General features: G+C 72.5%; 52 protein-coding genes (2 of these 52 cut by a window edge). 14 read left to right on the top strand and 38 right to left on the bottom strand.

Going from position 1 to position 55,019, the window contains the following annotated elements:
- A protein-coding gene (locus NOO62_RS38985) for a lyase family protein (protein WP_268768811.1) crosses the window boundary here: on the top strand, positions 1-1,304 show its 3' portion. Its footprint begins 154 nt before the window's first position; the window shows 1,304 of its 1,458 coding nt (coding positions 155-1,458); its start codon lies off the left edge, out of view; it ends in the stop codon at positions 1,302-1,304.
- Positions 1,305-1,370: 66 nt separating this feature from the next.
- Positions 1,371-2,456 carry a methyltransferase gene (locus NOO62_RS38980; protein WP_268768812.1) on the top strand — a complete coding sequence of 362 codons (1,086 nt, stop codon included), beginning with the start codon at positions 1,371-1,373 and terminating at the stop codon, positions 2,454-2,456.
- Positions 2,457-2,546: 90 nt separating this feature from the next.
- Here NOO62_RS38980 and NOO62_RS38975 read toward each other — a convergent pair whose 3' ends face one another.
- The 9 genes from NOO62_RS38975 to NOO62_RS38935 form a co-directional block, all read right to left on the bottom strand.
- Entirely contained in the window at positions 2,547-4,079 is a 1,533-nt protein-coding gene (locus NOO62_RS38975) for an MDR family MFS transporter (protein WP_268768813.1), read from the bottom strand.
- A 26-nt stretch (positions 4,080-4,105) separates the two neighbouring features.
- The gene (locus NOO62_RS38970; RefSeq protein WP_268768814.1) at positions 4,106-5,563 is read right to left on the bottom strand and encodes a multicopper oxidase family protein; all 1,458 of its coding nucleotides are present in this window, start codon (positions 5,561-5,563) and stop codon (positions 4,106-4,108) included.
- Positions 5,564-5,989: 426 nt separating this feature from the next.
- On the bottom strand, positions 5,990-6,751 hold the full coding sequence (locus tag NOO62_RS38965; protein WP_268768815.1) for a response regulator transcription factor: 762 nt from the start codon (positions 6,749-6,751) through the stop codon (positions 5,990-5,992).
- Positions 6,752-6,833: 82 nt separating this feature from the next.
- A complete protein-coding gene (locus NOO62_RS38960) occupies positions 6,834-7,274 on the bottom strand; it encodes a GNAT family N-acetyltransferase (protein WP_268768816.1) in 441 nt (146 codons plus the stop codon).
- A complete protein-coding gene (gene purB, locus NOO62_RS38955) occupies positions 7,258-8,547 on the bottom strand; it encodes an adenylosuccinate lyase (protein ID WP_268768817.1) in 1,290 nt (429 codons plus the stop codon). Before purB ends, NOO62_RS38960 begins: the two co-directional genes overlap by 17 nt.
- Positions 8,548-8,629: 82 nt before the next feature.
- Positions 8,630-10,126, bottom strand: a complete 1,497-nt coding sequence (locus NOO62_RS38950) for a glutamine synthetase family protein (protein ID WP_268768818.1) — start codon at positions 10,124-10,126, stop codon at positions 8,630-8,632.
- A gap of 3 nt (positions 10,127-10,129) precedes the next feature.
- Entirely contained in the window at positions 10,130-11,536 is a 1,407-nt protein-coding gene (locus tag NOO62_RS38945; RefSeq protein ID WP_268768819.1) for an amidase, read from the bottom strand.
- Positions 11,533-13,503 (bottom strand): hypothetical protein, encoded by a 1,971-nt coding sequence (locus tag NOO62_RS38940; RefSeq protein ID WP_268768820.1) that lies wholly within the window; start codon positions 13,501-13,503, stop codon positions 11,533-11,535. The genes NOO62_RS38945 and NOO62_RS38940 overlap by 4 nt, the downstream gene beginning before the upstream one ends.
- Positions 13,500-13,826, bottom strand: a complete 327-nt coding sequence (locus NOO62_RS38935) for a 4Fe-4S ferredoxin (protein WP_268768821.1) — start codon at positions 13,824-13,826, stop codon at positions 13,500-13,502. Before NOO62_RS38935 ends, NOO62_RS38940 begins: the two co-directional genes overlap by 4 nt.
- Before the next feature lie 199 nt (positions 13,827-14,025).
- On the opposite strand from NOO62_RS38935, the gene NOO62_RS38930 reads away from it, so the two are divergent.
- A complete protein-coding gene (locus tag NOO62_RS38930) occupies positions 14,026-14,490 on the top strand; it encodes a VOC family protein (protein ID WP_268768822.1) in 465 nt (154 codons plus the stop codon).
- 72 nt (positions 14,491-14,562) lie between these two features.
- On the opposite strand, the gene NOO62_RS38925 is transcribed toward NOO62_RS38930, so the two are convergent.
- On the bottom strand, positions 14,563-15,015 hold the full coding sequence (locus NOO62_RS38925; protein WP_268768823.1) for a carboxymuconolactone decarboxylase family protein: 453 nt from the start codon (positions 15,013-15,015) through the stop codon (positions 14,563-14,565).
- A 171-nt stretch (positions 15,016-15,186) separates the two neighbouring features.
- Positions 15,187-17,289, bottom strand: coding sequence for an MMPL family transporter (locus tag NOO62_RS38920; RefSeq protein ID WP_268768824.1), 2,103 nt, complete (start codon positions 17,287-17,289; stop codon positions 15,187-15,189).
- A gap of 301 nt (positions 17,290-17,590) precedes the next feature.
- Here NOO62_RS38920 and NOO62_RS38915 point away from each other — a divergent pair, with 301 nt between their 5' ends.
- On the top strand, positions 17,591-18,460 hold the full coding sequence (locus NOO62_RS38915; RefSeq protein ID WP_268775407.1) for a sigma-70 family RNA polymerase sigma factor: 870 nt from the start codon (positions 17,591-17,593) through the stop codon (positions 18,458-18,460).
- Between the two features lie 7 nt (positions 18,461-18,467).
- Here the strand turns inward: NOO62_RS38915 and NOO62_RS38910 are convergent, their stop codons facing one another.
- From NOO62_RS38910 to NOO62_RS38860, 11 genes are all read right to left on the bottom strand, one after another.
- Positions 18,468-19,217 (bottom strand): alpha/beta fold hydrolase, encoded by a 750-nt coding sequence (locus NOO62_RS38910; RefSeq protein ID WP_414930744.1) that lies wholly within the window; start codon positions 19,215-19,217, stop codon positions 18,468-18,470.
- Between the two features lie 368 nt (positions 19,218-19,585).
- Complete coding sequence (locus NOO62_RS38905; protein ID WP_414930961.1) at positions 19,586-21,058, bottom strand: FAD-dependent monooxygenase; 1,473 nt, start codon at positions 21,056-21,058, stop codon at positions 19,586-19,588.
- Positions 21,059-21,230: 172 nt separating this feature from the next.
- Positions 21,231-22,775 (bottom strand): FAD-dependent monooxygenase, encoded by a 1,545-nt coding sequence (locus tag NOO62_RS38900; protein WP_268768826.1) that lies wholly within the window; start codon positions 22,773-22,775, stop codon positions 21,231-21,233.
- A gap of 1 nt (position 22,776) precedes the next feature.
- A complete protein-coding gene (locus NOO62_RS38895; protein WP_268768827.1) occupies positions 22,777-23,721 on the bottom strand; it encodes an aromatase/cyclase in 945 nt (314 codons plus the stop codon).
- 62 nt (positions 23,722-23,783) lie between these two features.
- A complete protein-coding gene (gene fabG / locus NOO62_RS38890; RefSeq protein ID WP_268768828.1) occupies positions 23,784-24,569 on the bottom strand; it encodes a 3-oxoacyl-ACP reductase FabG in 786 nt (261 codons plus the stop codon).
- A gap of 13 nt (positions 24,570-24,582) precedes the next feature.
- A complete protein-coding gene (locus NOO62_RS38885) occupies positions 24,583-24,852 on the bottom strand; it encodes a phosphopantetheine-binding protein (RefSeq protein ID WP_268768829.1) in 270 nt (89 codons plus the stop codon).
- Between the two features lie 73 nt (positions 24,853-24,925).
- The gene (locus NOO62_RS38880) at positions 24,926-26,137 is read right to left on the bottom strand and encodes a ketosynthase chain-length factor (protein ID WP_268768830.1); all 1,212 of its coding nucleotides are present in this window, start codon (positions 26,135-26,137) and stop codon (positions 24,926-24,928) included.
- Positions 26,134-27,405, bottom strand: coding sequence for a beta-ketoacyl-[acyl-carrier-protein] synthase family protein (locus NOO62_RS38875; RefSeq protein WP_268768831.1), 1,272 nt, complete (start codon positions 27,403-27,405; stop codon positions 26,134-26,136). The genes NOO62_RS38880 and NOO62_RS38875 overlap by 4 nt, the downstream gene beginning before the upstream one ends.
- Positions 27,402-27,731 (bottom strand): TcmI family type II polyketide cyclase, encoded by a 330-nt coding sequence (locus tag NOO62_RS38870; protein ID WP_268768832.1) that lies wholly within the window; start codon positions 27,729-27,731, stop codon positions 27,402-27,404. Before NOO62_RS38870 ends, NOO62_RS38875 begins: the two co-directional genes overlap by 4 nt.
- An 89-nt stretch (positions 27,732-27,820) precedes the next feature.
- Entirely contained in the window at positions 27,821-28,516 is a 696-nt protein-coding gene (locus tag NOO62_RS38865) for an antibiotic biosynthesis monooxygenase family protein (RefSeq protein WP_268768833.1), read from the bottom strand.
- A 218-nt stretch (positions 28,517-28,734) separates the two neighbouring features.
- A complete protein-coding gene (locus NOO62_RS38860) occupies positions 28,735-30,210 on the bottom strand; it encodes an FAD-dependent monooxygenase (RefSeq protein WP_268768834.1) in 1,476 nt (491 codons plus the stop codon).
- Positions 30,211-30,385: 175 nt separating this feature from the next.
- On the opposite strand from NOO62_RS38860, the gene NOO62_RS38855 reads away from it, so the two are divergent.
- Positions 30,386-30,853, top strand: a complete 468-nt coding sequence (locus tag NOO62_RS38855; protein WP_268768835.1) for a nuclear transport factor 2 family protein — start codon at positions 30,386-30,388, stop codon at positions 30,851-30,853.
- 29 nt (positions 30,854-30,882) lie between these two features.
- On the opposite strand, the gene NOO62_RS38850 is transcribed toward NOO62_RS38855, so the two are convergent.
- Positions 30,883-31,299: a pyridoxamine 5'-phosphate oxidase family protein gene (locus NOO62_RS38850; RefSeq protein WP_414930745.1), complete on the bottom strand. Its 417-nt coding sequence runs from the start codon at positions 31,297-31,299 to the stop codon at positions 30,883-30,885.
- A gap of 53 nt (positions 31,300-31,352) precedes the next feature.
- Positions 31,353-31,481, bottom strand: coding sequence for a hypothetical protein (locus NOO62_RS38845; protein ID WP_268768836.1), 129 nt, complete (start codon positions 31,479-31,481; stop codon positions 31,353-31,355).
- A gap of 240 nt (positions 31,482-31,721) precedes the next feature.
- Here NOO62_RS38845 and NOO62_RS38840 point away from each other — a divergent pair, with 240 nt between their 5' ends.
- Complete coding sequence (locus NOO62_RS38840; protein ID WP_268768837.1) at positions 31,722-31,958, top strand: DUF6059 family protein; 237 nt, start codon at positions 31,722-31,724, stop codon at positions 31,956-31,958.
- A 28-nt stretch (positions 31,959-31,986) separates the two neighbouring features.
- Here the strand turns inward: NOO62_RS38840 and NOO62_RS38835 are convergent, their stop codons facing one another.
- From NOO62_RS38835 to NOO62_RS38780, 12 genes are all read right to left on the bottom strand, one after another.
- Positions 31,987-33,063: a ParB/RepB/Spo0J family partition protein gene (locus NOO62_RS38835; protein WP_268768838.1), complete on the bottom strand. Its 1,077-nt coding sequence runs from the start codon at positions 33,061-33,063 to the stop codon at positions 31,987-31,989.
- 146 nt (positions 33,064-33,209) lie between these two features.
- Complete coding sequence (locus NOO62_RS38830) at positions 33,210-34,097, bottom strand: ABC transporter permease (protein WP_268768839.1); 888 nt, start codon at positions 34,095-34,097, stop codon at positions 33,210-33,212.
- Positions 34,084-34,872, bottom strand: a complete 789-nt coding sequence (locus tag NOO62_RS38825; RefSeq protein WP_268768840.1) for an ABC transporter ATP-binding protein — start codon at positions 34,870-34,872, stop codon at positions 34,084-34,086. Before NOO62_RS38825 ends, NOO62_RS38830 begins: the two co-directional genes overlap by 14 nt.
- A gap of 19 nt (positions 34,873-34,891) precedes the next feature.
- Positions 34,892-36,004, bottom strand: a complete 1,113-nt coding sequence (locus NOO62_RS38820; RefSeq protein ID WP_268768841.1) for an aliphatic sulfonate ABC transporter substrate-binding protein — start codon at positions 36,002-36,004, stop codon at positions 34,892-34,894.
- Entirely contained in the window at positions 35,992-37,317 is a 1,326-nt protein-coding gene (locus NOO62_RS38815; RefSeq protein WP_268768842.1) for a sulfate adenylyltransferase subunit 1, read from the bottom strand. Before NOO62_RS38815 ends, NOO62_RS38820 begins: the two co-directional genes overlap by 13 nt.
- Entirely contained in the window at positions 37,317-38,264 is a 948-nt protein-coding gene (cysD, locus tag NOO62_RS38810) for a sulfate adenylyltransferase subunit CysD (RefSeq protein ID WP_268768843.1), read from the bottom strand. The genes NOO62_RS38815 and cysD overlap by 1 nt, the downstream gene beginning before the upstream one ends.
- Entirely contained in the window at positions 38,261-38,797 is a 537-nt protein-coding gene (gene cysC / locus NOO62_RS38805) for an adenylyl-sulfate kinase (RefSeq protein WP_268768844.1), read from the bottom strand. The genes cysD and cysC overlap by 4 nt, the downstream gene beginning before the upstream one ends.
- A 52-nt stretch (positions 38,798-38,849) precedes the next feature.
- Positions 38,850-40,343, bottom strand: a complete 1,494-nt coding sequence (locus NOO62_RS38800; RefSeq protein WP_268768845.1) for an FAD-dependent monooxygenase — start codon at positions 40,341-40,343, stop codon at positions 38,850-38,852.
- Positions 40,340-41,842 (bottom strand): FAD-dependent monooxygenase, encoded by a 1,503-nt coding sequence (locus tag NOO62_RS38795; RefSeq protein WP_268768846.1) that lies wholly within the window; start codon positions 41,840-41,842, stop codon positions 40,340-40,342. Before NOO62_RS38795 ends, NOO62_RS38800 begins: the two co-directional genes overlap by 4 nt.
- 181 nt (positions 41,843-42,023) lie before the next feature.
- Positions 42,024-43,562, bottom strand: a complete 1,539-nt coding sequence (locus NOO62_RS38790) for an alpha/beta fold hydrolase (RefSeq protein WP_268768847.1) — start codon at positions 43,560-43,562, stop codon at positions 42,024-42,026.
- A gap of 287 nt (positions 43,563-43,849) precedes the next feature.
- Entirely contained in the window at positions 43,850-44,521 is a 672-nt protein-coding gene (locus tag NOO62_RS38785; RefSeq protein WP_268768848.1) for a sulfotransferase family protein, read from the bottom strand.
- A gap of 179 nt (positions 44,522-44,700) precedes the next feature.
- Positions 44,701-45,147 carry a carboxymuconolactone decarboxylase family protein gene (locus tag NOO62_RS38780; RefSeq protein ID WP_268768849.1) on the bottom strand — a complete coding sequence of 149 codons (447 nt, stop codon included), beginning with the start codon at positions 45,145-45,147 and terminating at the stop codon, positions 44,701-44,703.
- 337 nt (positions 45,148-45,484) lie between these two features.
- On the opposite strand from NOO62_RS38780, the gene NOO62_RS38775 reads away from it, so the two are divergent.
- From NOO62_RS38775 to NOO62_RS38755, 5 genes are all read left to right on the top strand, one after another.
- Positions 45,485-46,222 (top strand): SDR family oxidoreductase, encoded by a 738-nt coding sequence (locus NOO62_RS38775; RefSeq protein ID WP_268768850.1) that lies wholly within the window; start codon positions 45,485-45,487, stop codon positions 46,220-46,222.
- Positions 46,223-46,434: 212 nt separating this feature from the next.
- Positions 46,435-46,776, top strand: a complete 342-nt coding sequence (locus NOO62_RS38770; protein WP_268768851.1) for a non-heme iron oxygenase ferredoxin subunit — start codon at positions 46,435-46,437, stop codon at positions 46,774-46,776.
- A 42-nt stretch (positions 46,777-46,818) separates the two neighbouring features.
- On the top strand, positions 46,819-47,532 hold the full coding sequence (locus tag NOO62_RS38765) for a gamma-glutamyl-gamma-aminobutyrate hydrolase family protein (protein WP_268768852.1): 714 nt from the start codon (positions 46,819-46,821) through the stop codon (positions 47,530-47,532).
- A gap of 100 nt (positions 47,533-47,632) precedes the next feature.
- A complete protein-coding gene (locus NOO62_RS38760) occupies positions 47,633-49,411 on the top strand; it encodes an FAD-dependent monooxygenase (protein ID WP_268768853.1) in 1,779 nt (592 codons plus the stop codon).
- A 161-nt stretch (positions 49,412-49,572) separates the two neighbouring features.
- Positions 49,573-50,439, top strand: coding sequence for an NmrA/HSCARG family protein (locus NOO62_RS38755; protein ID WP_268768854.1), 867 nt, complete (start codon positions 49,573-49,575; stop codon positions 50,437-50,439).
- 57 nt (positions 50,440-50,496) lie between these two features.
- Here NOO62_RS38755 and NOO62_RS38750 read toward each other — a convergent pair whose 3' ends face one another.
- The gene (locus tag NOO62_RS38750) at positions 50,497-51,273 is read right to left on the bottom strand and encodes an alpha/beta fold hydrolase (protein ID WP_268768855.1); all 777 of its coding nucleotides are present in this window, start codon (positions 51,271-51,273) and stop codon (positions 50,497-50,499) included.
- Between the two features lie 236 nt (positions 51,274-51,509).
- Here NOO62_RS38750 and hemG point away from each other — a divergent pair, with 236 nt between their 5' ends.
- The 3 genes from hemG to NOO62_RS38735 all read left to right on the top strand — a co-directional run bounded on the left by hemG (position 51,510) and on the right by NOO62_RS38735 (position 54,241).
- The gene (gene hemG / locus NOO62_RS38745) at positions 51,510-52,973 is read left to right on the top strand and encodes a protoporphyrinogen oxidase (RefSeq protein WP_268768856.1); all 1,464 of its coding nucleotides are present in this window, start codon (positions 51,510-51,512) and stop codon (positions 52,971-52,973) included.
- Between the two features lie 41 nt (positions 52,974-53,014).
- Positions 53,015-53,623 carry a DsbA family protein gene (locus NOO62_RS38740; RefSeq protein WP_268768857.1) on the top strand — a complete coding sequence of 203 codons (609 nt, stop codon included), beginning with the start codon at positions 53,015-53,017 and terminating at the stop codon, positions 53,621-53,623.
- Between the two features lie 171 nt (positions 53,624-53,794).
- On the top strand, positions 53,795-54,241 hold the full coding sequence (locus NOO62_RS38735) for a YdeI/OmpD-associated family protein (RefSeq protein WP_268768858.1): 447 nt from the start codon (positions 53,795-53,797) through the stop codon (positions 54,239-54,241).
- A 46-nt stretch (positions 54,242-54,287) separates the two neighbouring features.
- On the opposite strand, the gene NOO62_RS38730 is transcribed toward NOO62_RS38735, so the two are convergent.
- Positions 54,288-55,019: the 3' portion of an ABC transporter permease gene (locus tag NOO62_RS38730; protein ID WP_268768860.1), read on the bottom strand. 45 nt of this gene lie beyond the right edge of the window; only the last 732 of its 777 coding nucleotides appear in the window; its start codon lies beyond the right edge, outside the window; its stop codon occupies positions 54,288-54,290.

Genomic DNA, 55,019 nt, shown 5'->3' with positions numbered 1-55,019 from the left:
TGCTGGACGCGGAGGCGGCCCTTGCCCGGGCGCAGGCGCGCATGGGCACGGTGCCCGCCGCGGCCGCGGAGGCGATCACCGCGGCCGCCCGGGCCGAGTACTTCGATGTGCGCGAGGTGGCGCTGGCCGCCCGGGCGACGGCCAACCCGGTGGTCGGCCTGGTGGCCGCGCTGACCGGGGTGGTCGCCCGCCGGGCGCCGGAGGCGGCCGAGTACGTGCACCGCGGCTCCACCAGCCAGGACGTCTTCGACACCGGCGCGATGCTGGTGGCCGCACGCGCCCTGCGTGTGATCGTCGCGGACCTGCGGGAGACGGCCGCGTCCCTGGCCGCGCTGGCCGGCGCCCACCGTGACACGGTGATGGCCGGGCGGACCCTGGCCCTGCACGCCGTGCCCACCACCTTCGGGCTGAAGGCGGCCGGCTGGCGCCAGCTGGTGCTGGAGGCCATCACGCGTCTGGAGCGGGTCGCCGGACAGTCGCTGGTCATCTCGCTGGGCGGGGCGGCCGGCACGCTGGCGGGCTACCTGCAGTACGCCGAGCAGGCCCCGGCAGGCTCCTTCGCGGGCCGCAGCGCCGCGCAGGTGGTGGAAGAGCTGGCCGAGGCGTTCGCCGCCGAGACCGGCCTGGCCCGGCCGGTGCTGCCCTGGCACGCCCTGCGCACGCCCGTCACCGACCTGGGGGCCGCGCTGGCGCACACCGCGGGCGCCCTGGGCAAGATGGCGGCGGACGTGCAGGTCCTGGCCCGTACCGAGATCGGCGAGGTCGCCGAGCCCGCCGCCGAGGGGCGCGGCGCGTCCTCGGCGATGCCCCACAAGCAGAACCCCGTCCTGGCCACCCTGATCCGCTCGGCCGCCGTCCAGGTGCCCGCGCTCGGCGCGGTCCTGGCGCAGTGCCTGCCCGCCGAGGACGAGCGCTCGGCGGGGCTGTGGCATGCCGAGTGGCAGCCGCTGCGCGAGTGCCTGCGCCTGACCGGGGGCGCCGCCCACGCGGCCGCCGAACTGGCCGCCGGGCTGGTGGTGCATCCCGAACGGATGCGCGCCAACCTTGATCTGACGGGCGGCCAGGTCGTCTCGGAGCGGCTGGCCGCGTATCTGGCGCCCCGGCTCGGCAGGAGCGCGGCCAGGGAGCTCCTGGCCGGCGCCTCGCGGCAGGCGCGGGACACCGGGCGGCCGCTGGGGCAGGTCCTGGCCGAACTGCCCGCCCTGGCGGGGGTGGTGAGCGGGCAGGAGCTGGCGCGGCTGCTCGATCCGCGGCACTACACGGGTGCGGCGGGGCCGCTGGTGGACCGCGCACTGCGGGGGTGAGCCCCCGCCCCCTTCTTCTTTCTCTCTGTCGTCCGTAACCGTCCAGTACTCAGCCGGAGGAATGTCATGCCGCCACTGCCGCCCGCCCGTGTCGTCCGTGCCGTCGAAAGCGTGCGCGCCGCGCTGCAGAGCCTGACGCGCAGGCTCGCGCCCCCGCCGTTCGCGCTGCTCGAACTCGTCCAGGGCGCCATGGTCAGCCAGGCGATCTACGTGGCCGCCGAACTGCGCGTCGCCGAGACCCTCCAGGACGGGCCGCTCACCCCGCAGCAGATCGCCGAGCGGGCCGGGGCGGATGCCGACGCGCTGCACCGTCTGCTGCGTCTCCTTGCGACCTACGGCATCTTCACCGAGCACAAGGACGGGCGGTTCGCGCTGACCCCGATGGCGCGGGCGCTGCTCAAGGACGCCCCGATGTCGATGTACGGGATAGCCCGGCTGATGGGCCACCCCATCCACTGGGAGGACTGGGGGCATCTCCTGGACGCGGTGCGCACCGGTGAGCCGAGCCTGCCCAAGCTGCGCGGGATGGGGGCCTTTGAGTACCTGGAGGCCAACGCCGAGTACGGGGCGGTCTTCACCGACGGGATGGGGGCGATGTCGGGCACGGAGACCGAACCGCTGCTGGCCGCCTACGACTTCGCGCGCTACGCCACGGTGGTCGACTTCTGCGGCGGCCGCGGCGATCTGCTGGCCGGGGTGCTGAAGAAGACGCCCGCCGCGCGCGGGATCCTCTCCGATCCCCGGGTGGGCACCAACGGCGCCGCGGGGTTCCTGGCCGAGCAGGGGGTGTCCGAGCGGTGCACGATCGCCGACGGCGGCCTGTTCGACGCGGTGCCGGCGGGCGGGGACGCGTACATCCTCAAGCACATCCTCCACGACTGGCCCGAGCCGCAGGCGCTGGAGATCCTGCGCAACGTCCGCAAGGCGATGAACCCCGGCGGGCGGCTCCTGGTGATGGAGATGGTCGTGCCCGACAAGGCCAACGGCCCGCACTCGGGCAAGCTGGTCGACCTGTGGCTGATGCTGCTGGTCGGCGGCAAGGAACGGACCCGCGCCCAGTACGCCGAACTCCTTGGCAGGGCCGGTTTCCAGCTGGAGCGGGTGGTGCAGACACCGGCGGCGATCTCGATCGTCGAGGCGAGCGCACACTGAACCCACCCGCCCGGTGCCCGCTCGGTCCGGCGCCGCACCCCTCCCCCGGTTGCCGGGAGGGGTGCGGCGCCGGAGTCATTTCTCAGGCTCTCAGGTGTCCTGCTTGTGCTGCTTGCGGGTGGTGCGCAGCGGCACCTCGCGGACCAGGAGCGCGGCCGCCAGGGCCAGGCCCGCGGCCAGCGACGCCAGCACGAACGCCCCCTGCACGCCCTGGGCGACGGCACTGCGGTACACGGTGCGCACGGGCGCACTGAGGCGGCTCATGCTGTCGGCGTCCAGGCGGGTGTCGTGCAGGGCGGTGGTGTGGGTGTGGCCGCTCATCACGTCGCGTACGCGGTGGTTGAACAAGGTGCCCATGACGGCGACGCCGACCGACTGGCCCAGGGTGCGGAAGAGGGTCATCGCGGCGGAGGCGACACCCACCTCGTGGGCGTCGACGCTGTTCTGGGCGACGGTCATCACGTTCTGCCCCAGAAAGCCCATGCCGGCCCCCAGCAGGGCCATGAACAGGGCGGCGGCAAGGCGTGAGGTGCCGGTGCCCAGGTGTGAGAGCAGCAGGGTGCCGGTGAGCATCGCGGCCGAGCCGGTGATCTGGAGGATCTTGTAGCGGCCGGTGCGGGCGACGGTGCGCCCCGACAGCTGGGAGGCCAGGACCAGGGCGCCGAGCATCGGCAGCAGCAGCAGGCCGGAGCCGGTGGCGGAGACGCCGTGCACGGCCTGCTGGTAGAGCGGCAGATACAGGACGGCGCCGAACATCACGAAGCCGTTGGTGAAGCTCAGGACGGCCATCAGGCAGAAGTTGCGCTCGCCGAACAGGTGCGGGGGCAGGACCGGTTCAAGCGCCCGGGACTGGGCGTGGACGAAGCCGGCCAGGGCCGCGGCGGACAGGGCGGCCAGGGTCACGATCGTGGCCGAGTTCCAGGCGTGTTCGACGCCGCCCCAGGTGACCACCAGCACGAAGGAGACGATGCACACGACCAGCAGCACCGCGCCCGCGTAGTCGATGTGGGCCTTCCTGCGCCGGCCGGTCACCCGCACCAGGCGGGTGATCAGGGCCAGGGACAGCAGGCCGACGGGCAGGTTGACCCAGAACGCCCAGCGCCAGCCGGCCCAGTCGGTGAGGGAACCGCCGACCAGGGGGCCCACGACCATGGAGAACACCATGACGCTGGTGATCATGCCCTGGTAGCGGCCGCGTTCGCGCGGCGGGATCAGCTCGCCGATGACCGCCATCACACCGACCGCGAGGCCTCCCCCGCCGAGCCCCTGCACGGTGCGCGCCGCGATCAGCTCGGCCATGTCCTGGGAGAGGCCGCACAGCAGCGACCCGGTCAGGAACACCGACATCGCAACGATCAGCCACCGCTTGCGCCCGTACATGTCGCCGAGCTTGCCCCAGACGGGAATGGCGGCCGCGGCGGCCAGCGTGTAGGAGGTCACCGCCCAGGACAGGTAGCCGGTGCCGCCCAGTTCGCCGGCGATGGTCGGCATCGACGTCGCCACGATGGTGGAGCCCAGCGAGGAGGGCAGCATCGCGAGGAGCAGGGGTATCAGCGCGAGGCGTACGCTGCGCGGCCCGGGGTCGCGCCGTGTCCCCTCGGCCTCGCCCGTCGGCGCGTTCACGGGCTCCTCCTTCTGACGGGTGCGCCTCATCTGATGTGCATCGTGGCCATCATGCCCCGCACACCGTGCTCGAACATGTGGCAGTGGTAGAGGTATCGGCCGCGGTAGCTGTCGAAGACGGCCTGGAGGCGGACGGTTTCGCCGGGGGCGAGGTGGATGGTGTCCTTCAGGCCGCTCTCGCCCGGCCCGGGGGGCCGGCCGGCGCGTTCCAGGACGCGGAACTGCACCAGGTGCAGGTGGAAGTTGTGCTCGGCGCGGGCGTTGGCGTTGGTGACCGTCCAGATCTCGCTGGTGTTGAACTTGATCTGTGCGTCGACGCGTTGGGGGTCGTACTCCTTCTCGTCGATGTAGGCGCCGGGGTGTTCGCCGCCCTCGTCCATGCGCAGCACCACCGTCCGCTCGGTGGCGGGGCGGGGCAGCGGCGGCAGGGTGCGCAGCCGGGCGGGTATGCGGCTGGGGTCGTGGGCGGTGCGCACCACGTCGAAGCGGAGTATCTCGCCGGTCTCCTCGGCGGGTCCGGTGCCGGTGGTGTTCTTCAGTACGACGCTGGTGCCCACCGGGTAGCGGGAGAAGTCGACGACGATGTCGGCGCGTTCGCCCGCGGACATCGCGATGTGGTCGGTGGTGTGGGGGGCGGTGAGCAGGCCGCCGTCGGAGCCGATCTGGGTGAGGGGGCTGTTGTCGGCCAGGCGCAGGTCGAAGCGGCGCTGGTTGGAGGCGTTGAGCAGGCGCAGCCGGTACTTGCGGGCGGCGACCTGGAAGTAGGGGTAGGGCACGCCGTTGGCCAGGAGGGTGTTGCGGGCGCGGTCGCCCATGGCGTAGGCGAGTTGGTTGCCGTCGTCGAAGCGGGCGTCGCGCAGGGCGATGACGACTTCGTAGCGGCCCCGGGGCAGGGGCAGGGCGCGTTCGGTGGCGTCGGTGAGCAGGTAGGAGCCGGACAGGCCGCGGTAGACGTTCTCCGCTTCGAGGTGGTGGGCGTGGTCGTGGAACCACAGCGGGGCGTGCGGCTGGCGGTTGGGGTAGTGGTAGACGCGGTCCGTGCCGGGTTCGATGACGTCCATGGGGTCGCCGTCGCTGTCGGGGCGTACCGCGGCGCCGTGCAGGTGGACGGCGGTGGGGACGGTGAGGCGGTTGCGCTGGCGGATGACGACGGGGTGGTGGGCGCGGGCTCTGATGACGGGGCCGGGGAAGTGGCCGTCGTAGGTGAGGACGTCGGTGGGCGGGCCGGGCAGGATCTGGGCGCGGGCGGGCTTCATGGTCATCACGTACACGTCGGATGTTCCGGTGCGGCCCGCGGGTTTCTTCTCGGGGAGCAGGGGCATGGGGCGCTGGAACTTGGCCACGGTCCCCGGTGGCGCGGGGGCGTTGGCGGTGGTGGGCTGGGCGCGGACGTGGGCGGCGAGCAGCGGGGTGAGGCCGGCGCCGGTGAGCGCCGCTCCGCCGGTGGCGAGCGTGACGCTCAGGGCACTGCGTCGGGTGATCATGGGTGCTCCAGGGCTGTTCGGCGCCGCTGCCGGCGGGGTGGGAGGGCTTGTGCGGGGCGGGGCGGTGCAGGTTCGGGTTCGGGCGCGGTGCGGGTTCGGGCGTGGGTTCGGCGTACTCGCGGGGTGTGGGTGGCGTGCTCGTGGGCGGCGTAGTCGCGGGGTGCGGGCCGCGTGCTCGCAAGGCTCGCGCGGTGCGGGTGTGGTGCTGTGCGGGTGCGTGCCGCGTGCTCGCGCGGTGCGTGCGGTGCGGTGCGGTCAGTGCGGGTTCGGTGCTGTGCGGGCTCGGGCGGGGCGGGCCGCGGGCTCGGACGGTGCGGTCAGTGCGAGTGGGGTGCGGCGGGCGGGCTCGGGCGGGCGGGTGTGGGGTGTGGTGCGGGCTCGGGCGGGCGCGGGCTCGGGCGGTGTGGGGTGTGGGTGGGGTTGGGGTCAGCCGGTGCCGAGTCGGAAGCCGACGCCGCGTACGGTGACGACCCAGCCGTTGCCGCCGAGTTTTCCGCGCAGGCTGCTGACGTGGGTGTCGATGGTGCGGCGCGACCAGGAGTCGCCCCACACCTGTTGCAGGAGCTGCTTGCGCGGGATGACCGTGTCGGGCTGGGCGGCCAGCAGGCACAGCAGGTCGAATTCCTTGCGGGTCAGGGCGACGGGCTCGTCGTCGACGGTGACCTGGCGGGAGTCGACGTCGATGCGCAGCCGGCCCAGGTCCATCTCCCGGGCCGCGGCGGGCTGCCAGCGGGTGCGGCGCATGACCGCTTCGATACGGGCGATGAGTTCGCGCAGCCCGTAGGGCTTGGTGACGTAGTCGTCGGCGCCCGCGTGCAGGCCGAGCACGCAGTCGAGTTCGCAGCGGCGGGCGGTGACGATGATGATGGGGATGCGGCTGACCTCGCGGATGGCGCGGCACACCTCCAGGCCGTCCAGGTCGGGCAGGTCCAGGTCGAGGAGGACCAGTTCGGCGTCCTCGTAGGCGTGCAGGGCCGCTTGGCCGTGCCGGACGCCGACGGGGTCGTGGCCGTGGCGGCGCAGCTGGGCGGTGAGGGAGCCGGCCAGGGCGGCGTCGCCGTCCACCACCAGGATGCGCTGGCCGGTGGGTGCGCGGGCCGGGGCCGGGGTGCCCGGCTCGGTGGGGCGGGCGGTCTCGGGCAGGGCGGTCAAGGGCTCCAGCAGTGCCGGTGACGGTATGTGGCTCATGCCTTCCCCCGTTGGGTGTGCGGTGCCCGGGCGGGCCGCCGGCCGGTGCGGGCCGGCCGGCCGCGCCGCGGTGCGGGTCCGCCTACGGTTTCGTGGCCGGTGGGCCCTGGAGGGGCGCCGCGGGGTTCAGGACCCACGCGGAGTCGTGCCGGGTGAAGCCCACGCGCGGGTAGTAGCCGGCGGCGGCGGGCGCCGACAGGAGCACCACCTTGGCGTCGGGGGCCTGGCGGCGGGTCTCCTCCATCAGGGCGATGCCCACTCCCGAGCGCTGGTGGTCCAGGACCACGGCGATGTCGGAGAGGTAGGTGACGTAGGAGAAGTCGGAGATGCTGCGGGCGATGCCGATCAGGGTGCCGTCCGCCTCGCGGGCGACGACGACGAGGTTGGCCTCGCGCACCATCGCGGCCATCCGCTCGCGGTCCTGGACGGGGCGTCGCTCGCCCAGGCCGGAGGCGTGGTAGACGGCCAGGACCTCGTCCAGGTCGAGGTCGCCTCCGTTGACGCGTTCAGTCTTCCAGTTCATCGAGCATCTCCAATCGCCGCCGTATGACGTCGTGGTGGACGAGGAAGCGCTCGGGCCGCAGCTCTTCGCGCAGCTCGACGCCCTCGGTGGCCAGGGTGTCCCGGAAGGGGGTGGCGGTGGCCGCCGTCCGGTTGGCGGCGGCCTGCGCCGAGCGGTAGGCGTGCTCGCGCTCGGTGCCGTCGCCGAGCAGGTCGACCAGGACGGCCGAACTGTAGATGAGGCCGTGGGTGCGCTCCAGTGCGGCGCGCATCGTCTCGGGCCGTACGGTGAGGTGGGTCAGCAGCTCTTCGGCCTTGGTGGCCTGGAAGTGGGCCACGGCCAGGCTGTCGGGCAGGATGACCCGCTCGACGCACTGGTGGGCCAGGTCCCGCTCGTGCCACAGCGCGACGTCCTCCAGGGCGGTGGTGGCGTAGCCGCGCAGCAGGCGGGCCAGGCCGCACAGCCGTTCGCTGGTGGTGGGGTTGCGTTTGTGGGGCATGGCGCTGGAGCCCTGGTAGGCCGGGGCGCGCTGTTCTTCGACCTCGGCGACCTCGGTGCGCTGCAACAGCCGCATCTCCAGGGCGATCTGTTCGACGCAGGCCCCCAACGCGGCCACTGCCTGTACGAGTTGGGCGTGGCGGTCGCGGGCGACGACCTGGCTGGGCGCGGGCTCGATGCCAAGGCCCAGGGACTGGCACACGTACTGTTCGACGTAGGGGTCGATGAGGGCGTAGGTGCCCACCGAGCCGGAGACGGTGCCCACCGCGACGGCTTCGCGGGCGGCCGCCAGGCGGGTCAGGGAGCGGTCGACGGCGAAGGCGTAGCCGGCGAGTTTGTGGCCGAAGGTGGTCGGCTCGGCGTGGATGCCGTGGGTGCGGCCGACCATGAGGGTGTCGAAGTGCTCCAGGGCGCGGGCCACCAGGGTGCGGCGCAGGCGGCGGGCGGCCCCGCTCAGCAGGTCGGTGGCGCGGGCCAGGGTGTGGCCCAGCGCGGTGTCGACCAGGTCGTAGCTGGTCATGCCCAGGTGGACCCAGCGTGCGGTGGTTTCGGGGATGTTCTCGCAGTAGGCGGCCAGGAAGGAGAGGACTTCGTGGTCGCGGTCCTTCTCGATCTCGGCGATGCGGTGCGCGAGCGGTACGGGGGCGCGGCGCATGTCGCGCACGGCGTCCTCGGGGACGCGTCCCAGGCGTACTTGTGCCTCGGTGGCGAGGATCTCGACGCGGACCCAGGTGGCGTAGCGGGTCTGGTCGCTGAAGAGGTCCGCCATCTCGGGCAGGGTGTATCGGGCGATCATGCAACGACCTCTGTTCTGCGGGGTATCGGCACGCGGGTGGCTGTCGGCACGCGGGTGTTCGGCACGCGGCTGGTCGGCACGTTCAGTACGCCTCGAAGTACTCGCGCTGTTCCCAGGCGGTGACCTGGTCCGGGCTGGTGCCGGTGGTGGCGCACCAGGTTTCGTAGCGGCGCAGTTCGCTCTCCTTGAGCCGGGTGAGGCAGGTGGCCAGCGGGCGGCCCAGGAGCTGGTCGGCGCGGCCGGCGGTGAAGGCGGTGAGGGCTTCGCCCAGGGACTGCGGCACGTGTTGGCCGGTGGCCGGGGCGGGGCGTTCGGCGTCCGGGGTGCCGGTCAGGCCGGTGAGGCCGGCGAAGAGCTGGGCGGCGATGGCGAGGTAGGGGTTGGCGCACGGTTCGCCGCTGCGGTTTTCGATGTGGGCGCCGGTGCCGCCGCCGACCATGCGGAGCATGACGCTGCGGTCCTCCATGGACCAGTCCATGCGGGTGGGGGCCAGCGCGTGGCGGGAGTTGAGCCTGCGGTAGCCGTTGACGGTGGGCACCGAGAGCAGGAACAGCTCCCTGCTGTAGGCGAGCAGGCCGTCCGCGTAGGCCTTGGCCTGCGGGGACAGGCCGCCCGCGGGGCCGTCGGCGGCGAAGAGGTTGCGGCCGCTTTCAGTGTCCAGGACGGACTGGTGCAGGTGCCAGCCGCTGGGGTCGAAGGCGTCCAGGCGCGGCTGTGACATGAAGGAGGCGTGGTGGCCGCGGCGGGCGCACCAGCGTTTGGTGGCGGTGCGGAACAGCAGCATCGCGTCCGCGGTGTCCAGGGCGGACATCGGGCTGAAGGTGGATTCGACCTGGCCGGGGCCCGATTCGTGTTCCATGGAGCGCAGCGGCAGGCCGAGCGCGGCCAGGTGCATCGCCAGGGGGTCGGTGATGTGGGCGACGGAGTCGTAGCGGGCGTCGAGGTTGAACTGGTAGCCGGCGTTCATCGCGGCCACCGGGGGGGCTTGGCCTTGCAGGCCGAAGCCGTTGCCCGTGTTGCCGGGCGTCTCCTGCAGGAGGCGGGTGAGGTACCACTCGACTTCCAGGCCGGTGACCGGGGTGTAGCCGTGGGCGGTGTACTGGTCGCTCAGGCGGCGCAGCACGGCGCGGGAGGACAGCGGGTGGCGGGTGCCCTCGCGCAGGTATTCGTCGCCGATGACCCAGGCGGTGCGCGGCTGGGTGTCGGGCAGGAGCTGGAAGGTCAGCGGGTCGGGTACGAGGATGAAGTTGCCGGCGCCGGTGAGTTCTTCGACGCCCAGGCCGGGGTCGCCCAGGTCGACGGCGAGGGCGTGGCCGGTGTCGAAGAGGAAGGGGCCGGGGCTGAAGTTCATGCCGTTGCGCAGGACGGAGGCGAAGGTGTCCGCGGTCAGGGTCTTGGAGCGGGCCAGGCCGTGCGGGTCGCAGAAGACCAGGCGGACGAAGTCGAGGTGGGCGAGGTCGGCCTCGATCTGTTCGGCGGCGGCGAACTGCTCCTCGCTCCACAGGTGGTGGTCGGCGACGAAGGACGGCGTGCCGACGGCGTCCTGGGCGGCTACGGAGCGCCATGCGCGGGTGTACATGGGTCAGGGGGTCCTTTCGGTGGCGGGGACGAGCGCGTGCCCGGGGCGGGGCGGGGGCAGGGCTCCCAGCTCCCTTTCCAGGCGGTGGGCCACCGTCAGGACCAGTTCGTCGGCGCCGACGGGGCCCACGAGCTGGATGCCGGCGGGCAGTCCGGAGCCGGTCAGGCCGGCCGGGAGGGTCACCGCGGGCTGGCCGGTCATGTTGAAGGGGTAGGAGGCGGGTGACCAGGCCAGCCAGAGCAGGTCGCGGGGGTCGGCCGCCCAGGGCGGGGCGATGGCGTGCAGGTCGAAGGGTTCGATGGGGACGGTGGCCATGGCCAGCAGGTGGTGGCGGCGCATCACCGAGCGCAGCCGGGTGCGCAGTTGCTGGCGGACCTCTTCGGCGCGCATCAGGGCGGTGCCGCTCAGGGTGCGGCCGTAGCGGACGATTTCCAGGCGGCCCGGGTCGCAGTGTTCTTCGTCCTGGCGGGTGGTGCCGGCGGCTTCGGCGGCGGCCAGGATGTCGACGAGGGCGGGGTAGAGGTCCTTGCAGCGCACCTGGATGCGTTCGATGTGGTGGCCCTGGCCCCGGAGGGCGTGCATCGCCTGTTCGGTGACTTTGCGGATCTCGTCGGTGGTGCCCTCGTACTCGATCCATCCGATGTGCTGGCGGCGGCGGTGGGAGGGCAGGTCGATGGAGCCGAGGCCGGAGTCGGGGTCGGCGGGGTGGGGGCCTGCGATGACGGCGGCGAGCGCTGCGGCGTCGGTGACGGTGCGGGCCAGGGTGCCCTGGTGGGCGAGGCGGTCGACGCCGTTGGGGACGTAGGGGACGCGTCCGTAGGAGGGTTTGTAGCCGGCCACGCCGCAGAACGCGGCGGGGATGCGGATGGAGCCGGCTCCGTCGGTGGCCAGGGCGCCCTCGCCCAGGTGGGTGGCGACCGCGGCGGCGGCCCCGCCGCTGGAGCCGCCCGCGCTCAGGTGGGGGGCGTAGGGGTTGGCGGTGGGCGCGGCGGTGCGGCCCAGGGTGGTGGCGCTCCAGCCGTACTCGCTGGTCGTGGTCTTGCCGATGATGACGGCGCCGGCGGCGCGCAGCCGGGCGACGGCCGGGGCGTCCTGTCGGGGGCGGTGGTTGGGCAGCAGGGAGCCGCGGGTGGTGGGCAGGTCGCGGGTCTGCAGGAGGTCCTTGACGGAGACCGTGACGCCGAGCAGCGGGGTGCCCTGCCAGGCCTGCGTGCCGCGTTCGCGGATGCGGCGGTCGGCCTGCTCGGCGGCGCGCAGCGCTTCGTCGCCGGCGGCGGTGACGAACGCGCCGAGGGTGTCTCGTTCGCGTACGGCGCTCAGCACGGCCTGCACGTGCTCGACGACGGTCGTCTCGCCCCGCCGCAGCCGCCCGGTGAGCTCCCCGATCGCCCCGGTCGCCCCGGCGGTCATCGTGGGGTGCCCTGGGGGGCGGGGTGGGTGATGGTCTGCCAGTGCCAGGGGGCGTCGAAGGCGGTGACCTCGACGGGGGTGCCGGTGAGGGTGAGTTCGGCGGCCAGGGTGGTGGCGCGGGCGATGAAGCGGGAGGCGCGGTGGGCGGCGAGCAGGTCGGGTTCGGTGAAGGGGGTGCCGGCGCAGCGCAGCAGGCGCAGGTCGACGAAGCCGTTGAAGGTGCGTCCGGCGACCTCGACGGGCTGGGGGGAGCGGATGGAGAAGCGCACCTGGTTGCTGACGTGCCCGTGGTGGTGCTGGTCGGAGAAGAAGGCGATGTCGGGGATGGTGGGCGGCACGAAGTGGTCGCGGGCCACCACGGCGGGGTGGCGGGGCAGGTTGCCGGGCACGAAGTGCCAGGAGTTGTACTGCATGCGGGAGGACATCGCCCAGGCCGCGTCCGCCATCGCCTCGACCGAGCCGCCGAAGTGGGTGCGCGCCTGGGGGCGGGGCACCACGCAGCAGAAGTAGTGGGTGATGTCCCAGCCGCAGATCTCCGCCCAGCTCTCGGTGCGCAGCGCGGTGATCAGCGCGGGCAGGGAGCGCATGCCGCGGCTCATGGCGAAGTCGGCGGCGAACACGTCGGCGACGGCCGTGACGCTTTCGTGGACGAGTGCTTCCAGGCCGGTGGCGTGGGTGCCGTGCGGGCGGGCGAGCCAGGCGGGGTCGGCGGCCGTGCTGTGCCCGAGTTCGTCCAGGGTGGTGCCGGTCAGCGGCAGGCGGCCGGTCAGGCGGCGGCTGAGTTCCTCGTCGTGGTGTCGTACCCCGTCGGTGTCGGCGGCGATGCGTTCCACCTTGTGCATCAGGGTGCCGTGGATCTCGCGGTAGAGGGGGACCTGGCGGATCACCTGGCGGCGGCGTGCGCCGAGCGCTTCGGCGAGGGTCTTGAGGTCCTCCACGCCGTGGGAGGCGGCGGGGGCGATCGGCTCGCCGGGGACGCTGTCGTAGGTGTGGCGGATGCGTTCCAGCATGGCGGCGACGTGGTCGATGCTCAGCTGGGTGCCGTTGGCCTCCTCCACCCGGCCGGCGCCGGCGGAGCGGATGAGCAGGGTCAGGGCGATGACCAGCTGCACGTCGTGGTCCGACCAGAGTTCCAGGGGCAGTTGCTGCAGGCTGCTCAGGACGCAGTCGGGGTGTCCGGGCCACAGGGTCTTGCCGGTGAGGCTGTTCTGCTCCCGGAAGTTGGTGTACTGGCGGTGTTCTTGGTAGAGCACGAAGGGGGCGGTGCGCAGGGCCGCTTCCTTGGCCTGGTCCAGGAGTTCGTCGCGGCCCTTCTCGCCCTGGCGCTCCAGCCAGGCGCGGCAGTCGGCCAGGGTGTGGGCGGTGCGGGCGGCGGCGCGGCTCATGTGGGCGTGGTAGGCGCGGGCGGCCTGCAGGGACCAGGGCACGCGCAGGACGCCGCCGACCAGGTGGCGGCGGTCCAGGGGGCCCTGGGTGGGGCCGCGCAGGACGATGCGGCCGGTGGTGGCCAGGGCGAGTTCGCCGACGAAGACGGGTTCCTCGGCGGCGGCTTCGATGAGGTCGACGACGGCCGGTTCGGCGGTGTCGGTGCTCTCGTGTGCGGTGGCGGTGGTGGTGTCCTCGCGCCAGGTCAGGCCCCACAGGGCGTGAAAGGCGGCTTCCTCGGTGGTGCTCAGGGCCCGCAGCTGTACCTGGGGCGGTACGTGGCCGTCCAGGTTGAGGAGGATGTCGACGCTCGTGCGCAGGTCGGCGGCGGTGCGGGCGCGCTGCCAGACCCGTTCCAGGAGGGCGGGGAAGCCGGCGCCGGGCTCGCGGGTGCGGTCGGGGCCCGGTGCGGTGCCCGCGGTGGTGCCCAGGCGGCTGGGGCGGCGGCTGAGGCGTTTTCTGGCGTTGGCGGCGCGGCGGCTCTCGCGTTCGGCGGGCCCGGTCGTTTCGGCGGGCCCGTTCGTTTCGGCGGGCCCGGTCATGAGGTGCCCGCGGACAGGTCGATGTGGCTCCACAGGCTCGCGTCGGTGGACTCCCAGTCCTCGTCGACGTAGATGCAGTCGACGGGGCACTCCAGGACGCAGGCGGGGCAGCCCGAGCACAGTTCGGGAATGATGATGACGTCAAGACCGCGGTCGAATATGGCGCCGAACTCCTCGGGGCAGCCGCGCAGGCAGCTGTCGCAGGTGATGCACTCCGAGGTTTCTATGCGGCGCGGTGGCTTCTTCCAGTTCTCGCCGCGAGTTCGCGCGGCGATCCGCTCGGAACGGGCGGATTTCGCCGCCGGCAATGCGTTCTCGCTCACGGAACACTCACCCTTCGGGTCGGTTCGAGACGCCCACATCGTTACGACGGTGTCTCGACCACTCCATGAGCTTCGGTGGTGGCGTACTCGACTGCTTTGTTCAACCGGTGAATTGCTCGGTTGAACAGTGACGGGCGGTTCTACCGTCGTGCCCACGAACCGCCCCCAGGGGGTCCGACCACGAACAGGAGCTGCCACGATGCCTGCGACGCCGGCGCCGAAACTGATGACGTTCCTGACCTTCAGGAGCCAGGCCGAGGAGGCGCTGCAGTTCTACACCTCGCTCTTCGACAACAGTGAGGTGCACCGGATGATCCGGGCCCGCGCCGGGGAGCCGGGGTGGGAGGAAGGGGTGCTGCAGCATGCTCTCTTCACGCTCGACGGGCAGATGTTCATGTGTACGAACATGCCGCCGCCGGGGGCCGTTGGATACGATCTTGCGCCGTGGGATTCGTATGAGTTCTCCCCCGCGACCGCGATATACGTGCAGTGCGAATCGGAAAGTGAATTCGATCGTTTCTACACGGCGCTTTCCGAGAAGGGCGAGGTCATCATGCCGGCGGGCGGGTATGAATTCAGTGCCCGGTTCGCGTGGCTGACCGACCGGTTCGGGGTGTCGTGGCGCATCAACCTCGTGCCGTCCAGGGGCTCGCGCGGCCGGTGAGCGCTGCATGCGGCTGAGGCCGGCCCGCCTCGTGGAGGGGGCCGGCCTCAGCCGTGTGCGGTGCGGTGCCGGTCAGCCCCAGGCGCCGGCGATCGCCTTGGTGGTCACGTTCAGGCGGTTGAAGAAGTTGGTCAGGGAGACCATGAGGATCAGGGCCGCCAGGCCCTTCTCGTCGTAGTGGGCCTTGGCGCGCTCCCACACGTCGTCCGGCACCGGGTCGGAGCGGTCGGCGAGGCGGGTGGCGCACTCGGACAGCTCCAGCGCGGCGCGCTCGGCGTCGGTGAAGTAGGAGGTCTCCCGCCAGGCGGCGACGGCGAACAGGCGCTCCTCGGTCTCGCCGGCCTTGCGGGCGCCGCGGGCCCCGGAGTCCACACAGGGGCTGCAGCCGTTGATCTGGCTCGCGCGCAGGTGGACCAGGTCCAGGGTCGTCTTCGGGACTCCACCGGAGTAGATCGCCTTGTACATGTCCTGCACAGGCTGGGTGGCGTCAAGGATCATCGCCGGGTTCTGCAGGCGCGCTTCCATGATTTTTCCTCTCTTGGATCAACATCGACGCCGCTTTCAGGCAGCGTCACTTCTATGACGATCGGGGGCGGGTGAGTGTGACAGCGGCAGGTCACCGGGGCTGCGGGGGTGGGGCGGGGGCGCGCGCCGCGGGGGATTCGGCGCGGCGCCCCCTTCCGTCCGGCGCGCCGGTCAGGTGCCGACGTCGACGCGGGCGGTCTGTGCGGGGCGCTCGCCGGGCAGCGGCGCCTCGTCCTCGGGGTGGCCCGGGCGCCAGATGCGCGGGCCGATGCTGAGGGAGAGGGCGGGGATGAGCAGGCTGCGCACCAGGAAGGTGTCCAGGAGGATGCCGATCGCGATGAGCAGGCCCTGCTGCAGGGAGGCCACGGTGGGGATGGCGGCCAGCACGCAGAAGGTGGCGGCCAGGACGACGCCCGCGGAGGTGATGACGCCGCCGGTGACGGTGAGGCCGGTGAGGGTGCCCTCGCGGTGGCCGCGGAGTTTGACCTCTTCGCGGACCCGGGCCATCAGGAAGATCGTGTAGTCCACCCCGAGGGCGACCAGGAACAGGAAGCCGATCAGCAGCAGTCCGCGGTCGATGCGGGGGTAGTCGATGGCGTGGAAGAGCAGGGAGGCCGCGCCGACGGCGGCGGCGAAGGAGACGACCACCGAGGCCAGCAGGACCAGCGGGGCGACCACCGCGCGCAGCACCAGGATCAGCATGAGCAGGACGACCGCGAGGATCAGCGGGATGAGGAGCATCTCCTCGTCCTTCTGGGCGTCGGAGGTGTCCAGGACGATCGCGGTCTGGCCGCCCACGACCGCCTCGGCGCTCTCACCTTGTGTCCTGTCCAGGGCGGTGCGCATCCGCTCGACGGTGTCCTTGGCCCCGGCGGTGTCGGGGGCGTCCGCGAAGACGGCGGTCAGGTGGGTCCAGCCGCCCGCGGTGCGCTGGGTGGCGGCGGATTCGACGCCGGGGACGTCCTTGACGGTCCGCAGTGCGGTGTCGGCTCCGGCGGCGGGCACGTAGATGTCGGCGGGTGCGGAGGAGCCGGCGGGGAAGTGCTTGGCCAGCAGGTGCTGGCCCTCCACGGAGTCGACGGACTTGGTGAACTGCTCGGCCTGGGTCTGGCCGGTCTCCACTGTGGCGGTGCCAAGGGCCAGGACGGCCAGGACGCCGATGGAGGCGGCCCAGATGACGCGGGGCCTGCGGCCCACGGCGCCTGCCACGCGGGCCCAGGTGCCGTGCTCGTTCTCCGCGCTGGCGTCGTAGCCGGGGGTGTGGCGCGGCACGAAGGGCCAGAACGTCCAGCGGCCCAGGATGACCAGCAGGGCGGGCAGCAGGGAGGTCATCGCCAGGAAGACCACCGCGATGCCGATGGCCACGACCGGGCCCAGGCCCTGGGTGGAGTTCATGCTGCCGAAGACCAGGCAGAGCGTGGCCACGCCGACGGTGGCCGCGGAGGCGGCGAGTGCGGGCAGGGAGCGGCGTACGGCGATCTGCATCGCTTCGTGGCGGTCGGCGTGGCGGTGCAGTTCCTCGCGGTATCGGGCGATGAGCAGCAGGGCGTAGTCGGTGCCGACGCCCACGCACAGGATCATCAGGATGTACGCGCTGAGTCCGTTGACGAGCAGGCCGGCGTGTTTGGCCAGGAGGTAGACCACGCCGCTGGCGACCTGGCTGGCCAGGAAGACGGTGAGCAGCGGGACGATCCACAGGACGGGGCTGCGGTAGGTCAGCAGGAGCAGCAGGGCGACGACGCCGAGGGCCGCGCCGAGCAGGGCGCCGTCCATGCCGCTGTAGACCTCGGCGAAGTCGCGGACGCTGCCGGCCTCGCCGGCGATGCGGATGTCCAGGCCGTCGGGTGCGTCTTTCTTGACGATGTCCTCGGAGTCGCCGACGGCGTCGGTGAGTACTTTGTTGTCGCTGGGGCTGGTGCGCAGCGGGTAGCTGAGGAAGGCGGCCTTGTCGTCCTTGGAGACCTGGGGTTTGGCGACGTCGCCGACGGCGATGTCGTCCTGGAGGGCGGCGCGGTCGGCTGCGATCTTGTCCCGGTCGGCGTCGGTGAGTCCGCCGCCGCGGGCGTAGATGATGATCGCGGTGCTGCTGTCCTTGTCGGCGAAGTGCTTCTCGGCCAGTTCGACGGCGTGGGTGGACTGGGCGCTGGAGGGCAGCCAGGTCTCGGGGTCGTTGTCCTGGACGTCGCCCAGTTTGGCGGCGAGGGAGCCGCCGGCGGAGATGAGCACGAGCCAGATGAGGAGTACGGCCCACTTGGAGCGGCGTCCGCTGACCATGCGGGCATAGCGGGCCAGGAATCCGGCTGCGGCGCCTGGACTGTCACTGTGGGTGTCTGGTCGACGACGTAGCGTTGTCATGGTTGCTCGCAAAGGGTCAGGGAGCCTGCTTCGGACAGCTCCGCTCTTGAAAAATTTGGGGAGAGCGCGACCAGGGGCGCGGCGCCTGGTCGAAGCCTGCGCGGCCGCATCCCGTCACACGCGGGTGGTCCCGTTCGTCACTGCTATGACGCCCGGCAGCGCGAAGATGTGACAGGCGTTTGTCACACACCGACCGGGATCGAAGGGGACGACGGTGGTCATGCAGGAAAACGAACGGTTGGCGCGCGCGTTCGAGGAGAAGCGGCCGCGGCTGCAGGCCGTGGCCCACCGCATGCTCGGCGCGACCGATGAGGCCGAGGACGCCGTGCAGGAGGCCTGGATCCGGCTGCACCGCACCGAGACCGACAGTGTGGAGAACCTCGACGGCTGGCTCACCACGGTGGTGAGCCGGGTCTGCCTGGACATGCTGCGCGCCCGCAACCGGCGTGAGGAGTTCCTGGCCGAGCACGCCGAGCCCTCGGACGAGCCCCGTACCGAGGACACCTCCGATCCCGAGCAGGCGGCCGTGCTCGCCGACTCGGTGGGCCTGGCGATGCTGGTGGTCCTGGACACCCTCGACCCCGACGAGCGCCTCGCCTTCGTCCTGCACGACACCTTCGCCGTGCCGTTCGCCGACATCGCCGCAATCATCGGGCGCAGTCCGGCGGCCACCCGGCAGCTGGCCAGCCGGGCCCGCCGGCGGGTGCACGGCGCCTCTCCCCTGCCCGACCTGCAGCGCCAGCACAAGGTCGTGGACGCCTTCCTGACCGCCGCGCGCAACGGGGAGTTCGAGCGGCTGCTCACCCTGCTGGCCCCCGACGCCTCCATGCATGCCGACGACACGGCGGTGCGCATCGGGGCCGCGCCGCTGACCGAGGGCGCCGAGGGCGTGGCGAGCATCTTCTCCGGCGGGGCGGAAGCGGCGCGCATCGCGCTCATCGACGGGTCGGTGGGAGCGGTGTGGCAGTCCAAGGTCCGCCCCATCGTGGTCTTCAACTTCACCATCGAGGACGGGAGGATCGCCGCGATCGACCTGGTGGCCGGGCCCGAGCGGCTGCGGGAACTGGACATCGTGGTCCTGGACGCCTGAGCCGCGGTCAGCTCCCGGGCGCGGTGGCGCCCGGGGGCAGGCACTCCTCCAGGAACGCCAGGGCCCGCAGGTGGTAGGCGCGGGCCGCCCAGCCCAGGCTGATGTTGTGCCCCGCGCCCGGCTGGTGCTCCAGCAGGACGCGGGGCGCGGCGGTGAAACCGGCCGCCAGCGCTGCCAGGTCGGCCTCCTGCCTGCGCCACCACAGCTCATGCTCGGCGAAGGTGAACCGCACCGGCACCCGCACCCGCGGCGCGAGGCGGTCGAACGTCCCCGGCCAGGCGGTGAGATCGGCCGCCTCCCGGGGCGGCATCGGCGCGACCGTGTCCGCGCTGGCCCTAAAGGTGCCCGGCGGGTACAGCCGCAGCGGCCCCCAGTGCCGGCGCCGGGCGGCGGGACGGTCGTGGCGCACCTCGTCCTCGGCGCCCGGCGCGTACCGCCGTCCGCAGCCCGAGATGTCCACGCCGAGCAGCCCCTCGCCGTCCTGGGCGTGCGCGGCGAGGGAGAGGGCCAGCTTGCCGCCGAAGGAGTGCGCCAGCAGGAAGTGGCCTGCGCCCACCGGGTGGCGGCGGGCGAAGTCGGCGAGGGCCGCGCGCAGCAGCGGCGTCTGCTCCGCCAGCGGCAGGCCCTCGGGCAGCGCGGCCCTCGACCGGCCGTAGCCGGGCCGGTCGAGGGCCAGCACGGTGCAGCCGAGCCGGGCCCCCAGGCGCAGCAGGGACAGCTCGGGGCGGGCCTGCCCGTTGAAGTACCCGGCGCTCATGCCGCCGCCGTGCACTGCTACGACCAGTGCGCGCGGGGGCCCCGCGGGTTCGCACAGCAGGCCGGACAGAGAGAGCCCGGCGGCGTCCAGGACGACCGCGCGGACTTCGCCCGGCTGCCCCCCGCACGGGGCAACGGCGGCCGGGGCAGGGGTTGTTGGCGTCGGCACTGCCCGGCCCGCCCCGCGCCGGGCCACCGGCGCAGGCACCGGCGCCGCACACGTGGCGGGCTCAGCCGCGCCGGGGGCCGTTGGCACTCCTTCGCCCGCCTCCCGCCGGGCCCGCGGCGTCGGTCTCTCGCGTGCGGCGGCCGCCCCGCCCGCCCCGGGAGCCGTTGGCGCAGCCTCCGGCGCCCCAGGGGCCGTTGGCACTACGCCGTCCGTTCCGGGCCGAACCACCGGGTCAGGGCGGCGGTCAGGGCGGCGGGGGTGTCCTTGCTGGTCCAGGCCACGTGGCCGTCGGGGCGTATCAGGAGGGCGTCCAGGGGGGTCAGGACGTCGGTGGTGCCCTCCGCCGGTTTGGCGGTGGCCGTCACCGTGTGGACGCGGTCGGTCCAGGGGGCGGCTGCGGCGCGCAGGGCGGGGTCGTCGGCCAGGTCGAGCAGGATGCCGCGGGCGGGGTGCAGCAGGCGGGCGGTGTCGCTCTCGCCGTCGGCGCCGGTCAGGGGGCGCTTGGGCAGGCGGCGGCCGAGCAGGGGGTGGGGGGACGGCGGCGGCTCCGTGCCGGGCGGGGTCATGTCGTAGTGGATGTCCAGGTGGCTGACGATGCCGGCCAGGTGGCGTCTGACCTCGTCGTGTGCGAGGAGTTCGGTGAACAGGGCGCGCAGCGGGTCCGACTGTGCGCCGCCCAGGAAGACGATGCCCTGCGCGCGGGTGTTCATCAGCAGCCGCTGCCCGACCGGGTGCCGCTCCGCGTGGTAGGTGTCCAGCAGGCCCGCCGGGGCGGTGCCGCGGACCGTGGCGGCCAGTTTCCAGCCGAGGTTGACCGCGTCCTGCACGCCGGTGCTCAGCCCCTGCCCGCCCGCGGGCAGGTGGATGTGCGCCGCGTCGCCCGCCAGCAGCACCCGTCCGCGCCGGTAGGTGTCGGCCTGGCGGGTGGCGTCGCTGAAGGAGCTGACCCACTGCGCGCCGCCGGCGCTGATGTCCTCGCCGGTGATGTGCTGCCAGGCGGCGGCGACTTCGGCGAAGGTGATGTCCTCGTCGCGCTCCTGGGCCGGGACGCCGTGCGGGCAGACGATGATGCGGTCCACGCCCTCCTTGAGCGGGGCCGCCATCACCATGCCGTTGGGCAGCCGTTCGCCCAGGAAGCGGGGCTTGAGGCCACAGCCCACGACGTCGGCCAGGTACATGGTGCGGGTGGCGGGCAGGCCGGGGAAGTCGAAGCCGGCCGCCTTGCGGATGCTGCTCTGTCCGCCGTCGCAGCCCACCAGGTAGGCCGCGCGCAGCCGGCGGGGCCCCTCGGGGGTGCGGGCGGTGACCTCGACGTGGTCGCCGTCCAGGAAGCCCTCGGCCAGCTCCGTCACCTGCCAGCCGCGCCGGATGTCCGCACCGAGCTCCCTGGCCCAGGTCTCCAGGACCGCCTCGGTCTCGTTCTGCGGGATGCCGCGGGCCCCGAAGTGGGCGTCCTCCAGCGCGGTGTAGTCGAACTGCACTCCGCCGAAGTGGCCCAGCGGGCTGACCTCCAGGCTTTCGCCCTGACCGAAGCGGGGCAGCAGTCCGCGCTGGTCGAAGACCTCCATGGCCCGGGCGGTGAAACCAAGTCCCCGCGACTGCCCTGTCGGCTCGGCGAGCCGCTCCAGGAGGGTGACGCGTGCCCCGCCCAGGCGCAGTTCGCCCGCGAGCATCAGGCCCGCCGGGCCGGCGCCGACCACGATGACGTCGGTGTCATGGGTGTCGTGGGTGTCATGGGTGTCGTGGGCGTGGTGGGTTTCGTGGGTGTTGTCGGTGTCCGCCGCTGTCCCCGCCATGATTGTCCTGCCTCTCCTTGCTCGCGGATGTCGGGTGCTCGTCAGTGCGTCAGTGCGGGGTGCCGAACCAGCGCTCCAGGACGGCGCTCAGGTCCTCGGCGCCGCCGGGCTGGTCGCTGGTGGCCGCCCACACCACGTAGCCGTCCGGGCGCACCGCCACCGCGGTCACCTTGTCCAGCTCGCCGGGGTCGCTGTCCGGCTCGGGGCGGGCCACCACCAGGTCGATGCGGTCGGCCCACCGCTCCCCCGCCGCCGGCACCCGCCCCTCCAGGCCAAGCAGCAGGCCGCGCCCCGAGCGCAGCAGTTCCAGGGTGGTGCAGGTGGCGCTGCCCACCCGCAGCCGGGCGTGCGGCAGGCGCAGGCCCGTCAGGGGGTGGCCGGTGCCGCGGTCGGCGTAGCGGATGTCGAGGCCGCTGATCATGCCGGCGAGGCGGGTGCGTACCTGCTCGTCGCCCAGCAGTTCGGCCAGGACCGCGCGCAGCGGCTCCACCTCGGCGCTGCCCAGCAGCAGCATGGCCTGGGCGCGGATGTTGGCGAGCACGGCGCGGCCCACCGCGTGCCGTTCGCTGTGGTAGGTGTCCAGCAGACCCGCGGGGGCGTGTCCGGCCAGGACGGCGGCGAGTTTCCAGCCGAGGTTGAAGGCGTCCTGCAGACCCAGGTTGAGGGCCTGGCCGCCGATGGGCATCTGGCGGTGGGCGGCATCGCCCGCGTACAGGACGCGGCCGTGGCGGTAGTGGGTGAGCTGGTGGTTGGCGTCGTCGAAGTGGTTGACCCACAACGGGGTGCCGGCGCTGATGTCCTCGCCGGTGACCTGCTGCCAGGCGGCCACTACCTCGGCGTACCGCGGGGGGCGGGTGCGCTGCCCGGCGGGCGTGCCGGAGGCGTGGACCATGACGCGGGTGACGCCGTCGGGGCGGCGGGCGGCGATGGCCAGGCCGCCGGGCAGCCGCTCGAAGCGCCGGTCGCGGATGTGGATGCCCTCCACGTCGGCGCGCAGCAGTTCGCGGGTGGCGCCGTGGCCGGGGAAGGCGGCGCCGGTCAGGCGGCGCACGGTGGAGTCCTGGCCGTCGCAGGCCACCAGGTACTTCCCGCGCAGGCGTACGGGGCGGCCGTCGCGGTCCATGGCCTGCGCCTCGACCGCCTCGCCGTCCTGGACCAGGTCGATCAGTTCCAGGCGGTGGCCGCAGCGGATGTCGGCGCCCAGTGAGAGCGCCCACTCCTCAAGGACCGACTCGGTCTTGGTCTGGGGCACTTTGTGCTGGCCGGGGTAGGCGCCGGGCAGGGTGAGGTCCAGGGGCAGGCCGCCGAAGTGGCCGCGCGGTTCGGTGGGCGGGCTGGCGAAGTCGGTCAGCAGGCCGCGGCTGTCGAAGATCTCCATGGTGCGGGCGTGCAGGGTGGAGGCGCGGGACTCCTTGGTGGGGCGGTGGCGCTGTTCGACGACGGCGACCTGGATGCCGTTCAGGCACAGTTCGGCGGTGAGCAGCAGCCCCACGGGGCCTGCGCCGACGACGATGACCTGGGTGTCCAGCACGTCGCTGCGGCCCGGAGCACTCTCGCGGGAGCGGCGGGGGCGGCCCGCGTCCTGCGCGGCCATGTCAGTGGGTCCGCTCCGCGTAGTCCTTGGCATGGCCCAGCGTGGCGCGGCTGTTGGTGGACAGCGCGCTGTGCACGTAGGCGCGGGCGTCGGCGGCGGTGGCCCGGTCGCCGAGGATCTTGGCGATGTTGGCGGTGTTGATCGACACGGTGTGCTGGGAGGCGGCCTCGGTGGTGCCCCGGCCGGTGTCGGTGAAGGTCCAGTAGCCGGTGTGCAGGGTCATCAGGGCGGGCAGGGTGACCTGCTTGTAGGCGATTTTGCGGGTGTCCAGGGCGACCCGGTAGGACTTGGTGGTGTGCACCGAGCCGTCCTTGGCGCGGGTGTCCATCTCCAGGATCTGCAGGCCGGGGGCGGGTTCTTCGAAGCGTACGGTGGCCACGTGCGGCAGCCGTTCGGGCCAGCGCCCGGCCTCGTTGACGAAGTCGAAGGCGTCCTTGGCGGCGCCGTTGATCTCCACGGTGTCGGTGAAGGAGAAGACCAGGTCCTCGCGCTCGGCGGCGTGGGCGTGTTCGACGTTGTCCTTGAGGGCGGCCAGTTCCGCGGTGCTGTTGGTGTCCACGGCCCTCTCGATCCACCGCAGGTCCGCCGGGTCGTCGTCGATGGCCCGGTAGTCGTGCAGCAGCCGCACCCGGGAGGTGTCCTGGCCCTGCGGCTCGACGATCCAGGTGCCGCCCATCGCGGCGACGGGCGCGGTGGTGACCTCCTGGCGGAAGACGATGCGCAGGCCCTCGGGGTCCAGGGTGCGGCGCGAGGTCCAGTTCTTGGGCTCGCCGTTGGCGGTGGCCCAGATGCGGATGCGCTCCTGGTGCTCGCCCGTCTCCTCGCGCTCGACGTGGATGGTGGGCGGGAAGATCTGCGGCCAGTGGCTCACGTCCGCCAGCAGGCGGTAGACCGTGGCCGCGGGCGCGCCGATGGTGATCTCGTGCTCGACCTGACGCGTCGTCATGGCAGGTGCTCCTCGTACGGGGCGGGCGGGGCGGGGCGATCGGGGCGGGGCGATCGGGGCGGTCAGAAGTTGCCGAGTCCGCCGCAGACGTTGAGGGCCTGGGAGGTGATGGAGGCGGCGGTGTCGGAGGCGAGGTAGCCGATGAGGCCGGCGACTTCCTCGGGGGTGCTGTAGCGGCCCAGGGGGATCTTGGCCTGGAACTTGGTGAGGATCGCCTCCTCGGTGGTGTCGTAGGCGGCGGCGTAGCCCTGGCGCACGCGCTGGGCCATGGGGGTCTCCACGTAGCCGGGGCATACGGCGTTGACAGTGATGCCGCTGGGCGCGAGCTCGTTGCCGAGCGCCTTGGTGAAGCCGACGACGCCGTGTTTGGAGGCGGAGTAGGGGGCGCCGAGCACGACGCCCTGCTTGCCGGCGGTGGAGGCGACGTTGATGATGCGGCCGCGGCCGCCCTCCTGCATGCGGCCGGTGGTCAGGACGGCGCGGGTCATGCGGAAGACGCTGTTGAGGTTGGTGTCGATGACGTCGTCCCACAGTTCGTCGGTGAGCTGCGCGGTCACCCCGCCGCCGGACCGGCCGGCGTTGTTGACCAGCACGTCCACGGGCCCGAACCGCTCCACGGCGGCGGCCACGAACGCGGTGACGGAGGCGCCGTCGCGCACGTCGAGGACCTGGCCCTCGGCCTCCAGGCCGTCGTTGCGCAGGGACTTGACGGTGGCGACGACGTCGCTGTCGGTGCGGGCGCCCAGGAAGATTCGGTGGCCCTGCTGGGCGAGCAGGCGGGCGGCGGCCAGGCCGATGCCGCTGGTGGCGCCGGTGACCAGGGCGAGGCGGGGGGCGGTCTGTGTCATGGCGGGTGTCCTCTCAGGCCACGCGGGCGGCGGCCAGCCGCTCGTTGACGGTGTGGATCAGTTCCCTCGGGGTCAGGTCGTCGCTCAGCGTGTCGTCGTCCAGCGCGATGCCGTACTCGCGCTCGATGCAGCCGCCGGTCTCCAGCAGGGCCAGCGACTCATAGCCCAGCAGGCCGAAGGCGGTGTCCAGGATGTCGTCGTCCAGCGGGGCGGCCTCGTCGGCGCCCGCGGCCTCGACGAGGATGCGCGTGAGGTCGTCCAGGGTGAAGGGCTGCTCGCTCATGGTTGGTCTGCTTCCTTCGTCTCGGGCCCGGCCGGCAAGGCGGCAGGGCGCCGCCGGTGTGCCGCGGGGCGGTTCACTGTCCGGCGCGCACGACCATCGCGGAGTTGAACCCGCCGTGGCCGCGGGCCAGCACCAGCGCGGTGCGCAGCGCGGCCGGGCGCGCCTGGTACAGGACCAGGTCCAGGTCGTACTCGGGACAGGGGTCGATGTGGACGGTGGGCGGGATGAGGCCGGCGCGCATCGCCAGGAGCGCGCAGGCCACGTCCAGGGGCGCGGCGCCGGAGTGCAGGCGGCCGGTCATCGTCTTGGGCACGGTGACCGGGACGCGGCCCGGGCCGAACACCTCGCTGATCGCCGCGGCCTCGGCCCGGTCCAGGTCGGGTACGCCCGCGCCGTCGGCGAAGACCACGTCGATGTCGCCGGGCGCGGCGGCGGCGTCCTGCAGTGCGGTGCGCATCGCGGTGCGCAGGGTGGAGGGGCGGCCGCTGTGCGGGGGCGGGTCGATGGTCGCTCCGTAGCCGGCGAGTTCGCCGTAGAGGGTGGCGCCGCGGGCGCGGGCGGCCTCGGTGGGTTCCAGGGTGAGCAGGGCGCCGCCCTCGCCGGGCACGTAGCCGCGGGCGTCGCGGTCGAAGGGCAGGTAGGCGCGGGTGGGTTCGTCGCTGTCGCTCATGCGGCCGCCGGCGAGCTGGGCCACCCAGCCCCAGGGGCACACCGAGGCGTCCACGGCGCCGCCCACGATCAGCGGGGTGCCCTTGCGGATGAGGCGGCGGGCCTGCGCAAGGGCGTCCAGGCCGCCGGCCTGGTCGCTGACGACGACGCCGCTGGGCCCCTTCATGCCGTGCCGGATGGAGATCTGGCCGCTGTTGACCGCGTAGAACCAGGCGAAGGACTGGTAGGCGGAGACGAACTGGCTGCCCTTGGCCCACAGTTTCTGCAGTTCGTCCTGGCCGAACTCGAAGCCGCCGGCGTGGCTTGCGGTGACCACCCCCATGTCCAGCGGGTCGAAGGCGGCCACGTCCACCCCGGCGTCGGCCAGCGCCCAGTCCGCGGCGGCCAGCGAGAGCCGGGTGACGCGGTCGGTCTGCGGCAGCAGCCGGCCCGGCAGGTGCTCCGCCGCCTCGAACCCGGGGATCTCCCCGGCCAGTTGGGCGGGGTAGCTCGAGGGGTCGAAGCGGGTGATGCGGCCGATGCCGCTCTTCGCGCCGAGGGTGGCCGCCCAGTAGTCGGCCGCGCCCAGGCCGTTGGGGGCGGCGATGCCCATGCCGGTGACCGCGACGGCAGTCATACGGTGCTCCTTCGCGCCGGGGCGAGCACCATCGCGCTCTGGAATCCGCCGAAGCCGCTGCCGACCGTCAGGACCGCATCGACCTGCTGGTCGCGGGCCGTCAACGGCACGTAGTCCAGGTCGCATTCGGGGTCGGGGGTGTGCAGGTTGGCGGTCGGCGGCACCACGTCGTACTCCATGGCCAGCGCGGAGGCGGCGATCTCGATGGAGCCGATGGCGCCCAGCGAGTGGCCCACCATCGACTTGATGGAGCTGACCGGGGTGCGGTAGGCGTGCTCGCCCAGCGCCCGTTTGAACGCGGCCGTCTCGTGCCGGTCGTTCTGCTTGGTGCCCGAGCCGTGGGCGTTGATGTAGTCGATCTGCTCGGGGATCATCCGTGCCTCGTCCAGGGCCAGGCGGATGGCCTCGGCCATCTCCGCGCCGTCCCGGCGCAGTCCGGTCATGTGGTAGGCGTTGGAGCGGGTGGCGTAGCCGGCGATCTCGGCGTAGATGTGGGCGCCGCGGCGCCGGGCGCTCTCGAGCTCCTCCAGGACGAAGAAGGCGGCGCCCTCGCCCAGCACGAAGCCGTTGCGGGTGCTGTCGAAGGGCCGTGAGGCCTGTTCGGGTGCGTCGTGGCGCGGCGTGGTCGCCTTGATCGCGTCGAAGCACGCCATGGTGATCGGGGAGATCGGCGCGTCGGACGCCCCGGCGACCATGACGTCGACGGAGCCCTCGCGCACCAGCTCCACCGCGTAGCCGACCGCGTCGATGCCCGAGGTGCAGCCGGTGGAGACGACCGTGGAGGGGCCTTCCGCGCCGACCGCCCAGGCCACCTCCGCCGCGAAGGAGCTGGGCACCAGGTAGTTGTACAGGTGCGGCACCGCGTAGCGGTGGTCGACCAGGTCCAGGCGGCCGCCGTCGCTGACGACGCGGTATTCGTCGTCCAGGCCCATGGTGGCGCCCACCGCGCTGCCCACGACCACGCCGATGCGGTGCGGGGCGTGCTCGCTCAGCTCGGCGCCGCTGTCCTGGACGGCGGCGCGGGCGGTGACCACGGCGAACTGGGCGGCGCGGTCCATGCGCCGCACCTCCTGCGGGCTCAGCCCGTGCTCCAGGCCGCAGAAGTCGGCCTCGGCGGCCACCTTGGAGCGGAAGGGGGCGGGGTCGAAGAAGGTGATGCCGCGGGTCGCGGTGCGGCCCTCGCTGATGAGCTGCCAGAACTCCTTGCGGCCCAGGCCGCCGGGGGCCAGGACCTCCAGGCCGGTGATGACGACGCGGCGCTGCGTCATGCGCCGGCCTCCCAGGAGTAGAAGCGCTGGGCCATCGCGTCGGCCGGGGAGCGCCAGGTGGCCGGGTCGTAGGCCTCGATGTGCGGCTTGAGGTCGTCGCTGATCCGCACGAAGCGGGCATCGTCCTTGGCGCGTTCGATGCGGGCGCCTCCGTCGTCGGAGTCGAAGTCCTGGAGGTGGAAGTACAGGCCGCGGTAGGCGAAGAGCTGGCGGCGGCGGGTGCCCATGCGGTGGGGCATGTCGGTGGCGTCGAAGTCGGTGAACAGTTCGGCGACGCTGCGGCTGGAGTCGATCGCCATCCGGGCCACGATCAGCGTGCTGTGCATACCTCGCTCCTTGCGGTGGGCGCCGTGCGCCGTGGTCGAAGGGGGCGGGACCGGCCGGCGGGCGGGGCCCGCGCGGCCGGCCGGGCGGCTCACGCGCCGGCGGCGCGGCTGTGGATCACCCGGTAGGAGTTCCAGTCGCTCTCGGTCTTCAGGGCGTTGATGCGCGCCTCGGACTTCTGGCGGGCCTCGGACTGCCGCGCGGTGGCCTGGTGGCGGTGGGCGTCGTAGTCGGCCTTGCTCGCCCACTGGGAGTAGACGACGACGAAGGGGCCTTCCAGGAAGCGGGCGCGCAGGCCCTTGAAGACGCTGTGCGAGCGGTAGCCGTCGACCTCCAGGAGCCAGGACTGGCCCTCGCCGAGTTCGGCGATCAGCTCGTCCTGGTTGCTCTGGGAGACCTTGAAGATCTCGATGACGGTGTGGTCGTCGCGGTCGGGCGAGACCTCGGTGGCCTCGCCCTGGGAGGGGTGGCGCTGGGTATGGACGATCTCGCTCTGCAGCAGCCGGATCGAGGTGGTGATGTCCTGGAAGACGGGCAGCGTGCGGTGCTTGAACTCCTCGCCCGCATACCGCTTCTCCAGGTCCTCGCCGCTGCGCCACTGGATGAAGTTGGCGGTGCCGGGGCTGTCCTGTCCGGCGTGCACGGTGGAGGAGATCCAGCCGTCGAACGCCGCGGTGTCGACGATCTTCCGCATCTCCTGGATCAGCTTGTCCTGCTTCTCCGGCTGGTCGGTGGTGAACAGGTTGAGGACGGTCAGGTGCTTGTCCTGGGTGGAGATGTAGGGCATGGCGTCGGGTCTCTTCCTGTCGGGCTGTCAGGGGCGGGTGCGCGGCGGGCGGGGCCGGGGCCGCGGCACGGGGCCGGGCGGCGGCCGTGCGGGCCGCGGTCGGTCCTTTAGCCGGGGCGCGGGCCTTTGGCCGGAGCGCGGTCGGTCCTTTGGCCGGAGCGCGGTCCTTTGGCCGGAGCGCGGTCGGGCCGCCGCGGGCGCGGTCGGGCGAGGGGCGGTCAGGCGGCGGGGCCGAACCAGCGCTCCAGGGCGGCGGGCAGGGGCAGCGCGTCCGGGTCGGGCGCGATCCAGGCGATGTAGCCGTCGGGGCGCAGCAGGATCGCCTCGGCGGCGGGCAGGGTGGGGCCGGGGCGTGCGGTGACGATGTCGACGCGGTCCGACCAGGCCTTGGCGGCGGCCGGCAGCGCGCTGTCGGCGCCGAGGTCGAGCAGTACGCCGCGGCCGGTGTGCAGCAGGGCGTGGACGCGGGTGGGCCGGCCCTCGCAGGTCAGGTCGCCGTCCTGAAGGCGCCGGCCGAGCAGGGGGTGCTCCCCCGCGCCGACGTCGTGGCGGATGTCCAGGCCGGTGACCATGCCGACCAGGTGGCGCTGGACCGAGTCGTAGCGGGTGAGTTCGGTGAAGACGTCGAGCAGCGGGGTGATCTCCTCGCCGCCGAGGTAGAGGATGCGCTGGGCCAGGGTGTTGGTCAGGATGCGGGCGCCGACCGGGTGGCGTTCGCTGTGGTAGGTGTCCAGCAGGGTGTCGGGGGCCAGGTCCTTGAGGACGAGGGCGAGTTTCCAGCCGAGGTTGACCGCGTCCTGCACGCCGGCGCTCATGCCCTGGGCGCCGATGGGCAGGTGGATGTGTGCGGCGTCGCCGGCCAGGAACACCCGGCCGTGCCGGTACCGCTCGGCCTGTCGGCTCACGTCGGTGGTCGAGCTCACCCACAGCGGGGTGGCCGCGTGGATGTCCTCGCCCGACAGCTTCTGGAAGGTGTCGGCGACCTCGTCGAAGGTGATCGGCTCGGTGCTCTTGCGCAGCGGCTCGCTGCGGTCGTAGTAGATGATGCGGCAGCGGTCCGGGCCCAGCGGCAGCACCATGATCATGCCGCCGGGTACCCGTTCCCCGGCGAAGCGGGGCCGCAGCCGCACCCCGCTGATGTCGGCGAAGCGCAGCTCGATGGCCGGTTCGGTGCCGGGGAAGTCGATGCCGGCGGCGGCGCGCACCTGGCTGCGGGCGCCGTCGCACCCGATGACGTACCGGGCGCGCAGTTCCTGGCCGCCGTCCTGTGTCCCGGTGCCGCTCGTGTGCAGGGTCACCCCGTGCTCGTCCTGGCCGAGGCCGGTGACCTCCACCGAGCGGCGGATGCGGGCGCCCTGTTCGGTGGCGTGGCCGGCCAGCATCGCCTCGGTGCGGGACTGGGGGATGCCGCGTGCGCCGTAGGAACCGCCGCTGAGCACCTGGTAGTCCAGCGGTACGCCGCCGAAGTGCCCGCCGGGGATGGTGTCGACCTCGCCGAGGCGGGTCAGCAGTCCGCGCTGTGCGAATTCCTCGATGGTGCGCGCGGAGAAGCCGAGGGCGCGTGACTGCCGCATCGGTTCGGCGAGCCTGTCGAGCACGAGAACGGAAATTCCGTGCTGGCCCAACTCACCGGCGAGCATAAGGCCGGTGGGTCCTGCACCTACGATGATCACGTCCGCGTCATAATTGTCCATCGTCGCCCATCCGCCGTCTTGTGGTTGATGTTTTACGAGTATGGACAGCGCCCGAGCGGCCGGTAAAGGGACGCCGGTACACAGCTTTTGCAGTCCACTACAGAAATGTGCGGGCAACGTCAGATCTTTGACAGGCGGGGTTGGTCGGGGCGGGTGTGTGGGCCCATTCTCAAGCATGACCTCGACTGAAGCTGAATCCTTCACTCCGGACACGGCCATGGTGGACGCCTTTACCGTGCGCGGTCTGCTGGACCGTTATCTGCTGGCGTTGGACACCGAAAAGCTCGATGACGCGTGGGCGCGCACCCTGTTCACCGAGGACGCGGTGGTCGCATTCCCGCTGAGCCGGCACGAGGGAATGGCCGGGCTCGCCGCATGGCACCGGGACGCGCTGGAGAATTTCGCGCGCACCCAGCATCTGAACTCGCCTGCGGTGGTGGAGCTGGCGGGTGACGGGGCGAGCCTGCGCGCCAATCTGCTCTCCACCCACGTGCACCATCCCGGCGGCCCGGGCCCGGAGTTGTTCACCACCGGCACCTCGGTGAGCGGCGCGGCCCGCCGCACTCCGGGCGGCTGGCGCCTGGCCCGGCTCTCGTTCGGGCTGATCTGGGTGGACGGGGTACCGCCCGGCGCCCGCGGCTGATGGCCCGGGGGCCTGCCGCGGGCGGGGGGTCAGCAGTTGAGGCTCAGCACCCGGTCGACGGTGATCTCCACGACCACGCGGCCGGGCGGGTTCGGCGGCCCGGAGAAGTAGCGCTCGGTGTAGCGGCGGACCCCTTCGGCGATGCGTTCGGGGGCATCGAGGATCCGGGCGGTGCCCTCCAGGCAGACCCAGGCGAAGCCGTCCACCTGGCACAGCGCGACGCGTGCGTGCGGGGTGGCCAGCACGTTCTTGACCTTGCGGGTCGTGTTCACGGTCAGGACGCGGGCCAGGCCGGCCGGTGCGTCCCAGGTGAAGCGCACCGGGGTCAGGTGGGGCGAGCCGTCGGGCCGCAGCGTGCTCAGCACGCCGGTGTGCGGCGCGGTGAGGAACCGGCGTGCCGCGGGGGACATCGCCGTCGCGCCGGCGCGCTGCGGGGAGAGCGTCATCGTCTTGGACTCCTTGTTCGTCTCACCGGCGCAACGCGCGCCCCGGCACCCGGTCAGTCGATTCCGCGGACCACGTTGCACTCCGCGGGATCGTCCTCCTCCTCGTCCACCCCGGCCAGCCGGAGCACCGGCGCGACTCCCTCGACACCGCGTGTCTGCCGCTCACGTTCGGCCTCGTCCATGGGCCTGTCCTTCCGCGACCGTGCGCCCCGCGGGGCTGCGGAGCCGGCTTGCTCCACCCGCCCACGTTGGCAAAGCGCTCTGGAGGCCGGGCGGAGGGGCGGCTCGAGTCCGCCTCGACACCGCACCGCGGCGCTTGAGTCGGCTTCGAACCCGGTGCGACCGGCGGCCCGCACAGTGACGGCTCCTGGCGCACCCGAGCCGGCGCCGCCACGCGGCCACGCCCCTGTGGAGGGAGATTCATGGCCAGCTTGATCAGGCGTGTGTGGCGCGAGGTGTACGCGGCCTTGCAGGCCTATGGCGCCATCTACATCTCGGGGGCGCAGCCCGCCGAGCACACTCCCCCGCCCGGCACCGCGCCGCCCGAGGCCGCGCCGCGGGGCGGGCCGCCCGCGGGTCATCCGGAGCGGCTGTGTCCGGAGGTCGCCCTGTCCCCGGTGGAGCGGGCCCTCAAGCGGCAGCTGGAGGCCGGGCCCTGAAGGCCGTGCGGGGGTGGGCGGTGGGGGTTCAGACGGCTTCCTGGCGGCTGCGCAGCCGCTCGGCGAACTGGCTCCACTCCCTGCCGACGCTCTCCGCGATGGGCGCGATGACGCCGACCCAGTGGGCGGGGACGGCGTTGACGAGCTCGCGCCAGCCGTCCGGGTCGCCGGCGTGCAGCGCCATCCACTGCAGGAACTCCTTGCCGCCCGCGGTGTAGCGGATGCACGGGTCGCCTGCGACCTTGGCGGCGACCGTCTCCCAGGCGGGCGCCGCCTCGGCGGCCTGCGGCGGGGCGTGCCGGTCCGGGCGCGGGGCCGGGTGCGCGGTGGGCGGGGTGTCGGCGGGCCGGTCGGCGGGGTGCAGGGTCAGGTGCGCGCCGGGTGCGCGCAGGCCGTTGCGTTCGGGGCTGACCCCGCGGCGCAGGCGGGCGCTGACGTCGTGGACGGTGCCCAGGGACACCTCGGTCTCCCGGGCGACTTCGCGCAGGGTGGCCTCGGGGTGGGCGTGGATGTAGGCGGCGGCGCGGCGGCGGCCCTCGCCGGCGCCGACCGAGCGCAGTTTGCCGTCCAGGCCCAGGCGCTGGCCGCCGGGCGGGGTGGCGCACGCGGAGCGTTCGCGCAGGACGGCGATCGTCTTGGCGCTCAGTCCGGTGACGCTGGCGATGGCGCGGTCGGACCATTCGGGGTGGGCGAGAAGGACGCGTTCGGCTCCGGCGATGCGGTCGGCCCGTGAGAGCGGAAGTCCGTGGGAACTGTTGGCCTTCATGGCGAGTACGAGTGCTTCGGCGTCGGTGCACTCGACGAGCCGTGCTTTTATGCTGTGGTCGCCGCAGAGTTTCGCGGCCTCCAGCCTGTGGAGTCCGTCGATGATCCGCCAGCCGTCTTTCTGGACGAGTACGGGCGGTAATTCCGTACGGCCCGACGCTTCGACGAGCAATTGGAGATAGGCGGTGTTGATTCCGCCCTGGCGCAGGTGCAGTCCGGGCGACAGTGCATGGACCGGGAGTTCCTGTGCCGGTGTCTTCTCGATGTTCTGGGGGCCGATTCTCGGGCCGGTTCCTTCACCGGCCGCCGGTTCCCCGTACCGTAATGCGGCGGAACTCAAACTGTCTGCGATCACCGTAGCCCGCCCGTCTTTGAAAGCCATCCGGTGTGCCCTTTCTGCTGCCATTCCGGATGAGCGTCGCAGCGGTTTCTCTAGCCGCAGTAGAGGGTGGGTCGATGGTCGTCGGACTGCGGTTGGGGCGGGTTTCAGCGGTGTACGAGCAGGCCGCGGCTGCGCAGGACCCAGCGCTCCAGGGGGCTGAAGACCAGCAGGTCGATGGCGACGCCGACCAGCAGGATCAGCAGGATGGCCTCGAAGACCATGGCCATGTCGCTGGCGTTGCGGCCGTTCTCCAGGAGCTGGCCCAGGCCCAGGCCCAGGTCGGGGAAGGAGGCGATGATCTCGGCGGCCATCAGGGAGCGCCAGGCGAAGGCCCAGCCCTGTTTGAGGCCGGCGACGTAGCCGGGCAGGGCGGCCGGCAGCACCACGTGCCAGGTGCCTTTGAGGCCGGTGGCGCCCATGGTGCGGCCGGCCCGCAGGAACAGCGGCGGTACCTGGTCGACGCCGGAGACCAGGCCGTTGGCGATGGAGGGGACCGCGCCGAGCAGGATCACCGCGTACATCATCGAGTTGTTCAGGCCCAGCCAGATCACCGCGGGCGGCACCCAGGCCACCGAGGGCAGGGACTGCAGGCCGGACAGGATCGGGCCGATCGCCGCGCGCAGGAACTTCAGGCGGGCCACGAGCAGGCCCAGCGGGGTGCCGATGAGCAGGGCGAGCAGGAAGCCGGACAGGCCGCGCGAGACGGACGTCCAGATGTAGCCCAGGAGTTCGCCCTCCAGCCAGGCCTGGCGGGCCACGTCCCACACGGCGCCGGGGGCGGGCAGTTTGCTGGGGTCCTCCACGATGTGGAAGGAGATGAGGCCCTGCCACACCGCGAGGACCAGCGCGATGGCGGTGAGCGGGGGCAGGACCTTCTCCTTCAGGGTGAGGGTGAAGGGCGTGCGGATGGGCTGGGGGGTCTCCAGGGCGTCCAGGCCGGCGAGGTCGTTGTCGCTGCCGTCCTTGTGGGCGCCGGTCTCAGTACTGGCCATGTCGGCGGATCTCCCCCCGCAGCTGTTCGGTGATCTCGATGGAGAGTTCGGCGACGGCACTGTCCTCGATGCGGCGCGGCTGGGGGATGTCCACGGCCCATTCGCGGGCGATGCGCCCGGGGCGGGAGGACAGCAGGATCACGCGCTGGGCCAGGCGGGCGGCCTCGCGCACGTTGTGGGTGACGAACAGGACGGAGAGCTGTGTCTCGCTCCAGATGCGGGTCAGTTCGTCGTGCAGCACGTCGCGGGTGATGGCGTCCAGGGCGGCGAAGGGCTCGTCCATGAGCAGCAGGCGGCTCTCCTGGGCCAGGGCGCGGGCCAGCGCGACCCGCTGGCGCATGCCGCCGGACAGTTCGTGCACCCGCTTGTGGTGGGCGCCCTTGAGGCGCACGAGTGCCAGGAGCTCCTCGGCGCGTTCGCGGCGCCGTTTGGGGGCGATGCCGCGCAGTTTCAGGGCGAGTTCGATGTTCTTGCCGGCGGTCAGCCAGGGGAACAGGGCGTGTTCCTGGAACATCAGGGCGGGCCGGCCGTCGGTGGTGATCTCGCCGGTGGTGGGCTCGTCCAGGCCGGCGACGAGGTTGAGCAGGGTGGATTTGCCGCAGCCGGAGGCTCCCAGGAGGGTGACGAACTCGCCGGGTGCGACGGCGAGGCTGATGTCGTCCAGGACGAGCTGTGGCCCGGCGGGGCCCGTGAACGACTTGGAGACGTGCTCGAGGCGGGCGGCGTGGCGGGCCGTCGCGGCGGCGCCGGTGGCCTTGTCGAGGGTCGCGGTCATGGTGGTCACCTCCAGGAACTCAGCGAGGGGGTTGGCGCACGCCGAGGTTGGCGTCGTCCACCGGGCGGTGCCCGGCGGTTTTGAGGACCTTGTTGAGCAGGGTGAGGTCGTAGATGCCGGACAGGTCGGGGCGCTTGAGCAGGCCGGCCCGCACGGCGTGTGCGGCCTCGGTGCGCAAGGTGGCGGCCAGCGGGTCGTCGGTGAAGTCGATGGACTGCCAGGCCGGGTCCAGGACCTGCGGGGGCAGGGCCTTGCCGGCGTCGGCCTCCAGCTGGCGGTTGGCCGCGCGTTTGGCCCGGCCGGGGTGCTCCTCGATCCACCGGTTGGTGTCCACCGACGCCTTCAGCACCGCCTCGACGACCCGGGGATGCCGGGTGAGGAACTTCTGCGACACGATGATGTTGGTGATGACGAAGGTGTGGCCGGGCCACAGGCTCTTCTCGTCCAGCAGGACCCTGCCGCCCTGGGCGACGATCTTGGAGGCGGTCGGCTCCGGCACCCACGCGCCGTCGATGGAGCCGGACCGGTAGGCGTCGGGGGTGACCTTGTTGTCGCTGCGCACCACGGTCACCTCGCCCGTGCCGCTCTGCGCGTCGACCTGCCAGCCCTGCTGGGAGGCCCAGTTGAGGAAGGCGACGTCCTGGGTGTTGCCGAGCTGCGGGGTGGCGATCCTCTTGCCTCTGACGTCGTCCAGGGAGGTGATCCTCTTCGGGTTCACGACGAGTTTCACGCCGCCGGAGGCGGAGCCGCCGATGATCCGCAGGTTCGTGCCGCCCGACTTGGTGAACCCGTTGATCGCCGGGGAGGGGCCGATCCAGCCGATGTCGAGGGAGCCGGAGTTCAGGGCCTCGATCTCGGAGGGGCCCGCGTTGAAGGTGGCGTACCGGGCGCGGGTGGCGCCCAGCGCCTTTTGGAAGAAGCCCTGCCGGTTGCCGACCAGGGCGGTGGCGTGGGTGAGGTTGGCGAAGTAGCCGATCCGTACCGAGTCCAGGCCGTCGATCTTTTGTGCGCCGGCGGCGATCCGCACGGTGTCCTCGTCCTTGGCCTGCGAGCCGTAGCCGCAGCCGGCGGGCGCCAGCAGCAGCAGTGCGGCCAGCAGGGCGGGGGCGGCGCGCCGGGTCAGAAGTCCCATCCCTCGTCCTTGGCGGCGTGGGCGGCCGGGTCCGGCAGGGCGAAGGACTCGCCGACCATGCCCGCGGTCAGGGTGGTGCCGTCGGCCGGGTCGATGAGGATGAACGAGCCGGTGCGCCGGGAGTGGGCGTAGGTGTCCAGGGGCAGCGGTTCGGCGGTGCGCAGGCGCACTTGGCCGATGTCGTTGGCGACGAGCTGCCCGGGGTGCGGGTAGGGCGAGAGGTCCTCCAGGGTGAGGCGGGAGGGGATGTCGGTGACCAGGGCCTTGACGGTGCGGGTGCCGTGTTTGAGGAGCACCCGGTGGCCGGTGGTCAGCGGCTGGTCGGCGACGTGGCAGACGGTCGCGGTCACCTCGCGGGTGGTGGCGGGTGCGTCGGCGGCCGGCACGATCAGGTCGCCGCGGGAGATGTCGAGGTCGTCGTGGAGCAGCACGGTCACCGACTGCAGGGCCCAGGCCGTCTCGACGGGGCGGCCCAGGCGTTCGATGGCGGTGATGGTGGAGGTGCGGCCCGAGGGCAGTACGCGCACCTGCTGGCCGGTGCGGAAGGTGCCCTCGGCGATGCGGCCGGCGTAGCCGCGGTAGTCGGGGTGGCCGGGGCTCTGCGGGCGGATCACGTACTGCACGGGCAGCCGGGCCGTCAGGGGCGCCAGGTGGTCGCTGAGCGGCACGGTCTCCAGGTGTTCCAGGACGGTGGGGCCGCTGTACCAGTCCATGTGCGCGGAGGAGTCCACGACGTTGTCGCCGGCCAGCGCGCAGATGGGGATGACGGTGACCTCCGGGCCGCCCAGCTCCTTGACGTAGGCCGTGTACTGCTCGGCGATCGCCGCGAAGGCGGGCTCCTGGTAGCCGACGAGGTCCATCTTGTTGACGGCCAGGACGATCTGCGGGACGCGCAGCAGGGCGGCGATGGCGGTGTGGCGGCGGGTCTGTTCGACGACGCCGTTGCGGGCGTCGACCAGGATGATCGTCAGTTCCGCGGTGGAGGCGCCGGTGACCATGTTGCGGGTGTACTGCACGTGGCCGGGGGTGTCGGCGAGGATGAAGCGGCGCCTGGGGGTGGCGAAGTAGCGGTAGGCGACGTCGATGGTGATGCCCTGCTCGCGTTCGGCGCGCAGGCCGTCGGTGAGCAGCGCCAGGTCGGGGGCGGCCTGCCCGCGGTTGCGGGAGGCGTGGGCGACGGCCTCCAGCTGGTCGGCCAGGACCGACTTGGAGTCGTGCAACAGCCGTCCGACCAGGGTGGATTTGCCGTCGTCGACGGAGCCGGCGGTGGCGAAGCGCAGTGTGTCGGCGGCGGTGTCGCTCAGAACGCTCATCAGAAGTACCCCTCGCGCTTGCGGTCTTCCATCGCGGCCTCGGAGAGCTTGTCGTCGGCGCGGGTGGCGCCGCGCTCGGTGAGGCGGGACGCGGCGATCTCCGTGATGACCTTGTCGATGGTGTCGGCGTCGGAGTCCACCGCGCCGGTGCAGGACATGTCGCCGACGGTGCGGTAGCGCACCCGGCGCTTCTCGGCCCGCTCCCCCTCTTCGGGGCCGCCCCAGGGGCCGGCGGTCAGCCACATGTGGTGGCGCTGGAACACCTCGCGTTCGTGGGCGAAGTAGATGGCGGGCAGCTCGATGCGTTCGCGGGCGATGTACTGCCACACGTCCAGCTCGGTCCAGTTGGACAGCGGGAAGACCCGCACATGCTCGCGGGGCAGGTGGCGGCCGTTGTACAGGTTCCACAGCTCGGGGCGCTGGCGGCGCGGGTCCCACTGGGAGAACTCGTCGCGCAGGGAGAACACGCGTTCCTTGGCGCGGGCCTTTTCCTCGTCGCGGCGGCCGCCGCCGAAGACCGCGTCGAACCGTTCGCGCTGGATGGTGTCGGTCAGCGGGCGGGTCTGCAGTGGGTTGCGGGTGCCGTCGGGGCGCTCCTTGAGCACGCCGCGGTCGATGTAGTCCTGCACCAGGGCGACGTGCAGGCGCAGGCCGTGCTCGGCGACGACGCGGTCGCGGAAGGCAAGCACCTCGGGGAAGTTGTGGCCGGTGTCCACGTGCAGCAGCGCGAAGGGCACCGGCGCGGGGGTGAACGCCTTCAGCGCCAGGTGCAGCATGACGATGGAGTCCTTGCCGCCGGAGAAGAGGAGCACCGGGTTGTCGAACTCGCCCGCCACCTCGCGCAGGATGTGCACCGCCTCGGATTCCAGGGCGTCGGGGTGCGAGAGGGCGTAAGGGCTCTCGCCGCCCCCGCCGGCGGCCGTCACCGCATCGAGGGCCGGTGTCATAACAGTCCCCTTTCGGTGAGCAGGGCGTGCACGGCGGCGGCGGACTCCTGAACGCTCTGGTGCTGGGCGTGCAGGCGCAGGTCGGGTGCCGCGGGCTCCTCGTAGGGGTCGTCCACGCCGGTCAGGCCGGTCAGGTGGCCGGCGGCCTGCTTCGCGTACAGGCCCTTCACGTCGCGTGCGCTGCACACCTCCAGGGGGGTGGCGACGTGCACTTCGAGGTAGGGGGTGTGGTTGCTGTCGTGGCGTTTGCGCACCGCTTCGCGGCTGTCGGTGTACGGCGCGATCACCGGGGCCAGCGCCAGGATGCCGTTGCGGGCCAGGAGTTCGGCGACGTAGCCGATGCGCTGCACGTTGGTGTGGCGGTCGGTGCGCGAGAAGCCGAGGCCGGCCGAGAGCGCCTCGCGGATCTCGTCGCCGTCCAGGACCTCCACGCGGTGGCCCTCCGCGCGGAGCCGGGCGGCCAGCTCGTAGGCGATGGTGGTCTTGCCGGCGCTGGGCAGGCCGGTGAGCCAGACGGTGACTCCGGTCCTCACGGGCATCTCCTGGGGGGGGGTCGGGGGTGGTCGCCGGGGCGGGGTGCGCGGGTCAGAGCGGCCGGGCGGGCGGGTGCGGGGCGCCGAACCAGCGGGTCAGTGCGTCGGTGAGGTCGCTGTCGCTGCCGGGCGCGGTCCAGGCGACGTAGCCGTCGGGCCGGATGAGGAGGGCCTGCGGGGCCGGGCCTGCGGGGTGGGTGCTCCAGGTGGCGGTGACGAGGTCGATGCGGTGCGTCCAGTCCTTGGCGAGCTGGGCCGCCTTGCCGCCGGTGCCGTCCGCGCCGTCGGTGGTGATCAGTACGCCGCGGGCGGGATGCAGCAGTTCGGCGACGCGGGTGCGGGTGCCGTCGGGGCGGGTCAGTTCCTGCCGCGGCGGCATGCGCCGGCCCAGCAGGGGGTGGGCGCCCGGGCCCATGTCGTAGCGGATGCCCAGGCCGCTGAGGACGCCGGCCAGGTGGGCGGCCGCGTCCTTGTGGGTGAGCAGTTCGCCCAGTACCTCGCGCAGCGGGGCCATCTCCTGGCCGGTCAGGCGCAGTTCGATCGCGGCGCGGGCGTTGCGCGCCAGTTGCTCTCCGATCGGGTGGCGCTCGGCGTGGTAGGTGTCCAGGAGGGTGTCGGGGGCGTGGCCGGCCAGCACCGCGGCCAGTTTCCAGCCCAGGTTCACCGCGTCCTGCACGCCCACGCTCAGCCCCTGGGCCATGGCGGGCGGCTGGACGTGGGTGGCATCGCCCGCCAGGAAGATCCGGCCGCGCCGGTAGTGGGCGGCCACCCGGGAGGCGTCGGTGAAGCAGCTGATCCAGCGGCACTGCCCGTGGTGGATGGACTCGCCGGTCAGCCGCTGCCAGGCGTCGGCCAGTTCGGCGTAGGAGAGGGCCTCGCGGTCCTTGGGGCGCATGCCGCGCTCGTAGGCGACCACCCGGGTGACGCCGTCCTCCAGGTCCATCGCCATGATCATGCTGCCGTCGGGGAGGTTCTCCCCGATGCGCCGGCGGCGGGTCTCGATGCCGGTCACATCGGCCGTGTAGAAGCCGCGGGTGGGCTCGGGGCCGGTGAAGTCGATGCCGGCCAGCTTGCGGACGGTGCTGCGCCCGCCGTCGCAGCCGATCAGGTAGCGGGCGCTGTCGCGGCCGGGTCCCTGTGGCCCCTTCAGGGTCACCTCGACGCCGTCGGGGCTCTGGTCCAGGTCGGTGACCTCGTATCCGCGGCGGATGGGCACGCCGAGGTCGCCCGCCCAGTCCTCCAGCATCCGCTCGGTGCGGAACTGCGAGACGCCCCGGGCGCCGCTGTGGTCCTCCTCCAGGAGGTCCAGGTCGATGGGCACCCCGCCGAAGTGGGCGTCGGCGGGCTCGGTGGCGCCGAGCCGGGCGAGCAGGCCGCGCTGGTCGAAGCTCTCGACGGCGCGGCGGGTGAGGCTGGCGCCGCGGGACTCGCGGGCCGGGGCGGGCAGCTTCTCGTAGACGACGACATCCGCGCCGACCAGGCGCAGTTCGCCGGCCATCATCAGTCCGACCGGGCCCGCGCCGACGACGATCACGTCCCTGCTCATGCTCGCGCTCCTGTTCGGTGGGTGGTGCCGGGGGTGCCGAACCAGTGGCCAAGGACGTCGGTCAGGTCGCGGTCGCTGCCCGGCGCGGTCCAGGCGACGTAGCCGTCGGGGCGGATGAGGACCGCCTCGGTCGCTGTGGCCGCTTTCGTGGTCCAGGTGGCGGTGACGACGTCGACGCGGTCGCTCCAGTCGGCGGCCAGGTGGGCCGTCTTGTCCGCGGCGGCGGTGCCTTCGGTGAGGATGAGGACGCCGCGGGCGCTGTGCAGCAGCTCCGCGACGCGGGTGCGGGTGCCCTCGGGGCGGGTCAGTTCCTGCTGCGGCGGCATGCGCCGGCCCAGCAGGGGGTGCTCCCCCGGCCCCAGGTCGTAGCCGATGCCCAGCCCGCTGACGATGCCGGCCAGCTGCCCGGCGGCCTCCTTGTGCTCCATCAGCTCGCCCAGCACGCCGCGCAGCGGATCCATGGCGGCGTCGCCGAGGTAGAGCATCGACGCCGCCTGCGCGTTGCGGATCAACTGCTCCCCGACGGGGTGGCGTTCGCCGTGGTAGGTGTCCAGCAGGTGCTCCGGCGCCCGGCCGGCCAGGTGCGCGGCCAGCTTCCAGCCCAGGTTCGCCGCGTCCTGCAGCCCGGCGCTCAGTCCCCAGGCGGCCAGCGGCGGCATGGCGTGTGCGGCATCGCCCGCCAGCAGCACCCGCCCGCGCCGGTACTCCGTGGCCAGGGCGGCCGCGTTGTTGCAGGCCCACATCCACTGCGCGCTCGCGTGGTGGATGTCCTCGCCGGTCAACTTCTGCCAGGCGTCGGCGATCTGGGGGAACGTCAGTGTGGCGGGGTCCTGGTGTGGGGGCAGGTCCTTGTCGTGGACGACGATGCGGCAGCGGCCCTCGCCCAGCGGGGTGCACACCACCATGTGGCCGCCGGGCAGGCGTTCCCCGATGGGCCGCGGGCGCAGCGTGACCCCGGTGAGCTCCGCGGTGTACATGCCGCGGGTGGCCTCCCAGTGGCGGGCGGGGATGTTGGCGGCCGCGCGGACGGTGCTGTGCGGGCCGTCGCAGCCCACCACGTAGCGGGCGCGGTGTTCGCCGGGGCCCTCGGGCCCCTGGCAGGTGACGACGACGCCGTCGCTCTCCTCGTGCACCCCGGTGACCTCGACCCCGCGGTGCACCACCACCCCCAGCTCGGTGAGCCGGGCGGCCAGCATGTCCTCGGTGCGGGCCTGGGAGAGTCCCAGGACGCCGCTGTGGTCCTCCTCCAGCATGCCCAGGTCGAAACGGACGCCGCCGAAGTGGCCCATCGGGCCCCACCGGAACGCACCGAGCCCGGCCAGGAGTCCGCGCTGGTCGAGGGTTTCCGCCGCGCGCCGGTTGAAGCCGAGCGCACGGGATTCCCCGGAGGGGGCGGGGAGTTTGTCGAAGACGGTGACATTCACACCGCCCAGGTGGAGTTCGCCGGCCAGCATCAATCCGACCGGACCGGCACCGACAATTATTACGCCAGTTTCCATTGTTGACCTTCCACGCGGGGCGGCTGAGGAATCGTCGATGTCAAACTACACATCAGCATGTTCGGCTGCAATGACGGTACTGAATTCATAAGTCGGGGCGCCCGCCCGCGCGTTCAACCGCTGATTTTCCACGGTTGAACGCGGCGGGCGGACTTCATAGGCGATTTCTACGGGCTTTTTTCTACGGGGCGGGGTCCGGCGGCGGGCCCGCCTGGCAGACGGCGTCGGCGCCCCTGGCGGCGGCCGGGCGGCTGCCGTCCTTGAGGTAGGCGTCGACCACGGTGTTGATGCAGGTGTTGGCGTTGCGGGACAGGGACGTCTCGTGCTCGTAGCCGCCCTGCTCCACCAGCAGCCGGGAGTCGGGGAACCTGCGGTGCATGTCGCGGGCGCCGGCCAGCGGGGACCCGGCGACGTGCTCGCCCTGCACGACCAGGGCGTCGACGTTCTCGGCGCCGATCTTCTGCGGGGTGCCCGCGGGCGCCGGCCAGAACGCGCACGGCGCGTTGTACCAGGCGTTATACCAGGTCAGGAAGGTGTTGCCGGAGCGGTAGTCGCGGCTGTAGTCGCGGTGCCAGCGCTGCCAGTCGCGCGGCCAGGGCGTGTCGGTGCACTGCACCGCGTTGTACATGGCCTGCTTGTTCTGGGTGGGGTAGCCCGGCTCGTTGAAGGCGGCCTTCAGGCCGGTGGCGTCGCCGCGCAGCACCCAGTCGGCCAGGGCCTTGGTGTGGCCGCTCCAGGCGGAGCGGCGGTAGAGGTCGATGAGGAAGACCTCGGTGTACTCGGCCGGGCCGATCTTGCCGTCCAGGGGGGCCGTGCGCAGCCTGTCCATGCCCTCGTAGTACTTCGCCTCGACGGCGGCGCGGGTGGTGCCCAGGTGGTAGGTCGCATCGTTGCGGGCGATCCAGGAGAAGTAGTTCTCGGCGCTCTTCTCGAAGGTCGCGTTCTGGTCCAGGACGTTCTTGTACCAGCCGTCGCCGGGCAGCATCACGGTGTCCAGGACCATCCGGCGCACCCGGTGGGGGAACATCGAGGCGTAGACCGAGCCGAGGTAGGTGCCGTAGTCCCAGCCGAAGTAGGTCAGTTGCTCCTGGCCCAGGGCGCTGCGGATCAGGTCCAGGTCGCGGGCGGTGTCCTTGGTGCTCAAGTAGTTGAGGGTGTCGCCGTGGGCGCGGCCGCAGCTGGCGGCGAAGGCGCGGGCCTTGGTGCGCCAGGCGTTTTCCTCGGCGGCGGTGCGGGGCACCAGGTCGGCGCGGGCCCGGCCGGGCCAGACGTACTCCGGCGCGCAGGTGATCTGCGGTTCGCTGGCGCCGGTGCCGCGCGGGTCGAAGCCGATCCAGTCGTAGGTGGCGCCGACGGCCGGGGAGAGTCCGGAGGTGCCCTTGGCGAACCGGGTGGGCAGGTCGCGGCCGAACTGGCCGGGCCACTGGCCGCGGTTGAGCAGCACGATGCCCTGGTACTGCGCGTCGGGGGCGGTGTGCCGGGCGCGGGTCAGCGCCAGCTCGAGCGTGCGGCCCCGGGGCTTGGTGTGGTCGAGCGGGACGGCGAGCGTGCCGCATTCGAGGCCCTTGAGCAGGCCGCCGACGACGGGGTCGTTGTCCGGGCAGGGCGACCAGGCAATGGTGGACACCGGCCGCTCGGGCGAGGCTTTCGCGGGCGCCGCGGCGACCGTTCCCGCCAGGGCAGTGGCGGCCGCCGCCGTAATTGCTAGGAACTTCCTCACGTAATCCCCTTCTTGAGGCAGATACGCCGCCGGGCCGATATGCGGGCAGGCCGGCGAAGCCGATTTTCTCGGGCGGGTCCAGGGGGCGGCGCGAGACTATCGGGTGCGGGAAGTGGCGTGAAAACAACTACGGTTGAACAATGACCGGCGGTCGAGCGGGGCTGGAACGGCGGTATCGGGCCGGAACAGCGGGACTTGTCCGCCGCACACGAAAAAAGCCCCCGCGGTCAGCCGGTAATGGGCTGTCCGCGGGGGAAAGGAAAGAAAAGGGTGCGGTGCGGGTGGTGTTATCGCGCGCTGCCGGGGGCGGGCGGGCCGCCGGCGGCCATCTGCTGCATCCGCTCGCGCATGTTCGCGGTGGTGTTGGCGTGCGGGAACTCCGTCGCCGGGGTGTCGGTGCCCAGGAACGTGCACAGCGGTTCCCAGCCCTGGGTGACGTCGTAGACCAGGAGGTTGTCCGCGGGGACCGCGTCGATGATCTCCTGGTTGCGGCGGTGGTAGACCTCGATGGCGTGGTCCTTGTCGGAGAACCGGCCCTTGAACAGCCCCTCCCAGGTCATGACGTTGGTCATGCGGAAGACCCGGGCCTGGCGGGTCCCCTGCTCGGGCGGGGTCTCCTTGTTCTTCAGGACGAACTGGTACAGCGTGTTGTACGTGCTCTCGTACCAGCCGTCCGCGTCGCGCACCGTCAGGACGACCTTGGCTTGGGGGAAGGCCTTGATGATCTGGTCGTAGTAGAAGGAGGGCGGGCCGTCCACCGCGGAGGTGTAGCCCTCGAACACCGCGTCCCAGTCGGGCTGCTGTCCCTCGCAGATGATGCGTTCCCACTGCTCCAGGCGCTTCTCGTCGCCCACGATGTCGAACATGTGGTAGCAGGGGCCGTAACCGAGCTGTTCCAGCGCCACCTGCAGTGACGTGGTCCCGGTCCTGCCGAGACCGGCGTTGATGAGCTTCAACACGGTGCGGTTCCTTCCCTGCGGCGGGGTGGTCAGGTGGTGCATGAGGGGCCGGCCGTCACTGCTATGACGCCCGGCGGCGCGCAGATGTGACAGGCCCTCGTCACCGCACGGGCCGGGTCCGGGGCGGCGTGCGGGACGGGTCAGCGCCACGGGCGGGCCCGGGGCGGCGTGCGGGCGGGTCAGCGCCAGGCCGCGGGCACCTGCCGGGTGGCGACGTTGATGCGGTTCCAGCAGTTGACCAGGCCGATGTGGACGACCAGGGAGGCCAGTTCCTCCTCGGTGTAGTGGGCGGCCGCGTCCTGCCAGACCTCGTCGGGCACCGCGTCCTCCCGGCCGCTGAGCTCGGTGGCGTCCTCGGCCAGCGCCAGCGCGGCGCGCTCGGCGGGGGTGAAGCAGGTCGCCTCGCGCCACTCGGCGACCTGGGGCAGGCGGGTGTCGGCCTCGGCGGCCTGCCCCAGGTCGTCGGGGATCGTGTAGATGCGGCCGTTGATCTGGCTCACCCGCAGCCGGATGAGGTCGAGCGTCCGCTGGGGGACGCCGACCTTGCCGATGACCGCGGTCAGGTCGAGCAGGGGCTGCAGGGCGTCGGGCACGACCAGCGAAGGGTTGTTCATCCGGGGTGGCATCGGGGCGTCTCCTGTGAGTCGGGCCCGCGCCGTCACCGCTCCGGCGCCGCCCGGCGACAGGGGGCACGGGGGCACGGAGGTAGGGCGGGGCGGGCGGCGGCGAGTGCCGGCCCACCAGGCTGCCGCCGCCCCGGGCGTCCGTGCAAGTGCCGGGCGAACAGGGCGGCGTACGCCCGGTGTTCGACCGCGCCGTGTCCGCAGTTGAACATCCCCGGCGTTCACGACGGCGTCGGGGAGTGCCGGGCGAACTGTGTGACTCTTCGGTGGGCTCACCGCGCATGGCGTGACCCACCCCCACCCCTTCCTTTACGACGGAACCCCCTTGACGACAGAAGGGATGACAGACGTGCCCCTCGAGAAGATCGCGCTCATCACCGGCGCCAACAAGGGCATCGGGCAGGAGACCGCACGGCAGCTGGGCGAGCGGGGAGCCGTCGTCCTGGTCGGCGCCCGGGACGAGGTGCGCGGCAAGCAGGCGAGCACCGCGCTGGCGGAGTGCGGCATCACGGCGGTGCCGCTGCGTATCGACGTGCGCGACGAGGCCTGCGTGGCCGAGGCCGCCGCCCTCATCGAAGAGCGCTACGGCCGCCTGGACATCCTGGTCAACAACGCCGGGATCGCCGGGCGGTTCACCGGCGCGCCCAGCCTGGCGGCCGCGGGCGACCTGCGGGAGGTGTACGAGACCAACGTCTTCGGCGTGGTCACGGTGACCAACGCGATGCTGCCGCTGCTGCGCCGCGCGCCGGCCGGGCGCATCGTCAACATGTCCAGCCACCTGGGATCACTCGCCCTCAACGCCGACCCGGCCTCCCCCATGGCCCACGTCAACATGCTCGCCTACCAGTCCTCCAAGACCGCGCTGAACGCGCTCACCCTCGCCTACGCCAAGGAGCTGCGGGACACGCCGATCAAGGTGAACGCGGCCCACCCCGGCGTGGTGGCCACCGACATCAACGGCCACCGGGGGCAGCGCACGCCCGCCCAGGGCGCCGTGATCGCGGTACGGCTGGCGCTCCTGGACGCGGCGGGGCCCACGGGTGCCTCCCTGTCGGAGGACGGGCCGGTGCCCTGGTAGCAGGTGCGCCGCGGGCGCCGCGGGCTCCGATGAACCTCGTCCTGAGCTCGGGTCATCCTCAAGAGCCGCAGCGGAACGTGTGGCCCGGCGCGTGGAGATCCGGCAGAGACCGGACTCCTGATTCCGGGCCCCTGTTTTTCGGGCCCCTGTTTCCGGGCCCCTGTTTCCGGACCCCGATGCCGGATCCCCGAGTGTGGAGGAGAGCGGGAGCGATGAGCTTCATCAAGGTTTGTCCGGTGGACAAGATCCCGGCCGGCGGCGCGCTCGCGGTGGAGGTCGGGGACGCGCCGGTCGCACTGGTACGCAGGGACGACACCGTGTACGCGGTCAGCGACCTGTGCTCGCACGCCGAGGTCTCCCTCGCCGAGGGGGAGGTCTACGGCACCACCATCGAGTGCTGGCTGCACGGCTCGTGCTTCGACCTGCGCACCGGGCAGCCCGTGAACCCGCCGGCGACCCGGCCGATCGCCACCTACCGGGTGAAGGTCGAGGACGGCTTCGTCCACGTGTCGCCGGACCCCGAGCCGGACCCCGAGCCGGACCCCGCGGACTGAGAACCAGGACCAGGGACTACTGAGAACCAGGGACAGGTGGACATGAACGCAGCGAAGCCGCCGGTGGTCGGGATCACCGCACGCACGGTCCCGGTCACCTTGCAGGGCACCGACATGGTCGTCAGCCTCTCGCTCCAGTCGCACGTGGACTTCCTGGCCGCGGCGGGCTGCGTCCCGGTCGTGCTGCCGGTGCGGCCCGGCGTCGAGCAGCTGCTCGACGGTCTGCAGGGGCTGCTCGTGCCGGGCGGCCCGGACATCGATCCGGCGCTGTACGGGCAGGAGCGCCACCCGCTGACCCGGGTCGCGAGCACGGAGCTGGACCGCGCCGAACTCGCGCTGATCGGCGCGGCGTTGGCGGCCGAGCTGCCGCTGCTGGCCATCTGCCGGGGCATGCAGCTGCTCAACGTGCGCTGCGGGGGCACCCTGCACCAGCATCTGCCGGAGGTCACCGGCACCGACGCCCACCGCCCGCAGGGCGCCGGCTTCGAGTTCGGCCGGCACGTCCTTGACCTTCGATCCGGCAGCCGTATCGCGCGGGTCTACGGCGACGACACCCCCAAGACCGCCTGCCACCACCACCAGGCCGTGGACCGCATCGGCGAGCACCTGGCCGCCACCGCCCGCACGCCGGACGGCGTCGTCGAGGCGGTCGAGGCGGTGGGCCACCCCTTCGCCCTCGGCGTGCAGTGGGAGGCCGGCCAGACCGAGGACGAGCGTCTGCACCGCGCGCTGGCGGACGCCGCCCGGCGCCGGTGAGACACGCGAAAGCATCTCCGGACAGCTCAACGCACTTTCATTCCCGGCACATTCGGCAGTTTCCGTGAGCGTGGGACTGTCACCTTCCGGAAGGACGAAAATGGGAACAGTCGAGGTTCCGGTTCTTATCGTGGGCGGCGGCGGATGCGGTCTTGCCGCCTCCAACTTCCTGTCCGACCACGGTGTGGACCACCTGCTCGTCGAACGGCACGCGGACACCGCGCACGTGCCCAAGGCGCACTACCTCAACCAGCGCACGATGGAGATCTTCCGTCAGCACGGGCTCGACGGGCCGATGGTGGAACAGGGCGCGCCCCTGGAGCTGTTCGGGAAGCTGCGCTGGCTGACCTCGCTGGCCGGCGACGGGCCGATGGACGCGCAGCACCTCCACGAGATCGACGCCTTCGGCGGCGGTTCGCTGCGCGCGCGGTACGCGGCGGCCGGGCCCGTCCTGCCGGTGAAGCTGCCGCAGGTCCGCCTGGAGCCGATCCTGCGCGCCACCGCCGAACAGCGCCGCCCCGGGCGCATCCTGTTCGGCCACGAGATGACCGGCTTCACTGACGAGGGCGACCGGGTGGTCGCCGAGGTCCGCGAGCGGGCCACCGGCGAGACCACCACGGTCACCGCCCGCTACATGATCGGCGCCGACGGCGGCCGCACGGTCGGCGGCGCGTTGGGCGTGGAGATGCGGGGCGTGCCCGCGCTGCTCGACGTGACGACCGCGTACTTCACCGCCGACCTGTCGCAGTGGTGGCAGGAGGGCACCCTGCTCACCCACTTCCTCAACGCCCACGACCCGGACCTGTGCAGCAACCTCATCGAGATGGGGCCCAGCTGGGGCAAGGCCTGCGAGGAGTGGGTGCTGCACTTCCCGCCGATGGACGCCGACCACCTGGACGAGGAGTCGGTGGTGGCCCGGGTCCGTGAACTGCTCGGCCTGCCCGAGCTGGAGCTGGAGCTGCACCACGTGACGAACTGGACGGTGCAGGCGCTGGTCGCCGAGCGCTACCGCAAGGGGCGGGTGCTGCTGGCCGGCGACTCCGCGCACCGCCAGCCGCCCACCGTGGGCCTGGGCCTGAACTCCGGCATCCAGGACGCGCACAACCTGGCGTGGAAGCTGGCCGCGGTCCTGGACGGCCGCGCCGACGACAGCCTCCTTGACACCTACGAGGCGGAGCGGCGCCCGGTGTGCCAGCTGAACGTCGACTGGGCGGTCTCGGCCGCCTCCCACCACCAGGCCGTGCTGGACGCGGTGGGCCTTGGCCCGCACGCCCCCGCGCAGCGCCGTCAGCGGATGTTCGCCTCGTACTTCGACCCCTCCCCCATCGGTGAGGTGGTGCGGGCCCGGACCGCGGAGATCCTGGACACCCACCGGGCCGGCTGCCAGGCGCACGACTTCGAGATCGGCTTCCACTACGAGCAGGGCGCGCTGGTGCCCGACGGCAGCGAGCCGCCCGCGCGGGTGGCGATGCGCGATGTGTACCAGCCCACGACGCGGCCCGGGCACCGCCTTCCGCACGCCTGGCTCGAGCAGGACGGCCGGCGCCTGTCGACCCACGACCTGACCGGCTCCCCGGCCGGGTTCGTCCTGATCACCGGGGCCGAGGGCGGCGCGTGGGCGGAGGCGGCCGCGCAGGTGGCGGAGAAGCTGTCGCTGCCCATCCGGCCGGTCCGGATCGGCGCGGGCGCGGAGTTCACCGACGCCGAGGGCGGCTGGGCGCGGGTGCGCGAGATCGCCCCGGACGGCGCGATCCTGGTGCGGCCCGACAACCATGTGGCGTGGCGCAGCATGGGCGGCGCCGACCAGGCGGCGCAGCTGCTGGCGAACGCGGTCTCCCGCATTCTCGATCAGCGTGTCACCGAGGGTTCCGCTTCCTGAATTCCGCTTCCTGAATTCCCCTTCCTGAATTCCCCTTCCCAAAACGGGATTTGGAACAGGCGGGGCGGAAAGGGCGGCCGCACGAGCCGGACCGGCGGCGGCCGCCCCTCCTTTTTTGCACGGCACCTTTGGCGGCACATCTTTCACGACGGAGGAATACGGTGGCGGTAGACGGAACGGTCCTGGTGCTGGGCGGAACCGGCCGGCAGGGAGGTGCGACGGCCCGCGCTCTGCTGGGCCGGGGACGCCGCGTGCAGGCGCTGGTGCGCGATCCGCAGGCTCCCGCGGCGCGCGCGCTCGCCGAGGCGGGTGCGGTGCTCGTGCGCGGGGACCTGGAGGACACGGCGTCGCTGCGGGCGGCGATGCGGGGCGTCCAGGGCGTTTTCAGCGTCCAGACGTTCCGGGGCCCGGGCGGGGTGGCCGCGGAGGAGCGCCAGGGCAAGGCGGTGGCGGACGCGGCCGCCGAGGCGGGCGTGGCCCACTTCGTGTACAGCTCGGTGGGCGGCGCGGACCGCTGCGAGGTCATCCCGCACTTCCGCAGCAAATGGCACATCGAGCAGCACATCGACAAGCTCGGCCTGCCGGCGACGGTGCTGCGGCCGACCATGTTCTACGACATCCTCCTGGACCTCGGCCCCAAGCCGGCCGGCGGCGAACTGGTCCTGGGCCTGTGGCTGCGCCCCGAGGTCCCGGTCCAGGTGATCGCGACCAGCGACATCGGGGCGTTCGCCGCGGACGCCTTCGGCGATCCGCAGGCGTGGCTGGGCCGGCGGGTCGAGATCGCCAGTGCCGAGCTGACCGGCCCGCAGATCGCCGAGGCGTTCGGGCGGGTGGCGGGCGTCCCGGTCCGCTACGCGCAGCGGTCCTTCGAACCGCTGCGCGCGGCCCGCCCGGACCTGGCCGCGATGTTCGACTGGCTCGACACGGAGGGCTACAGCGCGGACATGGCCGAACTGCGCCGCATCCGCCCCGACGTGGTCGCCCTGGAGGCGTGGCTGGGCGAGAACTGGACGGTTCCGGTGGCCTAGGCAGCACCGTACCGCCCGGGGACCAAGTCCTCGGGCGGTGCCTGGCGTCGGCGGCCTTCAGGTGGTGGTGAAGCCGGCGAGGACGCGGCCCAGGATGTCGGTGTCGATGCGGTGCCAGGAGCCGGGCAGCTGCATGCCCCAGCCGTTGGGCAGGACGGCCGCGGTGGCGCGGGCCGCGTCGCGCAGCCAGTCGCCGGTCGCGTCGCTGTTGACGATCAGGGCCGGTGTCCGCAGGGTCGCCAGGCGGGCGGCGGGCACCTCGAAGTCGCCGAGGATGGTCGTGTCGTAGAGCAGGGTGTGGGCGTTGGCCTCGTTCGTCGCCCACAGGGGCGCCTTGCGCCAGTCGGCGATGGTCTCGGCGCTCAGGCCGAGCAGTTCGCGCAGCCAGTACTCCGCGGTCTCCCCGCGCCGGTCCTGGGCGAGCAGCGCCTTGAGGGTGTCCATGCAGTCGGCGGGCGGCTTGGGGTGGGGGGCGATGCGGAAGTAGGGCTCGTGCAGGGCGAGTTTGGTGATCGGCACGCCGGCCAGGGCCGCTTCGAGGGCAAGGTTCGCGCCGGTGGAACCGGCGAACACGACCGCCTGGCCACCGGCGTCGTCGATGATGGCCGCGAGGTCCTCGATCTCGCGCTCGACGGCGTACTGCGGGGCGTCGCCGCTCTGTCCCCTGCCCCGGCGGTCGTAGACGTGGACGGTGCAGTGCGGCTCCAGCTCCGGGACCAGGGCGTCGAAGATGGTGTGGTCGCGGAACGCGCCGTTCATCAGCACGATCGGCGGGCCGTCGCCGGTGCTGCGACAGGCGATCGTTGTGCCGTCCTGGGAAACGACCTTCCGCATGCCACCACTCTCCTCATGTTGTCACGGGGTGTGTTGTGCGCAGCGGTAATGTCCAGCGCTCCGGTTGACGGCGGGTGGAGGATGAATCGGGTGCACCCGAGCGCCGTCGCGGCAGCCAAGTCGCCCTGGAATAAGGCGGGTTGCGGGAGGGTTGCCCGATCCACTCCCGCTCAACCGAGACTATCGGCAGCCCTTCAAAACTGATGCGACACCGTATCCACGAAGGAGCAGGTCGTATGGCGGACAACGGAATGGCTCGGTCGGGCACGGCTCCGCATGTCGTCGTCGTCGGGGGCGGCGTCGCGGGCCTGGCGGCGGCGTTCTTCCTGCGCGAGGAGCCGGTGCGGGTGACCGTCCTGGAGGGCGCCGGGCGGCTGGGCGGGCAGCTGGCCGTCTCGGAGCTGGCGGGCGTCGTCATCGACGAGGGCGCGGAGTCGACGTACGCCCGGCGTCCCAAGACCGCCCGGCTGCTCAAGGCCGCCGGCCTGGAGGAGCGCGTCGTGGCGGCGGGCACCAAGTCGATGGCGGTGTGGAGCGGGGGCCGGCTGCGGCCGCCGCTGGAGCGTCAGTTCATGGGCGTGCCCTGCGACCTGGACGAGCTCGCCAAGTCCGGCATCCTCTCCGAGGAGGGCGTGGCCCGCGCCCGCGAGGACCTGACGCTGCCGCGGGCCGGGCGGGAGGAGGACCGGTCGGTGGCGGACGTCGTCGGCGGGCGCCTGGGCCGCGAGGTCGTGGAGCGCCTGGTGGACCCGTTCCTGTCGGACGCCTACTTCGGGCGCGCCGACGAGCTGTCCTTCGAGGCCACCCTCACCCCGCTGGTGAGCGCCTCCCGGCGGCGCGCCTCGCTGGCACAAGCGGCGGGCGCGCTGCTGCCGGAGCCGCTGCCGCCGGGGCAGGAGCCCACCACCGGCATCTCCACCCTGACCGGCGGGCTCGGCTCGCTGCCGCAGGTCCTCGCGGACGGCCTGCTCGCCGCCTCGCCCGGCTCGGCCGTGCGCACCGGGAGCAGGGTGCGCGGGCTCGAACGCCGCGAGGACGGCTGGCGGGTGAGCGTGCACGGCGCCGCCGGGGACGAGCACCTCGACGCGGACGCCGTCATCGTCGCCGTGCCCGCGGCGCAGGCCGGCCCGCTGCTCGCCGGCCTTCCCGGGACCGGCCGGGCCACCACCGCGCTCGCCGAGATCCCCCACGCCGGTTCCGTCATCGTCACGCTCGCCTTTCCCCGTAGGGCACTTGATGCGGTACGCGGCCTGGGGCACAGCGGCTACCGGGTGCCGGCGGTGGACGGGCGGGCGATGAAGGTGGTCACGTTCTCCACCATGAAGTGGCCGCACCTGGCGGGCGAGGTGGACATCGTGCGCTGCCAGGGCGGCGGCAGCGGCGGCGAGGACCTGCTGGCCCGCGACGAGGCCGACCTCGTCGCGCTCGCCGCCGCCGAACTCGCCGAGGTCACCGGGGTGAGCGGCACGCCGCTGGCCTCCCGGGTGAGCCGGTGGGAGAGGGCGGTGCCGCAGTACACGGTGGGGCATCTGGAGCGGGTGGCGCGCATCCGGGCCGGGGTCGCCGCCCAGCCCGGCCTCGCGGTGTGCGGCGCCGCCTACGACGGGGTCGGGGTCGGCCAGTGCGTGGCCGGCGCCCTCAAAGCCGCCGAGGAGGTGCTCGGCGAGCTGCGCACCACCACCTTGGCCGGCCCCGCGTGACCGGGAGAGAGGTCCACGATGGCGAGGGAAGGGAGGCCGGCGTGTCCGGGGAGAGCGTGAGCGCCGTCGACTTCTGGTTCGACCCGCAGTGCCCGTGGGCGTGGATCGCCTCGCGGTGGATCAACGAGGTGCAGGAGCTGCGGCCGATCAGTGTCCGCTGGCACGTGATGAGCCTGGCCGTCCTGAACGAGGGGCGCGACGTGCCGCACAAGTACCGGGTGGGGCTGGGCTTCGGGCCGGTGCGGGTGTGTATCGCCGCCGAGCAGAAGTACGGGCCCCAGGTGCTGGGCCGCCTCTACACCGAACTGGGCCTGCGCTACCACCACGAGAAGGCGCCCAAGGACCGGGCCACCCTGGAGGCGGCGCTGGGAGCGGCCGGGCTGGATGCGGAGCTGGCCGCGGCGATGGACTCGACCGAGTACGACACGGCGCTGCGCGCCTCGCACCACGCCGGCATGGACCGGGTCGGCTACGACGTGGGCACCCCGGTGATCGCCGTGGACGGCAACGCGTTCTTCGGTCCTGTGGTGACCCCGGTGCCGCGCGGCGAGGCCGCGGCCAGGCTGTGGGACGGGGTGCTGCTGGTCACCGCGACGGACGGGTTCTTCGAACTCAAGCGCACGCGGGACCGCAAGCCGGACTTCGGCTGACGCGTTCCGCGGGCCGCGTTCCCCGGGCCGCCTGCCGCCTGCCTGCCGTCTGCCTTCCGTCTGCCGCCATCCGTCTGCCGCCACACGGATGGCGCCGATCCCTGCCCCCAGGGGCCCCGCCCCGGTCAGGATGTGACCCAGCACGGTCACTCACTTCGACAGGAGCAGATGATGAAGTTCCGAACCTACGTCGAGCCTCCCGAGCCCATGCGGGGCCTGGAAGTTCCTCCGGAGGTCGTGGAGAAGCTCGACGGAGGCAAACGGCCGGCCGTGACCATCACCATCAACGGGCACTCCTGGAACAGCCGGCTGGCCATCATGCGCGGCCGCCACCTGATCGGCTTCAGCAAGGCCAACCGGGAGGCGGCCGGGGTCGAGACCGGCGAGGAGGTCGAGGTCGACCTCGCCCTGGACACCGAGCCCCGCGTCCTGGTCGAGCCGGAGGACTTCACCCAGGCGCTGGACGCCGATGCGATCGCCCGCAAGGTGTACGACCGGCTGTCACCCAGCCGCAAGCGGGCACACGTGCACGCCATCGAGAGCGCGAAGAAGCCCGAGACGCGCCGGCGGCGCATCGAGAAGGCGGTGGCGACGCTGCGCGACGAGGCGTTCGCCTAGCCCCCGGACCGCCCGCCCGCGCACCGAAGGGCACGCGGGCGGGGGGTTACTTGGGGTCGCGGTTGAACTGGGCGGTGGACCAGCAGTAGCCCAGCACGGTCAGGGCCAGGCACCAGCCCAGCGCGAGCCAGCCGTTGTTGCCGATCGAGGTGCCCAGGAGCAGGCCGCGCAGGGTCTCGATGGCGGGTGTGAAGGGCTGGTACTCGGCGATCGGCTGGAACCAGCCCGGCATCGAGTGCAGCGGGACGAAGGCGCTGGAGATGAGCGGCAGCAGGATCAGCGGCATGGCGTTGTTGCCGGCCGCCTCCGCGTTGGGGCTGCCCAGGCCCATGCCGACCGCGATCCAGGTGAAGGCCAGCGCGACCAGGGCGAGCAGGCCGAAGGCCGCGAGCCATTCCCGGACGGTGGCGTCGGTGGAGCGAAAACCCATCGCCACGGCGACGGCGCCGACCAGGACGACGCTGATGAGGATCTGCAGGACGCTGCCGACGACATGGCCGAAGAGGATGGAGCCGCGGTGGATGGCCATGGTGCGGAAGCGGGCGATGATGCCCTCGTTCATGTCGGTGGAGATGGAGACGGCGGTGCCGATGACGGTGGAGCCGATGGTCATCAGCAGGATGCCGGGCACGATGTAGGCGGTGTAGGCGGAGCGGCCCGCGCCGGCGCTCATGGTGTCGCCGAAGATGTAGACGAACAGCAGCAACAGCATGACCGGGGTCATCAGCAGGTTGAGGGTGAGCGAGGGGTAGCGGCGGGCGTGCAGGAGGTTGCGGCG

Origin of the sequence: Streptomyces sp. Je 1-369, from assembly GCF_026810505.1 — a bacterium.
Lineage (GTDB): Bacteria > Actinomycetota > Actinomycetes > Streptomycetales > Streptomycetaceae > Streptomyces.
This window is presented reverse-complemented; position numbering and strand designations above follow the sequence as displayed.

What these genes read in the sequence shown, in the direction of transcription:
- NOO62_RS38780 (WP_268768849.1), bottom strand. Translation starts at nt 45,147, where the DNA reads ATGCCACCCCGGATGAACAACCCTTCGCTGGTCGTGCCCGACGCCCTG.
- NOO62_RS38735 (WP_268768858.1), top strand. Translation starts at nt 53,795, where the DNA reads ATGAAGTTCCGAACCTACGTCGAGCCTCCCGAGCCCATGCGGGGCCTG.
- NOO62_RS38950 (WP_268768818.1), bottom strand. Translation starts at nt 10,126, where the DNA reads ATGTACACCCGCGCATGGCGCTCCGTAGCCGCCCAGGACGCCGTCGGC.
- NOO62_RS38770 (WP_268768851.1), top strand. Translation starts at nt 46,435, where the DNA reads ATGAGCTTCATCAAGGTTTGTCCGGTGGACAAGATCCCGGCCGGCGGC.
- NOO62_RS38900 (WP_268768826.1), bottom strand. Translation starts at nt 22,775, where the DNA reads ATGGCCGCGCAGGACGCGGGCCGCCCCCGCCGCTCCCGCGAGAGTGCT.
- NOO62_RS38980 (WP_268768812.1), top strand. Translation starts at nt 1,371, where the DNA reads ATGCCGCCACTGCCGCCCGCCCGTGTCGTCCGTGCCGTCGAAAGCGTG.
- NOO62_RS38775 (WP_268768850.1), top strand. Translation starts at nt 45,485, where the DNA reads ATGACAGACGTGCCCCTCGAGAAGATCGCGCTCATCACCGGCGCCAAC.
- NOO62_RS38850 (WP_414930745.1), bottom strand. Translation starts at nt 31,299, where the DNA reads ATGACGCTCTCCCCGCAGCGCGCCGGCGCGACGGCGATGTCCCCCGCG.
- NOO62_RS38965 (WP_268768815.1), bottom strand. Translation starts at nt 6,751, where the DNA reads ATGAGCCACATACCGTCACCGGCACTGCTGGAGCCCTTGACCGCCCTG.
- NOO62_RS38905 (WP_414930961.1), bottom strand. Translation starts at nt 21,058, where the DNA reads ATGCTCGCGGGCGAACTGCGCCTGGGCGGGGCACGCGTCACCCTCCTG.
- NOO62_RS38925 (WP_268768823.1), bottom strand. Translation starts at nt 15,015, where the DNA reads ATGGAAGCGCGCCTGCAGAACCCGGCGATGATCCTTGACGCCACCCAG.
- NOO62_RS38865 (WP_268768833.1), bottom strand. Translation starts at nt 28,516, where the DNA reads ATGCCCTACATCTCCACCCAGGACAAGCACCTGACCGTCCTCAACCTG.
- NOO62_RS38880 (WP_268768830.1), bottom strand. Translation starts at nt 26,137, where the DNA reads ATGACTGCCGTCGCGGTCACCGGCATGGGCATCGCCGCCCCCAACGGC.
- NOO62_RS38920 (WP_268768824.1), bottom strand. Translation starts at nt 17,289, where the DNA reads ATGGTCAGCGGACGCCGCTCCAAGTGGGCCGTACTCCTCATCTGGCTC.
- NOO62_RS38940 (WP_268768820.1), bottom strand. Translation starts at nt 13,503, where the DNA reads ATGACCGGGCCCGCCGAAACGAACGGGCCCGCCGAAACGACCGGGCCC.
- NOO62_RS38855 (WP_268768835.1), top strand. Translation starts at nt 30,386, where the DNA reads ATGACCTCGACTGAAGCTGAATCCTTCACTCCGGACACGGCCATGGTG.
- NOO62_RS38845 (WP_268768836.1), bottom strand. Translation starts at nt 31,481, where the DNA reads ATGGACGAGGCCGAACGTGAGCGGCAGACACGCGGTGTCGAGGGAGTC.
- NOO62_RS38895 (WP_268768827.1), bottom strand. Translation starts at nt 23,721, where the DNA reads ATGACGACGCGTCAGGTCGAGCACGAGATCACCATCGGCGCGCCCGCG.
- NOO62_RS38960 (WP_268768816.1), bottom strand. Translation starts at nt 7,274, where the DNA reads ATGAACTGGAAGACTGAACGCGTCAACGGAGGCGACCTCGACCTGGAC.
- NOO62_RS38875 (WP_268768831.1), bottom strand. Translation starts at nt 27,405, where the DNA reads ATGACGCAGCGCCGCGTCGTCATCACCGGCCTGGAGGTCCTGGCCCCC.
- NOO62_RS38820 (WP_268768841.1), bottom strand. Translation starts at nt 36,004, where the DNA reads ATGGGACTTCTGACCCGGCGCGCCGCCCCCGCCCTGCTGGCCGCACTG.
- NOO62_RS38930 (WP_268768822.1), top strand. Translation starts at nt 14,026, where the DNA reads ATGCCTGCGACGCCGGCGCCGAAACTGATGACGTTCCTGACCTTCAGG.
- NOO62_RS38750 (WP_268768855.1), bottom strand. Translation starts at nt 51,273, where the DNA reads ATGCGGAAGGTCGTTTCCCAGGACGGCACAACGATCGCCTGTCGCAGC.
- NOO62_RS38760 (WP_268768853.1), top strand. Translation starts at nt 47,633, where the DNA reads ATGGGAACAGTCGAGGTTCCGGTTCTTATCGTGGGCGGCGGCGGATGC.
- fabG (WP_268768828.1), bottom strand. Translation starts at nt 24,569, where the DNA reads ATGACACAGACCGCCCCCCGCCTCGCCCTGGTCACCGGCGCCACCAGC.
- hemG (WP_268768856.1), top strand. Translation starts at nt 51,510, where the DNA reads ATGGCGGACAACGGAATGGCTCGGTCGGGCACGGCTCCGCATGTCGTC.
- NOO62_RS38860 (WP_268768834.1), bottom strand. Translation starts at nt 30,210, where the DNA reads ATGGACAATTATGACGCGGACGTGATCATCGTAGGTGCAGGACCCACC.
- NOO62_RS38830 (WP_268768839.1), bottom strand. Translation starts at nt 34,097, where the DNA reads ATGGCCAGTACTGAGACCGGCGCCCACAAGGACGGCAGCGACAACGAC.
- NOO62_RS38970 (WP_268768814.1), bottom strand. Translation starts at nt 5,563, where the DNA reads ATGATCACCCGACGCAGTGCCCTGAGCGTCACGCTCGCCACCGGCGGA.
- NOO62_RS38915 (WP_268775407.1), top strand. Translation starts at nt 17,591, where the DNA reads ATGCAGGAAAACGAACGGTTGGCGCGCGCGTTCGAGGAGAAGCGGCCG.
- NOO62_RS38815 (WP_268768842.1), bottom strand. Translation starts at nt 37,317, where the DNA reads ATGAGCGTTCTGAGCGACACCGCCGCCGACACACTGCGCTTCGCCACC.
- NOO62_RS38825 (WP_268768840.1), bottom strand. Translation starts at nt 34,872, where the DNA reads ATGACCGCGACCCTCGACAAGGCCACCGGCGCCGCCGCGACGGCCCGC.
- NOO62_RS38840 (WP_268768837.1), top strand. Translation starts at nt 31,722, where the DNA reads ATGGCCAGCTTGATCAGGCGTGTGTGGCGCGAGGTGTACGCGGCCTTG.
- NOO62_RS38795 (WP_268768846.1), bottom strand. Translation starts at nt 41,842, where the DNA reads ATGGAAACTGGCGTAATAATTGTCGGTGCCGGTCCGGTCGGATTGATG.
- NOO62_RS38885 (WP_268768829.1), bottom strand. Translation starts at nt 24,852, where the DNA reads ATGAGCGAGCAGCCCTTCACCCTGGACGACCTCACGCGCATCCTCGTC.
- cysD (WP_268768843.1), bottom strand. Translation starts at nt 38,264, where the DNA reads ATGACACCGGCCCTCGATGCGGTGACGGCCGCCGGCGGGGGCGGCGAG.
- purB (WP_268768817.1), bottom strand. Translation starts at nt 8,547, where the DNA reads ATGATCGCCCGATACACCCTGCCCGAGATGGCGGACCTCTTCAGCGAC.
- NOO62_RS38800 (WP_268768845.1), bottom strand. Translation starts at nt 40,343, where the DNA reads ATGAGCAGGGACGTGATCGTCGTCGGCGCGGGCCCGGTCGGACTGATG.
- NOO62_RS38910 (WP_414930744.1), bottom strand. Translation starts at nt 19,217, where the DNA reads ATGAGCGCCGGGTACTTCAACGGGCAGGCCCGCCCCGAGCTGTCCCTG.
- NOO62_RS38765 (WP_268768852.1), top strand. Translation starts at nt 46,819, where the DNA reads ATGAACGCAGCGAAGCCGCCGGTGGTCGGGATCACCGCACGCACGGTC.
- NOO62_RS38870 (WP_268768832.1), bottom strand. Translation starts at nt 27,731, where the DNA reads ATGCACAGCACGCTGATCGTGGCCCGGATGGCGATCGACTCCAGCCGC.
- NOO62_RS38945 (WP_268768819.1), bottom strand. Translation starts at nt 11,536, where the DNA reads ATGACCGCCGGGGCGACCGGGGCGATCGGGGAGCTCACCGGGCGGCTG.